This is a genomic window from Arthrobacter silvisoli (genome assembly GCF_003369445.1).
GTDB lineage: Bacteria > Actinomycetota > Actinomycetes > Actinomycetales > Micrococcaceae > Arthrobacter > Arthrobacter silvisoli.
In genome coordinates this window covers 56,978-113,832 of the sequence record NZ_QRCU01000014.1, presented here as the reverse complement: position 1 = coordinate 113,832, position 56,855 = coordinate 56,978, and the positions used below count along the sequence as shown (strand labels likewise).

The window sequence follows — 56,855 nt, the reverse complement described above, 5'->3', positions numbered from 1 at the left end:
CGTGCCCTGGACCTGCCGTTCAAGGACGTCGACTGGAGCAAGTGGGACAAGCTGCTCGAAGCGGTCCACAACCCCAAGCACGAGGTCGAGATTGCCCTGGTGGGCAAGTACATCGACCTGCCCGACGCCTACCTCTCGGTGACCGAAGCCCTGCGTGCCGGCGGTTTCGCCAACGAAGCCAAGGTCAAGATCCGCTGGGTCCCCTCCGACGAGTGCGAAACCCTCGAAGGCGCCCAGAAGTCCCTGGCCGGCGTGGACGCCATCTGCGTCCCGGGCGGCTTCGGCATCCGCGGCCTTGAAGGCAAGCTCGGCGCCCTCAAGTTCGCCCGCGAAACCCAGCTCCCGGTCCTGGGCCTGTGCCTGGGCCTGCAGTGCATGGTGATCGAGTACGCCCGCAACGTGGTCGGCCTGGAAGGTGCTTCCTCCTCCGAGTTCGAACCGGATTCGAAGTACCCGGTCATCGCCACCATGGAAGAGCAGCTGGACATCGTGGAGGGCAAGGGCGATCTCGGCGGCACCATGCGCCTGGGCCTCTACGAAGCCAAGCTGGACGAAGGCTCCGTCGTCGCCGAAACCTACGGCGCCACCGCGGTCAGCGAACGCCACCGCCACCGCTATGAGGTGAACAACAAGTACCGCGACCAGATCGCCGCAGCCGGCCTGGTGTTCTCCGGCACCTCTCCGGACGGCAAGCTGGTGGAGTTCGTCGAACTGCCCCGCGAAGTACACCCGTACTACGTGGCCACGCAGGCGCACCCCGAGCTCAGCTCCCGCCCGACCCGCCCGCACCCGCTGTTCGCGGGCCTGGTGAAGGCAGCCCTGGACCGCCGCACCGGCGCCGCAGAGGTTCCTGCGGCCAAGACGGCGGGCAAAGTAGCAGCAGCAGCAAAGTAGTTCATTCAGCACCCGCAAAGGACGGCGCGATGCCCGGTAGTTCCGAATCTTCCAGCAGTTCCCGGCAGTTTTCGGATACACCGAGCCCGCGCCGTCTTTTGTCGTCCAGCAAGGTCTATGAGGGCCGGATCTGGGACGTCGTCAGTGACGCCTTCGAACTTGCCGAGGACAGCGGCACCCTGGTCCGCGACTACATCGACCACCCGGGCGCCGTGGCCGTCCTGCCCATGAACGACGACGGCGACATCCTGCTGCTCAAGCAGTACCGGCACCCGGTGGGCATGGACCTGTGGGAGATTCCCGCGGGTCTGCTGGACATCGAGGGGGAGGACTTCGTCGTCGGCGCGGCGCGGGAACTGGCGGAGGAAGCCGATTTGCAGGCGGGGGAGTGGAACGTCCTGGCGGACTTCTTCAACTCGCCCGGTTCCTCCAGCGAAGCGATCCGGATCTACCTGGCCCGCGGCCTGTCGGACGTCCCGGAGGCCGAGCGCCACCTCCGCACGGACGAGGAAGCCGAAATCGAACTGGCCTGGGTCTCTCTGGACGACGCCGTTGCCGCCGTCCTGGAAGGCCGGCTGCACAACCCCTCGGCCGTCGTCGGCATCCTCGCGGCAGCGGCCGCACGCGCCCGCGGCTTCAGCGGACTGCGGCCCGGCAATGCGCCCTGGCCGGCCCACCCCAGCCAGCGCTGACCATGCAGCCGGGGGAAGACACCCGCGCGGCCACCGCCGTCGACCGGGCCGTCAGCGACTACCTGCAGCACCTGGGGGTCGAGCGCGGCCTGGCCAGCAACACACTCTCCGCCTACCGGCGCGACCTTTCCCGCTACGCCAACTTCCTCGCTGCCGCCGGGGTCGACACGCCCGGCAAGGTCTCCCGGCACGACGTCACCGCGTTCGTGCAGGCGCTCTCTGATGGTTCCGACGGAGCCGCCGCCCTCGGCGTGCGCTCAGCTGCGCGGACCGTGGTTGCCGTGCGCGGCCTCCACAAGTTCTGGGCCCTGGAAGGAACCACGACGGCGGACCCCGCCAGCGATGTCCACCCGCCGATGCCCGGCAAGCGGCTGCCCAAGGCCATCAGCGTGGACGAGGTCACCCGGATCCTCGAAGCAGCCGGCACGGACACCCCCACGGGGTTGCGCGACCGCGCCCTGCTCGAATTCCTCTACTCCACCGGTGCCCGCATCAGCGAAGCAGTAGGGCTGGACGTCGACGACGTATCCCTCGAGACCGACTCCGCCGGGCAGGATTCCGGCGGCCCCCCGATCGTCCGGCTGTTCGGCAAGGGCTCCAAGGAGCGGCTGGTGCCGCTGGGCTCCTATGGGGCACGCGCCATCGGGGCCTATTTGGTGCGTGGCCGCCCGCTGCTCGCCGCCAAGGGCAAGGGCACTCCCGCCCTCTTCCTGAACGCGCGCGGCGGCCGCATCAGCAGGCAGAGCGCGTGGACCATCCTGAAAACCGCGGCAGACAAAGCGAACATCACCAAGGACGTCTCCCCGCACACCCTTCGGCATTCCTTCGCCACCCATCTGCTGGAGGGCGGCGCAGACGTCCGGGTGGTCCAGGAACTCCTCGGCCACGCCTCAGTGACCACCACCCAGGTGTACACGCTGGTCACAGCCGACACCCTTCGCGAAGTGTACGCCGCAGCGCACCCCCGCGCGCTGGGCTAGGAAATTCTTCGCTGAAAATTCCTCCAAGCGATGTAAGAAACCGCTGCTCCCGGGACACTAAGTCTTTAAAATCGAAGCCATCAAGTCCGGGGGGATCAGCAAAATGTTGGCTGCCAGGGAGCACGAGTTCATCGCTCTGCATTCTCAGCACTTCACCCGCGTCTACCACTACATCGCGTACCGCATCAACGACCGGGCGCGGGCGGAGGAGCTCGCCGCGGACGTCTTCCGCATCGTCTGGGAAAAACGGCTCGAGGAACCGCCGGGCATTGGCTGGCTGATCGCCACCGCCAGGAACGTGCTGGGCAACGAGTACAAAGGCAGGCGCCGCCGCGAACAGCTCATCGAACGGCTGGCGGAGGAAGCCCGCACCCAAGGCGAAGCGGCAGACGATGGCCTGCGCGCCGCCGTCGCCGAGGTCCTGACGCGGCTGAACGACCGCGACCGCGAAGTGCTCATGCTCAGCTACTGGGACGAACTCAGCACCGCCGAACTGGCCGAAAGCCTCGAATGTTCACCCTCGGCTGCGGCCGTCCGCCTGCACCGCGCCCGGAAGGCCTTCGCGAAAGCCGCCCCCACACACCTCATGACAGAACGGAAGGGCTAGCCATGGACCGCATCGAGCAACTCATGAAGGACGCCAAGCCGCGCGTCGGTGAACCGGACACCACGCCGGGAATCGACTCTGCCCGTTCAATCGTGTTCTCCACCGACCCGAACGTCGTCTCCCTGGCCGGGCGGAAGCCCCCGCGGCGCACTGTCCTGCGCGCCACTGCGGCCGGCTTGGTCGCCGCCGCAGCCGTTGCGGCCGCGGTCGTCGTCGGCGCAAACCTGATGCCGCAGCAGCCACCTGCTCCGGCGAATACGGGAACCCCGTCGGTTTCGGCCAGCCCGGCTCCGACCGCCACGCCCAGCCCCACGGCAACCCAGCCGGCCGGCCTGAGCACCAATGGCGTGGCCTGCGCGCCTGCCAACATCGACCTGCGCCGCAGCACCCAGGACCCCGCGATCGAAGCGATCCCCGCGGCGGAACAGAAGTACTACAAGGTGCTGGGATGCGCGGACGGCTGGCTCGCCTACGAGCTCTCCGCGGAAGGTGCCCGGGTCATCGGGGGCGACGGCGGCGATGCCTGGTACAACATCGCCAAGCTGCAGGACAACAAGCGCTTCCTCACGGACTTCCAGCAGCCATGGTCCAGCGTCTCCAGCTGGAAGTTCCTGGCCTTGAACAACGACGTCTCGCAGAACGGCCAGTACCTCACGCCGCAGCAGGCCATGGACAAGGAATTCGCGGACAAGGGCATCCCGGTGGGGATCCGGCCGCAACTGGTGGGTGACGGGCCGGTGGCAGCAACGGACGGCGTCTCTTTGCCCAACGGGTACGTCAGTCCGGACGGCCGCGTGAGCTTCAGCTACCCGGCCCATTGGACCGTGCAGCCCAAGGAAAGCAGCACCCCCGGGGCGGTGAACCTGGCGGTGCACGACTCCTCCGGCAAGAAGGTCGCAGAATTGGCGTACGGAAACAAGGACAGCAGCCTTGGCGGCTCCTGCACCCCGGCTGTCCCGTACATCGTGCTGGACTATGCCGAGGTACCGCTGCCCTACAACAAAGAGTTCCCCAACAGCGTCACTCCGCGCTTTGCCTACCGGGTCATGGAATCCGGCGGAAAGGTCCTTGCCTCCTACGGATTGACCAGCACCATCGGAGGGGCGGACGGCAAGGCCTGCCTGATCTACAACGTGGTCAACGGGCCGAAGGAATCGCCCATCTACATGTTCGCCAGCGGCGTCCAGATGCGCCCGGACCTCACGGGTGCCGAAGCCGCGGCACAGGGCGTGCTGGTCTTCAACAGCATGGCCGAGGCCATCGAGTACCGCAACAGCGAGGAATACCGGCAGGCCAAGGCCATGATGACCTCGCTGACGGTGGCGGATAAGAACGTCGACTAGCCGGATCCGCCGCGGCGATAGGCTACCGGCGATAGGGTGGGGGCATGGAATTCGCCGCCGTCACCCTTTGCTTCCTGGTCCGGGACCTGCCCGACGGCGGCCGGGAGGTCCTGCTCGGACAGAAGAAGACAGGATTCGGGGCAGGCAAGGTGGTGGGCCTGGGCGGGCACGTCGAGCCGGGCGAAAGCGACGCGGAAGCCGCCTGCCGGGAGGTCTTCGAAGAGTCCGGGGTGACCGTCCGTGAAACAGATCTGGTGGACGCCGGCACAGTCCGGTTCGTGTTCCCCTCGCGCCCGGACTGGAACATGCGCACCCGGCTGTTCGTGGCCACGCGGTGGGACGGGAAACCGCAGGAAAGCGCCGAAATCGCGCCGGAGTGGTTCGCGGCGCATGCCCTCCCCGTCGACCGTATGTGGCAGGACGCGGAACACTGGCTGCCCATGGCGCTTGGCGGCAGGATCCTGGACATCGACGTCGTCCTCAACGACGACAACACCACGGTCAGCCACGTGACACACCGCTGACTGAAGACCCCGGACAGCCCGGCGGGCCGGCCACCATCAGGTGGCCGGCCCGCCGTCGTGCACTGCTGCGTGGGTCTACGTAAGGTGCCGCTCGTCCACGCCGTTGTATTCGCTCAGCGGACGGATCAGGGAGTTGGCCGTGAGCTGTTCCATGACGTGGGCGGTCCAGCCGGTGATGCGGCTGGCCACGAACAGGGGCGTGAACGTGTGGGTGTCGAAGCCCATCAGGTGGTACGTAGGCCCGGCCGGGTAGTCAAGGTTCGGCTTGATGCCCTTGGCTTCGTCCATGGCCTGCTCCAGGCCGTTGTAGAGGCCCAGCAGTTCGGGCCGGCCGTAGTGGGCGATCATCTTGTCCAGGGCGGCCTTCATGGTGGGCACCCGGGAATCGCCGTGCTTGTAGACCCGGTGGCCGAAACCCATCACCTTCTTCTTCTGCGCCAAGGCGTCTTGCATCCAGGCCTTCGCCCGGGCCGCGGCCTCCTCCATGGACTCTTCGCTGCGGATGCCGATCTCATCGAAGGTGTGCATCACGGCCTCGTTCGCGCCGCCGTGCAGCGGTCCCTTGAGGGCGCCGATGGCGGCCGTGACGGCAGAGTGCAGGTCGGACAGTGTGGAGGTGACCACGCGGGCGGTGAAGGTGGAGGCGTTGAAGGAGTGCTCGGCGTACAGGATCATCGAGACGTTGAAGGCCTCCACCACCTCGTCCACAGGGTCTTCGCCGAAGGCCATCCAGAGGAAGTTCGCCGAGTAGCCCAGGTCCTCGCGCGGTTCCACCACGTCCTGTCCGCGGCGGCGGCGCTGGTCGTAGGCGACGATCGCCGGCATCGCGGCCCAGAGGTCGATGGCCTTCTTCATGTTGGCCTCCGGGGAAGAGTCCTCGGCCAGGGGATGCCGGGCGCCCATCACGGAGGCGGCCGTGCGGCACACATCCATCGGGTGCGATTCCAGCGGCAAGGTGTCCACCACCTGCTTCACCACGGGGTCCAGCGCACGGCCGGCGCGCTCGCGGGCAGTGAACTCTGCGAGCTGTTCCGGCGTCGGAAGTTCGCCGTTCCACAGCAGGTAGGCGACTTCTTCGAAGCTGCACCGGGCGGCGAGCTCCTGAACGGGGTAGCCGCGGTACAGCAGCGAGTTGGTGTCCGGGTTGACCTTGGAAATCGCGGTGTAGTCCACGACGACTCCGGCCAGCCCCTTTTTGATGTCTTCAGCAGCCATGCCGAACTCCTTCGTTCATCTCTGGCAGGGCACCGGCTGTTGCGCGGTCCCTGCGTGCCCTTCATGGATCCGGTTACCGGCCGGTGCCGGGAACCTGGAAGTTGAATACGCCGGTGTCGAAGCGGTTGTAGGCTTCGTAGTCCACCAGCTCGTAGAGCCGGGCGCGGGTGAGCATGTTCCCTACCTCTGCCTGCTGCGTCCCTGTCGCCTTGATCGTTTCCAGCGTACGCTCTGCAGCCCCCATGGCAATGCGCAGCAGCGTGACAGGGTAGATCACCATGTTCACGCCGACGTCCTGGAGCTGTTCCACCGTGAACAGCTCGCTCTTGCCGAACTCGGTCATGTTGGCCAGGATCGGCACCTCCACGGCGTCGCGGATCGCCTGGAACTCCTCCAGGGTGGCCATCGCCTCCGGGAAGATCGCGTCGGCGCCGGCTTCCACGAGGGCCTGTGCGCGTTCCTTCGCTGCCTCCACGCCTTCCACGGCGCGAATGTCCGTGCGGGCCATGATGAGGAAGTCCGGGTCCCGGCGGGCGTCCGCGGCGGCACGGATGCGCTTGGCTGCGGTGTCGATGTCCACAACGTTCTTGCCGTCAAGGTGGCCGCAGCGCTTCGGGTTGAACTGGTCTTCGATGTGGCAGCCGGCCAGGCCGGCATTTTCCAGTTCCTGCACGGTGCGGGCCACGTTCATGGGCTCGCCGAACCCGGTATCCGCGTCCACCAGGCAGGGCAGCTCGGTCATCCGGGCAATCTGCCCGGCCCGTTGCGCGACTTCCGTGAGCGTGGTCAGGCCGATGTCCGGCAGGCCGAGGTCGTTGGCCAGCACTGCCCCGGAGATGTAGACGCCGGGGAAGCCCTTCTCTTCGATCAGCCGGGCCGAGAGAGGGTTGAAGGCCCCGGGGAACTGCAGGATCTCTTCGGCGGCCAGCATGTCCCGCAGCCTGCGCCGCTTCTGCTCCGGCGTGGTGGTGGAGTACAGCATTTAGAACAGTCCCTTGGGCGCGTTGGAGAGGTCGATCACGCCGGGGGCGGCGGTGATGTTGAGCTGGTCCAGTTCGCCCGCGGCCAGTTCGGGGAGGCGTTCGACGGCGGCCAGGAAGCGGTCGATTTCAGCCTCCTCCACTAGCCCGGCGGCCAGGGTGCGGAACTTGTTGACGTACTGCTCCCGGGCGAAGGGCCGGGCGCCGAGCGGGTGGGCGTCCGCGACGGCGATCTCGTCGGCAATCACGGTGCCGTCGGTGAGGGTGATTTCCACGGAGCCGCCGAAGGCCTTCTCGGCAATGTCCAGGGAGTGGTAGCGGCGGGTCCATTCCGGATCTTCCACCGTGGTGACCTTGCGCCACAGCTCCACGGTGTCCGGCCGGCCGGCACGTTCGGGGGTGTAGGAGTCCACGTGGTGCCAGGCACCGTCCTGCAGTGCCACGGCGAAGATGTACGGGATGGAGTGGTCCAGGGTCTCGCGTGAAGCGGTGGGGTCGTACTTCTGGGGATCGTTGGCGCCGGAACCGATCACGTAGTGCGTGTGGTGGCTGGTCTTGATCAGCACCGAGGCCACGTTCGCCGGGTCCGTGGCTTCGGGGTGCTCCTTGTTCAGCTTCCGGGCCAGGTCGATCCAGGCCTGCGCCTGGTACTCGGCGGAGTGCTCCTTGGTATAGGTGTCCAGGATGGCGCGCTTGGCTTCGCCCTGCTCCGGCAGGGGTACCTCGTAGGAGGCGTCCGGGCCGTCCAGCATCCAGGCGATCACACCGTCTTCGCCTTCGTAGATCGGTACGGGGGAGGTCTGCCCGCGCATGGCACGGTCCGCGGCCTCCACTGCCATCTTGCCGGCGAACGCGGGCGCGTGGGCCTTCCAGGTGGAGATTTCGCCCTTGCGGGACTGCCGGGTGGCGGTGGTGGTGTGCAGGGCCTGACCCACGGACTGGAAGATGGTCTCCACGTCCAGGCCGAGCAGGGTGCCGATGCCCGCGGCGGCGGACGGGCCGAGGTGGGCCACGTGGTCGATCTTGTGCTTGTGCAGGCAGATGGCCTTGACCAGGTTCACCTGGATTTCGTAGCCGGTGGCGATGCCCCGGACCAGGTCCGCGCCGGAGGCGCCCACGTGCTGGGCCACGGCCAGGATCGGCGGGATGTTGTCGCCCGGGTGCGAATAGTCCGCGGCCAGGAAGGTGTCATGGTAGTCCAGCTCACGCACGGCCACCCCGTTGGCCCAGGCAGCCCACTCTGGGGAGACCTGCTCCGTGATGCCGAACACGCCAGCGCCCTTGCCTCCCGTGCTCGGGCCGTGCGTCAGGGCCTGGGCCCGGGCCGCGACGATCGGCGCCCTGTTCAGCGACGCGACGGCCACCGAGGCGTTGTCGATGATCCGGTTGATGATCATCTCCGTGACGTCGGGGGCCACCTCGACGGGGTCGGCGGCGACGACGGCGATCTTGTGGGCAAGCTGCTCCTCGTGGGGGAGGTTCTCTTCGCTCTTGTAGACACGGACGTGGTGGCTCTTGACCAAGGTGGCTCCTTCAGGATGTGTGGCTGGCCTTGACGTGGGACAGGCTTCGGTGCAGGTGCAGGATGGTGGCGGCTTCGGCGAGTTTCGCGTTCCCGCCGGCAATGGCTTCGGCGATCGCCGCATGTTCGGCCGCCGCGGCACCCAGCCGGGCGGCGTCGTCGGCGGCCAGGCGCCTGACCCGGGCCAGGTGCACGCGCAGGCTGCGCATGGCCTGGGCCAGGTAGGAATTGGAGATGGCTGCGTCGATGGCGTCGTCCAGCCTCGCCACCAGCGCGTAGTAGTCGTGGCGGGCCGGATCGTCGCCTTCGAGGAGCGCGGGAGCTTCGAGCAGTTCGGCGTGCAGTTGCTCGAAGACGCTGCGCTCGCCGCGTTCGGCGGCCAGTGCCGCCGCCCGCGCCTCAAGGGTTTCGCGCAGTTCGAACAGTTCGTCGATGTCCTCGAGCGAGATGGCGGTGACGACGACGCCGCGCCCGCCGGCCGCCGTCGTCAGGCCTTCCGCGGTGAGCCGGCCGAGCGCCTCCCGGACCGGGGTGCGCGAGACGCCGAGGCGTTCGGACAGCTCCACCTCGCCCAGGACCGTTCCGGGGGCGAGGCGCCATTCGAGGATGTCCTCGCGGAGGGCCGCGTAGGCCTTGTCGCTGGCTCGCATGGCGTCAGTGTATACACAGGGGGCCTTAAAGTGCCAGTGTTCGCCAGAACTGGGCCGTCAATGTATACACAACGAGGGCCTAGGGTCGTGCGAGGTAGTAGGCGTTGAAGGGATCGCCTTCCAGTTCCTGCACCGTGATGTCCGCGAATCCGGCCTCCCGCAGCATGCTGACGGCCAGTTGCCGGCCCCAGGCTGTTCCCAGGCCGGCGCCGTCCTGGCCCAGGGACACGGCCATGCAGTGGAAAGTGGAAATCGCGTAGAGGAAGCTTCCCCATGGAAGGGCGGTGTTCTCGTCGAGCCGGCTGGAGGCGTTGATGTCGACCATGAGGAAGGTGCCGCCCGGTGTGAGGGCCGCACGGATATTGCGCAGGACGCGCGCCGGATCGGCTTGGTCATGGATGGCGTCGAAGGCCGTGATGAAGTCGAAACGTTGCTTCTCCTCCAGGGTCGCCACATCCTGGAGTTCGAAACGGACGTTGGAGAGCCCGCGCTGCCCGGCCTCGGCCGTGGCGGCTTCCAGCGCTTCGGCGGAGAAGTCGTAGCCGATGAAGCCGCTCGCCGGGTAGGCCGCCGCCAGGAGGTTCAGCGCGCGGCCTTCGCCGCAGCCGATGTCGGCCACCGAAATCCCTGTGCGCAGTGACCCGGCCTGCCCGCTCAGGGGAATGATGGCCTCGAGGAGTGCGGAATCATTCACCACGGCGCTGTTGGCGGCCATGACGTGGTGGAAGCCGGGGTAGTCGTCGTAGTCCGGGCCACCGCCATCGCGGAAGGCGCGCTCGATCTTCGGGGCCACCTGGGCCAGCAGCGGGAGGTACTGGATGGTCGGGGCGAGGTTCTCTGGTCCGGTGCCGCTGAGGACCGGCCGGTACTCGTCGCGCAAGACGTAGCTGCCGTCGTCGGGCTCATAGCGGACGAAACCGGCCGTGACCATGCCGCCGAGCCACTCGCGGACATAGCGTTCGTTGAGTCCGGCAGCGTCGGCGATGAGGGTGCTGCTGGCCGCGGGAAGCTTCGCGAGGGTGTCGAAGAGCCCTGTCTGGCAGCCCAGCCCGGTCAACAAGGCGATGGCGCCGTCATTCAGGATGTCCAGCAACCTGGCGCTTGCAGCGTCGACGGCGGCAGTGCCTTCAGTTTCACGGGCGGGCGCCCGGCCCTGCAGGAAGTTCGTGGTGCCCATCGCTGGTCCCGTCCTCTCGTTCCCCGGCTGGACCGTCCGGTCCAGGTGTCCGTGGATTCACGGTATGGGGCCGGGAGAAGGCGGGGCATCGGGAAATCCATGCATTTTCAGCACACGTGCCGGCCGCCGTTGGTGCGAAAAATGCAGGCACTCAGCCGGCGTGGAATTCGGGTACGCCGTGCTTGCGCGCCCACGCGGCGGCCGCGGTGCGTGACTCCACGTTGATCTTGGTGAAGATGTTGGCCAGATGGCGCCCGACGGTCTTCTCGCTGATCGAGAGGGCTTCGGCGATCCGGCGGTTGCTCGCCCCGGCCAGCACGCAGCCGATAACCTCCAGTTCCCGCGGCGTCAGGCCGCCGGGAGCAGGGGCCTTGCTGCGGTCTCCGGTGCCAGCGGCCCCGGTCCCGAGCCGGGCGCGGATCGCGGCCGCGGTTGCGTGCTCGGCGTCGGCGGCCCGCAGGTCTCCCAAGGCCGCCCGGACGCCCGCGAGCCGCTCGTGGACTGCGGCGAGTTCGTAGCGGAGCCGCTGGGCCCGGTAAAGCGCGGCCGCGGCCTCGAACTCCTCCGCCGCCGTCGCCGGGTGCCCCTCGGCCGCCAGGACGATGCCGCGGGCGTGGCGTGCCCAGGCCTTGAAACCGGCGGTGCCGTAGAAGGCAGCGGCGGCCTCCAGTTCGTCGCAGTACACGGCTGCTGCGGCGGGTGACCGCCCGGCCAGAAGTTCGACGGCGGGCAGCAGCAGCCGGACCCGGCCCAGGGTGCCGCGTTCGGCCATTGCGGCCCGCAGCGCGGCAATCGCCTCGCCGCTCCGTCCGGAGTCGGCAAGAAGCAGTGCCGAACCGGGTTCGGCGTCTCCGCCCAGGGCACGGGCGAAGCCGAACGCCTGGCCGGCGCCCTCGAGGTCGCCGTGCCTGCGGCGGTCTTCGCCGAGCTCGTAGTACGCATCGCCCGCAATCCAGGCGTGGGCGTACCGCAGCCGTTCGCCGAGAGCGGCCATGTCCTGTTCCACCGATTCCCAGGCTCCTTCGGCGCTGAGGAGCTGGAGCTGGTGGACGCGGACAATCGCGGAGAACATGAAGGTCCGGGAGAGCTCGGCGCACCATCGGGCCAACGCGTCGGTCCAGGCCCGCATACGCGCGTAGTCGGCGGTTTCGTGGCAGAGGTGGATCACCGAGCAGTAGATGTCTCCGCCCCATTCCGCGGGCACCTGGCCGGCCATGACGGGGAGCATCGCTTCGTCCAGTTCCCGGAACCCGGTCGCGGCGTCGCCGGTCCGGATGGCACCCAGCCCCGACAACACCCCGGCGAAGCTTGCCAGTTCGGGGGCGTCCAGCCGCGCGGCGAGTTCCCGCAACCGGACGGAGCCGGCGAGCGCAGGGCCGGGATCGCCGTCGAGGTTCATCGCGTCATTGCCTTCGACGTACAGCAGGTAGCCGTGCTCGACGGATTCGGGCAGCGCGTCCAAGAGCCGCCGTGCCCTGCCCAACCAGGCCGAAGACACAGCGATGTCGCCGCGGGTGCCCCATTGGAGGGCCAGGGTCAGGGCCGTCCGGGCGGCTTCCTGCTGTTTGCCCTCGCGTTCGAGCCGGGCGAAGAGCTGTTCGGACAGGGCCATGGATTGCTGGAGGTCGCCCTGCCACCATTGGGACCGGGCCAGCTCTGCCAGTTCCGTGGTTCCGGGCTGCGACATGTGTCCTCCAAGCCTCGGAACCAGCTTACGTCCGGGCGTGCGGGCCGACGAGATCCCTGACGGTCAGCCCCGGCTCCAACGGTATTCGTTCTCCGGGCGGCCCGGCGTTCCGTAACGGGGGCTGCGGACTACCACGCCGGCGTCCGCGAGGTATTCGAGGTAGCGGCGGGCCGTGACCCGGGACATGCCCAGGGCTTCGGTGGCTTCGGTGGCTGACACGGCCCGGCCGAGCCCGGCCAGGTATTCCTTGACCGATTCGAGCGTTCCCGTCGACAATCCCTTGGGCAACGGCACCTCGGTGGGCGCGCGGAGGCTTGCGAAGGCCTGGTCGACGTCGCTCTGGGACGCGGAGCTGCGGGTCCCCGGCGCGGCCGCGGCCAACTGCTCCCGGAAGGCACGGTAGCTGTTCAGCTTGTCCGCGAAGGTGGCGAAGGTGAACGGCTTGATGAGGTACTGGACGACTCCGATGGAGACGGCGCTTCGCACGATGTTGACCTCGCGGACCGCGGTGATCGCGATGATGTCCGCCAGCAACCCGGCGCCGCGCATCCTCCGGGCGACGTCCAGCCCGTGCAGGTCCGGCAGGTTCATGTCCAGCAGCACCAGGTCCACCGGCTGCCCGGCGGCCGCGAAGTCGTTGAGCAGGCGCAGCGCCGACTGGCCGTCCGGCGCGGTGCCCGCAACGGTGAACCCGTCCAGCCTGCCCACGTAGACGGCGTGGGCGTCGGCGGCGATGGGTTCATCCTCGACGACGAGCACACGGATGTCGTTCATTCGGCCTCCTTCGTGGGGTCCGGGGCGGTCGGATGGGGTGCCGGCAGCACCACGCGGAACAAGGCGCCGCCCAATTCGCCGTCGGCGCCGATGGACAGCGTACCGTTCAGCCGCTTCACGGCCTGCCGCACCAGGGCGAGGCCGACGCCGCGTCCGCCCGCACCGGGTACGCCGCCGTCCGGACCGGGCGCCTTGGTGCTGAACCCGTACTCGAGGATGTCCCCGGCGATCGCGGGGTCGATTCCGGGGCCGGAATCGGCCACCGTGAAGGTGACGGCGTCCGGCGCCGTGGCGATGGCGAGCGACACCCTGCGCGGCGGGGGAGCGGCAGCCGTGGCGTCGAGGGCGTTGTCCAGCAGGTTCCCGAGGATGGTCACCAGGTCCTGGACCGCCAGGCCGTGCAGGCCGTCGGCGCCGGAGACGTGCACGGTGAGCTCAGCCCCGCGTTCATGGGCCTCCGCGGATTTGCCCATGATGAGCGCGCTGAGCACCGGCTCGTCCACCGAGGCCACGATGTCGTCGGTCAGCCGCTGGCTCAGCTCCAGGTCCTTGGTGGCGAAATCCAGGGCGTCGTCCGTGCGGCCCAGCTCCATGAGGGACACGATGGTGTGCAGCCGGTTGGCGTGTTCGTGGGTCTGGGCACGCAGCGCCCCCGAGAGCGTCCGCATGGTTTCCAGTTCGCTGCCGAGGGACTCGATTTCGGTGCGGTCACGCAGGGTGGCTACAGTTCCGAAGACCGCCGGTGCCCGCCCGCCCGCGCGGCCACGACTGCTTGGCCGGCCAGGCCCGACGGCGGGAGCCTGGTTGACCACGAGGATCCGGGAATCGCTGAGGTGGATTTCGTCGTGCGCGGTGCGGCCGGATTCGAACAGTTCGCGCAGGCTGCCATCCAGGGGCAGCTCGGCGAGGCGCGGCGCGGCACCCGCGGCAGGGCCGACGTCGGAGGGTTCCAGTCCCAGCAACTCCGCCGCCTGGTCGTTGTACATGACCACCGTGCCGCGGGTGTCGATGAGCACCACGCCTTCGCGGACCGAATGCAGCACCGATTCGTAGTAGGCAAACAGTTGCGCCAGTTGCTCCGGCCCCCAGCCGCGGGTGACCGAACGCAGGTAGCGGCCCAGCAGCCAGGACGCCAGCGAGCCCGCGGCAAGCAACGCGAGGCAGAGCGCGATGATCGCCCCGAAGCGGCCCGACGCCGCGATGTCCACGTTGTGCACCGTCACGCCCGCGGCCACGAGCGCACGGACCGTGCCGGCACCGTCCTTGACCGGGACGATCGTCCGCACGGACGGTCCCAGGGTCCCGGCGGTGACTTCCGTGAAGGTTTCACCGCGCAGCGCCGGTTCGATCGTGCCGATGTAGGGCTTGCCGATCTCCGCCGGATTGGCGTGCGTCCAGCGGGTGCGGTCCGGCGCCATGATCGTGATGAAGTCGACGCCGGCGTCCGCCATGACCTTCGCCGCGTACGGCTGCAGCACGGTAGAGGGGGACGCGGTACCGGCGGCCTGCAGGACCAGGGGATTGGCGGCGACGGCGGCCGCGACGGTTTGCATGCGGCGCCCGGCGTCGTCGTACGTCCGCTGCCGGGCGTCGATGATCGCCGCCGCTCCCAGCACCACGCTGAGCATCAGGACGAACAGCACATTGGCCACGAACAAGCGGCGGGCAATGCTCCAGCGCCGGATCATGCGCACCTCCAATGACCAATATGACCACAACGGTGATCCGCGTCACCCCCGGCTCCATGATGGATGTCACACCCCCCGGCGCAGGAAAGCAGTGCAGATGCCGCAGCGCCTCCAGAGTATCCAAAGGAGCATGCCATGACCTCTCAACGAGGAGAGATTGCCAACGGTAAGGCCGGGCGCAAAGGCCTGGACAAATCGCACTACCTGTACATCGCCGTCATCGCCGCCGTCGTCCTCGGCGCTGTGGTCGGCCTGCTGTTCCCGGAGGTCGGCAAGTCACTGAAGCCGCTGGGCGACGGCTTCATCAAGCTCATCAAGATGATGATCGCCCCGGTCATCTTCTGCACCATCGTGCTGGGCATCGGCTCGATCGCCAAGGCCGCCACCGTCGGCAAGGTCGGCGGGCTCGCGCTGGGCTACTTCGTCATCATGTCCACCTTCGCGCTCGCCATCGGCCTGGTGGTCGGCAACCTGATCCACCCGGGCGAAGGCCTCAAGCTCACGCCGTACGACCCCACCAAGAAGGCCGCCACGGACAGCACCGTGGACTTCCTGCTGGGCATCATCCCCGGTGACATCCCGGTGCTGCCCACCCTGCTCGCCGCGGTCCTTGTCGGTTTCGCGCTGCAGAAGATGGGTGCCCAGGGCGCTCCGATCCTCAAGGCCGTCCAGCACGGCCAGGCCCTCGTGTTCCGCATCCTCATCATGATCATGTGGCTGGCCCCGGTCGGCGCGTTCGGTGCGATTGCCGCCGTCGTCGGTGCCACGGGTGCCCAGGCGATCCTGAGCATGTTCACCCTCATGGCCGCGTTCTACATCACCTGCGCAGTATTCATCGTGGTGATCCTCGGCGGCCTCCTGCGCATCGTGGCCGGCGTCAGCATCTTCCAGCTCATGAAGTACCTGGCCCGCGAATACCTGCTCATCTTCTCCACCTCTTCTTCCGAGGCAGCCCTGCCGCGGCTCATCGCCAAGATGGAGCACCTGGGTGTTTCCAAGCCGGTCGTCGGTGTCACGGTGCCCACCGGCTACTCCTTCAACCTGGACGGCACCGCGATCTACCTGACCATGGCCTCCCTGTTCGTGGCCAACGCCATGGGCACCCCGCTGGACCTCGGCGCCCAGGTCTCCCTGCTGATCTTCATGATCATCGCCTCCAAGGGTGCGGCCGGTGTCACGGGTGCCGGCCTGGCCACCTTGGCCGCAGGCCTGCAGGCCCACAAGCCGGAACTGCTCGGCGGCGTCGGCATGATCGTGGGCATCGACCGCTTCATGTCCGAGGCCCGCGCCCTGACCAACTTCACCGGCAACGCCGTGGCCACGGTGCTGATCGGCACCTGGGTCAAGGAGATCGACCGGCAGCAGGTCAGCAGTGTCCTCTCCGGCGCCGTTCCCTTCGACGAGTCCACGATGATCAGCCACCACGCTGAGACCACCGTGAACGAAACGGCGGCGAAGGAAGCCGTTCCGGCCTAGTCCCAGACTCCGACAGTGAAAAGGCAGGCTCCCCGAATGGGGGAGCCTGCCTTCGCCGTCTGCCGGAAACCTCCCTCCCTGACCTCAACCTTCGACCTCAACCAGAAGGTAAAGGCTCAAATTGCGGGCAATGTCAAGGTCCGTTGAATGCCGTGTCGGGGACGGTAACCTTGCTTGGGAGCAGTCATTGACCGTCGTGGAGAGAGTGGATAAAGACGTGAGCAGCGAACTGGGCACAACTACGCTGGAAGGCACGGATTTCGATCTGGACGATGCCGTCATGGGACCCACCGGCCGTCCGTACCGCGAGTTCCCGGAGCCCGCGCCCCTGGACGCCCATGGCCCGGCCCGGGTCATCGCGATGGTCAACCAGAAGGGCGGCGTCGGCAAGACCACGTCCACGATCAACCTTGCAGCCGCGCTCGCCGAATACGGGCGCCGTGTGCTGCTGGTCGACTTTGACCCCCAGGGTGCCCTGTCCGCCGGCCTCGGGGCGAACCCGCACGAGCTCGACCTCACCGTCTACAACGTCCTGATGGACCGCAAGGTGGACATCCGGGACGCCATCCAGCAGACCGGCGTCGACGGCGTGGACCTGCTGCCCGCCAACATCGACCTGTCCGCCGCTGAAGTCCAGTTGGTCAACGAGGTAGCCCGCGAGCAGGTGCTCGACCGCGCGCTGAAGAGCATCGAAGACGACTACGACGTCGTCCTCATCGACTGCCAGCCCTCCCTCGGCCTGCTGACCGTCAATGCGCTGACCGCGGCACACGGCGTGATCATCCCGCTGATCTGTGAATTCTTCGCCCTGCGCGCCGTGGCGCTGCTGGTGGAAACCATCGAAAAGGTCCAGGACCGCCTCAACCCGCGCCTGCAGGTGGACGGCGTGCTGGCCACGATGTTCGACGCCCGCACCCTGCACAGCCGCGAAGTCATCGCCCGCCTCGTGGAAGCCTTCGGGGACAAGGTCTTCGAAACAGTCATCAAGCGCTCCATCAAGTTCGCCGATGCCACCGTTGCCGCGGAACCCATCACCAGCTACGCGGGCAACCACACCGGCGCCGACGCCTACCGCAGCCTGGCCAGGGAACTGATCCTGCGCGGCGGCGCGCCCTAAGACACCATGGCAGAGCCGCTCACGCTGGCGGAGAACGTGCCCGACGCCGAAAGCACCAGCGCGCGCAAGGGCGGCTTCGAGGTCCGGCTGGCTAACTTCACCGGGCCATTCGACCTGCTGCTCGGCCTGATTGCCAAGCACAAGCTGGACGTCACCGAACTGGCCTTGGCCACCGTCACCGACGAGTTCATCAAATACATCCGCCGCTTGCAGGAACTCGGCGAAGGCTGGGCCCTGGACGAAGCCAGCGAGTTCCTGGTGATCGCGGCAACCCTCCTGGACCTGAAAGCCGCGCGCCTGCTGCCCGCCGGCGAGGTCGAGGACGAAGAGGACGTCGCGCTGCTCGAGGCCCGGGACCTGCTCTTCGCCCGGCTGCTGCAGTACAAGGCCTTCAAGCAGCTTGCCGCCCACCTGGGCGAGACCCTGGAGAACGAAGCCCGGCGCTTTCCCCGGCAGGTGGCCCTGGAGCCGCATTTCGCGGCACTGCTGCCCGAACTCATCTGGCGGCACAGCCCGGAGCAGTTCGCCGGCATCGCCGCCAAGGCGCTGGAACCGAAGGACACCACGCCCCCGGAAGTCGGCGTCGACCACCTCCACGGGGCACCCGTCAGTGTCAAGGAACAGGCCGAGATCCTCGGTTTCCGCCTGCAGCACGGACGGCCCTTGTCCTTCCGGGTGCTGGTGGCCGACGCCGAGTCCACCCTCGTGGTGGTGGTGCGCTTCCTGGCTTTGCTGGAGATGTTCCGGGACCGCGTGGTCGCCTTCGAGCAGCCCGCGCCGCTGTCCGAGCTGACGGTCCGCTGGACCGGCCGGCCGGAGGGTTGGAGCAGCGGGAACCTGAGCGAAGAGTACGAAACAGCAGAAGTGCCGGAAACCCAGCCCGAGGAGCACCCGGAGGAACACCATGAGTGACTACGAGGATGCCGTCGCGGGCCTCGCCGCCCTGGGCGAACGCCCGGGCGGGGCGCGTGCGGCGCTGGAGGCCGTGCTGATGGTGATCGACCAGCCGGCCAGTTCCGAGGAACTGGCCGCGGGGCTGGGACTGACGGTCGCCGTCGTCGAGGAACTGCTGGCGGAACTGCAGCAGGAGTATAACGGCTATACTGTTAAGGCCCCGGGCACGGATGCTGACGGTTCACCTGCTGATGCAGGCGCCAGCAGAGCACCCCGGGGTTTTGAGTTGCGGAACGTTGCCGGCGGGTGGCGGATCTACTCACGGCCCGAATTCTCCGACGTCGTGGGGAAGTTCGTCCTTGACGGGCAGACAGCGCGGCTGACCCAGGCGGCATTGGAAACCATGGCGGTCATCGCGTACCGGCAGCCGGTCTCCCGGGCGAGGGTATCGGCCATCCGCGGCGTAAACGTCGACTCGGTGGTGCGGACTTTGGTCCAGCGCGGCCTGGTCGAGGAAGCCGGCACGGATCCCGAATCCGGGGCGCTCCTTTACAGGAGCACCTCCTATTTCCTGGAACGGATGGGCATCGCCTCCCTCGAGGAGCTGCCGCCCATCTCGCCGCACCTCCCGGGACTCGAAGGCATCGAGGAATTCTTCGATGCCGAGCGCATGTAAGTGCGCTGGCGGGACCAAACACACGCAAGGCAGAATTAAACACAGTGGGCAGAGCCAATCTGCCCGGCCGGCACCAGAAAAGCCGGCCCATAACAAAAGGACGGGTCATGACACAGGCGGGACGCCAGGGTTCACCACGTAACGGTTCGGGACGCACCAGCGGTTTCGGCAGCAGCCGGGGCAACGCAGGCCGCGGCGGCGCAGGCTTCGGCGGCAGCCAGGCGGGAGCCGGCAAGCGCAGCTTCCAGGGCGGCCCGTCCAGGCCGCCCCGTCCCCGCGAGGACCGCCCGTTCGACCCGGACAACCCCACCACGGCCGCCGATTTCGGCAAGCGCAAGGCCTCCGGTGCTGCCGCCGGCGCGTCCGGCGCCAAAGCACCCCGTAAGCCCGGCTCCAACAAGCCCGGCTACGGCAAGGCCCCCGGCACGCCCGGTGCCTTGAAGCCCAAGAAGAAACCCGCAAAGCAGGCCGGCGCCCGCGCCTTCGGCAGCGAACGCTTCGGCCAGAACCTGGGCCCCGTCCGCAAGCCGCGCGGCCCCAAGGGCAACGTTCCGCAGTCCGAGCAGCACGACGCCGACGGTGTGCGCCTGCAGAAGGTCATGGCCCAGGCCGGCGTGGCGTCGCGCCGCGTATGCGAGGAACTGATCCTCGAAGGCCGCGTCGAGGTCAACGGCCAGGTCACCACCGAGCTCGGCATGCGCGTGGACCCCAAGTCCGCCGTGATCCACGTGGACGGCATCCGCATCCAGCTGGACGAAAACCTGCTGTACATGGTCTTCAACAAGCCCAAGGGTGTTGTTTCCACCATGGAAGACCCGGAAGGCCGTCCCTGCATCAGCGACTTCCTCAAGAGCAGCAAGACCCATGGCGAACGGCTTTTCCACGTGGGACGCCTTGACGTCGCCACCGAAGGCCTGCTGCTGCTGACCAACGACGGCGAACTGGCCAACCGCCTGACCCACCCGTCCTACGAGGTCCCCAAGACCTACCTGGTGCAGGTGCGCGCGCCGTTCCCGCATGGCATCGGCGCCAAGTTGAAGGCCGGTGTGGAACTCGAGGACGGCATCGCCGCCGTCGATTCCTTCCGCCTGGTGGACTCCACCCCCGGCTACGTGCTGATCGAAGTCGTGCTGCACTCCGGCAAGAACCGCATCGTCCGTCGCATGTTCGACGCCGTCGGCTTCCCCGTGCAGCGCCTGGTCCGCGTCAAGGTCGGCCCCATCGGCCTGGGCGACCAGCGCCAGGGCAGCATCCGCAACCTCGGCAAGCAGGAAATCGGCCATCTCCTCGCCTCGGTGGGGCTCTAAGACATGTCGGCATTCCACACGCACGGCCGCGGGCACCTGGACGGGCCGGTGGTCATCTTCGGCACCGGGCTGCTCGGTGCAAGCATCGGCTTGGGCCTGCGCGGCCGCGGCGTGCCGGTTTTCTTGTCCGACCCGTCGCCCACCAACCAGGCCGTCGCCGTGGACATCGGGGCCGGCCGGCCCCTGAAGGAGCTCGACGGCGACCCCCAGCTCGTGGTGGTGGCCGCACCGCCGGATGTGACGGCCGACGTCGTCGAACACGCCCTGGGTGAGTACCCCGGCGCCGTGGTGGTCGACATCGCCAGCGTGAAGGCCGGCATCCAGGCGGAGCTTCGCGGCCGCGGCGTGGACATGTCCCGCTACGTGGGCACGCATCCGATGGCCGGGCGCGAAAAGTCCGGGCCGGTCGCCGCCCGCGGCGAGCTGTTCACCTCCATGCCGTGGGTGCTGTGCCCGTCCGAGGAAAGCAGCGGCGACGCCCTGCAGGTGGCTCGCTCCCTCGCCGGGGACCTGGGCGCGATCGTTACCCAGTTCGGCGCCGAGGAACACGATGAAGCCGTGGCACTGGTCTCGCACCTGCCGCAGGTGATGTCATCGCTGCTTGCCAGCCGGCTGCAGGGGACTCCGCTGCACGCCCTGTCCCTGGCCGGCAACGGCCTGCGCGACACCACCCGCATCGCCGCCAGCGACCCCACCCTCTGGGTGCAGATCCTGGGCAGCAACGCCGGCAAGATCGTGGAGATCCTCTACGGTGTCCGCGAGGACCTGAACCGGCTGATCGGCACGCTCGAGGATCCGCTGGCTCCGGGCGCGCGCCTGGACCTGGCCCAGCTGATCAGCGAAGGCAACGCCGGGCAGGCCCGCATCCCGGGCAAGCACGGCGGTCCGCCGCAGGCTTACTCCTGGCTGACCGTCCTGGTGGACGACAGGCCGGGCCAGATCGCGCAGCTGCTGACCGAAATCGGCGAAATCGGCGTCAATGTCGAAGACCTCCGGCTGGACCACTCGTCCGGGCAGAACGTCGGCATGGTGGAACTGTCGGTGTTGCCGAGCAAGCATGACCTCCTTATTGAAGCCCTCAGCGACCGTGGATGGCGGGTACTGCAGTAATGACACGTGAACTCTTTGGCCCCGAAACCGTCGTCCGCCCCGGCAAGCCGCTGGTGGTCGCCATCGACGGGCCCTCCGGCTCCGGCAAGTCCAGCGTGAGCAGGGAGGTGGCGCGCCGCCTCAAGCTCGCGTACCTGGATACCGGTGCGATGTACAGGGCGCTCACGTGGTACTGCCTGAAGACGGGCGTGGACCTGAACGACGGCGCCGTCGTCGAGCAGGCCGCGGAGGACCTGCCCTTGGAAATCAGCACCAGCCCCAGTCACGAGTACGTGGCGGTGGGCGGCGTCGACGTCACCGAGGACATCCGCGAACCGCGGATTTCCTCCTCGGTGAGTGCCATTGCCACCACCATGGGTGCCCGCAACGAACTGATCCGCCGCCAGCGGGAGCTGATTGACCAGCACCACCACCGCATGGTGGTCGAAGGCCGGGACATCACCACCGTCGTCGCGCCCAACGCCGAAATCCGCATGCTGCTGACCGCCAGCGAGGAAGCCCGGCTCCGCCGCCGCGGCATCCAGCTGGGCGGCACGCAGAGCGAGGAAGAGCTCGCCGCCCAGGTGATCCAGCGGGATGCGAAGGACTCCACCGTGGTGAACTTCACCCGCGCCGCCGACGGCGTGGTCACCCTGGACTCCTCAGACCTGGACTTTGAGCAGACGGTAGATACGGCGCTGGAGATCGTGGCCAAGGTCATCTACGGTGACTGACCGCGCTCCAGCGGCGCAGCGCGTCCCGACGGGTCTTCCCGCAGGCTGGACCATGCTGTGGAGCCGGCCAGTGGGTTTCCTGCTGGACCACGCGCTGTACAAGACCAGCGTGCGCGGGCGCTCCAACGTCCCCAAGGCCGGGCCCGTGATCTTCGCTGGAAACCACATCAGCTACCTGGACGGGCCGGTGATGTTCGGCGCGGCTCCGCGGCCCATGCACATCCTGGTCAAGAAGGAGATGTTCACCGGGTTCCTGGGGCGCGTGCTGCGCGCCTCCGGGCAGATCCCGGTGGACCGAAGCGGCGACCGCGCCGCCCTGCAGGCGGGCAAGGGACTGCTCGACGCCGGCCGTTGCGTCGGGATCCTGCCGGAAGGAACCCGGGGGAGCGGCTCCGCGGAAAGCATCGCCAGCGGTGTCGCGTGGCTGGCGCTGGCCACCGGGGCCACAGTGGTTCCGGTGGCGATCCTGGGTACCCGCAGGGGCGTGGAACACCTCGATTCGATCCCGCCGCTGCGCCGCCGCCTGTCCGTCAGCTTCGGTGCTCCGCTGTGCGTGAGCCGCCGGGCCGGCGAGTCCGGGCGTGTTTCAATGGACAGGGCGGCCGCCGAGATCCAGGCCGCGCTGGCCGGACATGTCCGGGACAGCGTGGCACAGACAGGACAGGCATTGCCCCACATACCACCACTAAGGAAAGTGCAATGAGCGATACGACTCAAAAATCCGGCCTCCACGGAGCCGGCGACGACGAATACACGCCCACCGGCACCGACCAGGTGGCTGAAAACCTCGCAGCCCTGGACGACGAGGAGGCCGAGCTCCGCGCCGCCTCCCTCCGGGCCGGCCTGGAAGACTACGACCTCGACGAGGACGACGCCGCCCTCCTTGACGGCCTTTACGGCGACGAAGGCGAGGAAGGCCCGCTCCAGCTGGACCCGGTCCTGGCGATCATCGGCCGCCCGAACGTCGGCAAGTCCACCCTGGTGAACCGCATCCTCGGCCGCCGCGAGGCCGTCGTCGAGGACGTTCCCGGCGTCACCCGCGACCGCGTCATGTACTCGGCACGCTGGAACGGCAAGAACTTCACCCTGGTGGACACCGGCGGCTGGGAGCACGATGCCAAGGGCATCCACGCCCGGGTGGCCGAGCAGGCCGAAATGGCAGTGGAACTGGCCGACGCCGTGCTCTTCGTGGTGGACTCCGCCGTCGGCGCTACCGCCACGGACGAAGGCGTCATGAAGATGCTGCGCAAGTCCAAGAAACCGGTCATCCTGGTGGCGAACAAGGTGGACGACTTCGCACAGGAAGCCGACTCAGCCGCCCTGTGGGGCCTGGGCTTCGGCGAACCGTACCCGGTGTCCGCACTGCACGGCCGCGGCGTGGCCGACCTCCTGGACAAGGTCATCGAGACCCTTCCGGAGTTCTCCCAGGTAGAGGGTGTTGACCGCACGGGCGGACCCCGCCGCATCGCGCTGATCGGCCGCCCGAACGTGGGCAAGTCCTCCCTGCTGAACAAGCTCGCCGGCACCGAACGCGTCGTCGTCGACAACCTCGCAGGCACCACCCGCGACCCCGTGGACGAATTCATCGAACTCGGCGGCCGCACGTGGCGCTTCGTGGACACCGCCGGCATCCGCCGCCGCCAGCACATGGCGCAGGGGGCGGACTTCTACGCCTCGCTGCGTACGCAGGCCGCGCTCGAGAAGGCGGAGGTCGCCGTCGTGCTCCTCGCCGTGGACGAAGTGCTCAGCGAGCAGGACGTCCGCATCCTGCAGCTGGCCATCGAGTCCGGCCGCGCGCTGGTGCTGGCGTTCAACAAGTGGGACCTGCTGGACGACGAGCGCCGCCGCTACCTGGAGCGCGAGATCGAGCAGGACCTGGCGCACGTGGAGTGGGCGCCGCGCGTCAACATCTCCGCCAAGACCGGCTGGCACAAGGACCGCCTGGTGCCGGCGCTGGACAAGGCCCTGGAGAGCTGGGACAAGCGCATCCCCACCGGCCGCCTGAACGCCTTCCTGGGCGAGCTCGTGGCCGCGCACCCGCACCCGGTCCGTGGCGGAAAGCAGCCGCGCATCCTGTTCGGCACCCAGGCCTCCAGCCGCCCGCCGAAGTTCGTGCTGTTCACCACCGGCTTCCTGGACCCCGGCTACCGCCGCTTCATCACCCGCCGCCTGCGCGAGACCTTCGGCTTCGAAGGCACGCCCATCGAGGTCAGCATGCGCGTGCGCGAGAAGCGCGGGCGGAAGAAGTAACTTCTCACAGCGCACGACGGCGCGCCTCCCTTTGCTGGGAGGCGCGCCGTTTTGTTTGGGTGCTTTTACGCACTTATGCCTCGGCGACTGCCGCCTGGTCGCGGAAGTGCCCGGTGACGATAAGCAGCACGCCGGCCACCGCCCAACCACCGAGGATCAGCCAGGGGAAGATCGTCGCGGCATCGGGGAAGTAGGACAGGTTCCGCAGGAGCGTGCCGGAGGCGCCGGGCACGAACCACTGGCCCACGTCGCCCCACGGCGCGGGGAGGAATTCCCTGGGCTGGGTGAGTGCGGAAAGCGGGTTGCCGATGAACATCGTGATCACGGCGCCCACGGCGATACCGGCCCGGCCGATCAGCGCGGAGAGGCCCGTGATGATCGCGGCCGTCGCGGCGATGCCGAGCCCGACGGCGGCGCTATTGGCCCAGAAGTCTCCCTGCAGGATGTGGAACCAGGCCTGCAGGATGCCCACCAATCCCAGGCCGCCCGTCACGCCGTAGGCGACCGCCGCGCCCAGCCGCCGCCACGCTCCGGAGACCAGCAGCGAGATCAGGATGCCGCCCACCATGCCGCCCATCGCGAGCGGGAGTCCGGCGACGGCGAGGCCCGTGCCGCGCGGGTCATCGGAGGAGAGGGGCACGACGTCGCTCACCACCACCGTGGGGACAGCTGCCGGTGTCTGTTGGTTAGCGGGCGTCTGGCTGGCCGGCTGCGGGTTCTGGGCGCCGCCCTGCTGGGCTGGCGCTTGCTGGGCTGCCTGCTGCGCGGCTTGCTGGCCTTGCTGAGCTGCTTGCTGCGCGGCTTGCTGGCCTTGCTGAGCTGCTTGCTGCGCGGCGGCGATCTTTGCCTGCATCTGCGTGACCGCGTCAGTCAGAGCCGCGATGGCCTGCTTGTCGATCTGCTGCTGGATCCCGATACCCAACTGGTTCAGGGCCGCACTGGCGGCGGGGCTCGCCGCGCTGGCCGTCAGGATCTCGGGTGCCGCCGCTCCTTGGCTTGCGGGCAGCACCACCGCGCCGTAGACCTCCCGGTCCTTGATGGCGGCGACTGCCTCGTCCCGGTTGCCGGCGGTGCGGACATCCAGCATGCCCTCCGGTGCCTTGGCCGTGAGCTGCTGCACCTGTTCGGCGGAGCCGACGACGGCGACGGGCAGGTGCTGAGGTTTCGCCGTCACACTCGGCCAGGAGAAAGCCAGCAGGATGATGCACACGGCAACGGCGGCCAGGACGGCGGTGCGGAGTGCTTGTGCCCAACTCGTGTGGGGGCGAGGGGTGGCGGAGGTGGTAGCCATGACGGGCTCCTTCAATAAAAGGAATGTTCGTTCTCTATTTTCCCCGAGGTGGGTAGACTGTCAAGAACGATCATTCGTTTTTATCGGTTTCGGGGAGACCCGGGTGAAGGAGGGCCATGCCGAAGGTCAGTGAGGAGCACCGCGAGAAGCAGCGGCAGCGGATTCTCGACGCCGCGCTCAGCTGCGTGGCGCGCAAGGGGTTCGCATCGACGTCGATGGCGGACATCATCGCGGAGGCTGGTCTGTCCGCGGGCGCGGTGTACTTGTACTACCGCAGCAAGGAACAGCTCACGGTCGACGTGGGTCGCAGGGTGCTGAATGCGAAGATTGCGGTGCTTGACGGCTTCCTCGCGCTCGATGAGGTGCCGTCGCCGGCTGTGGCCATCCCGGAATTCCTGGCCCAGATGCCGCGCGACGGATTCTTTCCGGACGTTGCGGTGCAGGTCTGGGGCGAGGCGGTTCATTCGGCTGAGCTGAAGGAGACCGCCCGGAGCCTGATCGCCGAGGTGAGCGGGCATTTCGCCGCGTACTTTGCGGCCTGGTTCCGCCAGTCCCGCGGGCTGGGGGAGAAGGAAGCGCTGGCGGAGGGTGCTCGTGTGGCGCCCGCCGCCGTCGGACTGGTCCAGGGTTACATGGTGCAGAGCGTGTTCCTGGACGACGCCGCACGAGAGCGGTACCGCGAAGCCGCGGCAGCAGTGTTGGCGGGGTTGTAAGGCTGGGTTGTTTGCGCGCTAATAATGTCAGTGCCTGGTGATCTGATGGATTCATGGAGATCACCAGCAGTCTGAGCGAGAGGGCGCCGCAGTCCGCGGCGTTCGACCCACTGCAGATGCTGGACCGAATGGTCTCCACGCTTCAGTCTCTCGAATCGGCGATCGCAAGCCTGCAGGCTTTGCGCGAGTACACCCTCGCCCTCGCGTCGCGGCTGGCGGAGGTGATGATCGACCGGAACATGAACGACGGCGGCGGGTTACCGGGCGCGGGCGCGCTGCGGTGGGACGCGGCGGAGTTGGCGCAGCGTGCGGTGGCGGCCGATATCGCCACTGCCACCCGTACTAACGACCGCACGATTCAGCGCCAGATGGGCCAGGCGGTGGAGCTGCTGGACCGGTTCCCTGTGACTTTCGGAGCCCTCGCGCACGGACGGATCAGCCTGGCTCACGCCCGGGTAATCCAGGAGGCCGGGGCGATGCTGGACGATCCCGAATCCTTGGCCCGGTACGAGTCCGTCGTAGTGGCCTGCGCCGAGCAGCAGGCTCCCAGCCGGGTCCGGCGTCTGGCTGTCCGGGAGGCTGAAAAGCCCAATCCCGAGCTTTTGGCCACCCGGCACGAACGCGCCTGCGAGGAACGCCGAGTCTGGGTCACACCCCTGCCCGGCGGCATGGCTGAGCTCGCCGCGGTCCTGCCCGCAGCCGTTGCGTACGGCATTCACGACAGGCTTACGCAAATGGCCGAAGCACACGCCGACGCCAGCGCAAACCAGGCTTCCGGTCGTCTTGGCCAGCGCACCACCGATCAACGCACTACTGATCAGCGCACCACAGATCAACGCACGACCGACCAACTCCGCGCCGATCTCCTGTCAGAGTTGCTGCTCCGCGGCGTCCCGGCCGCGCACGACACCGCGGACGGGCTCCTCGCAGCCATTATGGCCCGGGTGGATGTCACCGTCCCGGTGCTGACCCTGATTGATGGCGAATCCGACCCGGCCGGAGGCAACGCAGTCGCAGGCAGCCCGGGAGCGGGCAACACCGCCCAGGTCCCGGCCGAGCTGGACGGACGCCACCCCATCGACCCTGCCACCGCACGCATCCTCGCCGGCCAAACCACCGCGTGGAACCGTGTCCTCACCGACCCCATTACCGGCGCAGTGTTGGCCGTGGACAGGTACCGGCCTGGCGAGGACCTCAAACGGTTGCTCACAGCCCGCGACACCCGATGTCGTTTCCCTGGCTGCGGAGTCAAGGCCCGCGAACTGGACCTCGACCACACGCATGACGCCGCACTCGGCGGAACCACCGAAACGGCCAACCTCGCTGGACTTTGCCGGCGCCACCACATGCTCAAGCATCACTCCCGGTGGAAGCTCCGGCAGGCCCGATCAGGGGTCCTCGAGTGGACCAGCCCCACCGGCCGACGCCACACGGATCACCCACCCATGCCCGCGACAAGCACCGATGGCACCGCCAGCAAGCCGCCGCCATTCTGAGGTGCCCCATGCGCCGCTGAATCTCAGCCGTTCGGGTACGCAGCCGTGATCGCCTTCTGTCGCAGGACCGCGAACTGCGCATACATGTCGTGCAGCAGGTAGAGATCGCGGCGACGCGTCCACGGCTGGCCGGATTCGGCGTCGTAGTCTCCGGGCATTTCGACGCCGGCCGGAGCGAAGGCGGTCATGCCGCGGTCGCGGGTGGTCTGGACGCAGCGCTTCACATGGTCGCGGAAGCCGACCACGCCGGCGGTGCCCGAGGTCCCGCGGAGGGCGACCACCTGGGCGGCGACGCCGTCGGTGCTCAGGTAGGTGATGGTGCCGTCCGCGGCGATGACGGGCTCGATCGATGTCACGCCGTCCATGCCGTACTTGCTCCCGAGGAAGCGGGCGATCTCCCATTGGGCGTAGACGGGAACGTCCTTCTCCTTGCGGATCGCCGCGATGGTGTCGGCGAGGGCTTCGTTGACCGGGCCGGGTTCGTATAGGACCGTGGCGGGATCGCCGCCGCCGGCGGGGGCGCGGTTGCCGAAGGCGTAGGCCACGACGTAGTCGATGTTCTCCACAGCGGTGACCGGCGGCTGCCAGTTGAGTCCGATGTCCTGGAGGTGCGGTCCGACGACGGCGGCCGTCGCCGGATCATCGAGCTCGCGGCTGAGGGCGTCGAGCATGAGGCGGGTGAGCTTTTGCTCCTGGGCGGTGTCGGCTGCGGGGCTTGCTTGCGCGGCGCCGGCGGCGAGGAGGGGGAGCGAGGCTGCTGCCGTGGTGGCGGCAGCAGTGGTGAAGAAACGGCGGCGGTCCATGGGGGAGCCTTTCGGTCGGGACGTTGGGAGTGCTCCGGCACCGTAACGATCCCGACTGAACGGCGTTTGAACCGGGGGTAGCTGTGCGGTTCGCGGCGCCGGATTTCGGGTGGCCAGGACACGGCGTGTCGGAGGGCTTCCGATTTCTCATCCGGGCCGCTTTCGTATAGGCTGATACGCGTTGCTTGAACGGCCGCGAACAGCGATAACGGGCAGGCATGGCGGGCTGTAGCGCAGCTTGGTAGCGCACTTGACTGGGGGTCAAGGGGTCGCAGGTTCAAATCCTGTCAGCCCGACCGCAAAGTCCCGGAAACCGATGGTTTCCGGGACTTTTTTGGTTGTGAGATCCTGCGGCAGTCTTCGAGAACCCATGTTATGGGCCCCTCCGTGCCGCTCCAGCGCCGCTGCATTCCGGTAGCCGGTCGCTCGCGCCGGTTGGGCCCGGTTTGGCGTGCAGCCGCTCTATTGATCCGGGACCATCCCGACAGTTGAATGCAGGACCTTAGCCTCTAGCGAATTTGGGACCCACTCGTCAGGATGCTTGTACCGAATCGGCGCCCACCTCTTTCGGGGCGTGGAGAGAACGGCTCCAGAGCGGCCGTTCTTTCGCGCACAGGAGGTCGAAGAGATGACAAACATCAGCCGGCGTCGGTTCTTGGTGTATGGAGCCGGGGTGGGTGCGGCGCTGGCCTTGCCGAGGGCGACAGGGCCGGCGATCGCGGTTGCCCCATCCGGGTTTGAGCTGGAGAAGTTCATCCAGCCGGTGCCGGTACCCGGGGCGGGGATTGTGGTGGCCACCCCGAGCGGTGCGAACCAGTACTCGTTCGTGCAGAGGCAGATCAGCCGACAGTTGCATCCTGAGTTGCCGCCGACGCCGTTTTGGGCCTACGACGACGGGTCCGGGCTTACCGGGCAGGCCGGCTCGTTCGGGATGGCGGTGGTTGCACACAGCGGTACTCCGCTGCAGGTCAGCTATACGCACAACCTGCCGCAGAACTATCCGGCATGGATCCCGGTCGACACCCGGTTGACCCCGCTGGGCAATCAGGTGCGGGTGCTCACCCACTTGCACGGCGGGTTCGTCGCGGGCAGCAGCGACGGCAACCCTGCGGTCACCGCGAACGGGTTCGGCCCAGGCCAGACGCAGACCGTCTACTACCCGAACCAGCCGCCGCAGCAGCCAGCGCAGCTGTTGTGGTTCCACGATCACGGTCTGGGTGCCACGCGACTGAACGTTTTTGCCGGGCTCGCCGCCGCGTACATCATCCGAGACGGGTTCGACACCGGGACCGAGCCCAATCCGATCGGGATCCCCGGAGGGGCCTATGAGATCCCGTTGGTCATCCAAGATCGCAGGTTCAACGCAGACGGGACGTTCCTGTATCCGACCAGCGACATCGGCGGGGTCACCTGGATCGGTGAGTATTTCGGCAATGTGATGCTCGTCAATGGCAAGGTCTGGCCGTTCTTGAACGTCGAACCGCGGCTGTACCGGTTCCGAATTCTCAACGGCAGCAACGCTCGGATCCTCAGCCTCTCACTGGGCGGGGCATCGCTCGTGCAGATCGGCGCAGAGGGTGGCCTTTGGGACCTGCCGGTGCCGGTGAAACGGCTCGTGCTCGCCCCCGCGGAGCGAGCCGACGTGCTCGTGGACTTCAGCGGCTTCGCCGGCCAAACCCTCGTCCTGAGAAACAGCAGGCCCTCCTCACCGGTATCGACCCCCGCTCCGTCGTTGAGCACCGTCATGCAGATCCGGGTCGGCTCAAAGGTGAACCAGCCGGGCCCGAGAACCGTCCCGACCACCCTTCCCGGGCGCAAAGCCGATCTGCCCGCACCGGTCAAGACGCGCTACATCACCCTCAACGAGGTGGACCCGGAGACTGCCGGCTGGTTCCTCAACCTCAACGCCGCACACTTCGGCGAGACGGCGGAGTCGCCCGAGGTGGGCACGGTGGAGGACTGGGTCTACATCAACCTCACGGAAGACACGCACCCCATGCACACCCATCTGTTCATGCATCAGGTGATCGGACGGACCCCATTCAATGTCGACGCCTACCGGGATGCCTACGGCACCAGCACCGGAGTTCCCGGCGGGCTTGATCCGACCCCGTTCGCTACCGGACCGATGGAGCCGCCCGGGCCCGGAGAGCGAGGCTTCAAGGACACCGTCAAGGCCAACCCCGGCTACTTCACCACCATCCGGGGCAAATTCGACTTGCCCACCGGCGTGACAACGCCACAGACGTACGTCCATCACTGCCACATCGTCGAGCACGAGGACAATGACATGATGCAGACTTTCACCGTCGTGGCCTAGGTTTCGCGCCGCGGGTCAAGCCTGAGTGTGGTCACAGGGCAATGCCGGATTCTGTTTCGAGCGGTTGCTGCCCATTGTCGGTGCCGCCCTTCCACTGGGTGCCGGTGATCGTTGAGGCGTCCGCTGGCGGGTTCGGACGAGAGGCGGCCCGGGCGCAGAGTGAGGACTTCGCCCCGTCCTCGAACCATATGGCCTCAGGCGGCTCATGGCCGGACTGAGGAAGCAACGCCCGCTGCGCCACTACGCCCCCTCGCCCTCGTCCAGGAAGCGCACCGCTGATCGGCTCGGACAAGCTCCATCACCCCGCCGGGCTGGAACCCGTCGGCATGGGACTCGAGCAGGAACTGCACCTCGAGCCCCAGCAACGGCTCCAGATAGACGTTCTTGGTCGTGGCCACATGCCGGTGCCGAAGACGCATCCGGACTGCCGGCCCGCTCCGCCTCCCCGTCACCAAGCGAAACCAACCCGACCCAAACCAACCCCCGGCCGTAACCTTGTCCTATGCCTCGTTTCGCCCTTGATATCGACTCGGTCCCCCGTCCCGCTCGCGCCCAAGCCCTTCTGGATGCCGTGAACCAGCGGGTCGTCATCGCCGACGGCGCGATGGGCACCATGCTGCAGGACCGCGAGCTCTCGCTGGAGGATGACTTCCAGAACCTGGAAGGCTGCAACGAGATCCTCAACGACACGCGGCCGGACGTCATCGCGGACATCCACGACGCGTACTTCGCCACGGGCATCGACGCGGTCGAGACCAACACCTTCGGCGCGAACTGGTCCAACCTCTCCGACTACGGCATCGATGACCGGATCGCGGAACTGGCACTCAAGGGCGCCAAGATCGCCCGCGAACGGGCGGAAGAGGCAGAAAAAACAGACGGCCGCACCCGCTGGGTCTTGGGCTCCATGGGCCCCGGCACCAAGCTCCCCAGCCTCGGGCACACCACGTACGACTACCTCAAGCAGACCTTCGCCCTGCAGGCCGAAGGCCTCATCGACGGCGGCGCGGACGCCTTCCTCATCGAAACCAGCCAGGACCTCCTGCAGACCAAGGCCGCCGTCAACGGCTGTAAGCAGGCCATCGTGTCCCGCGGCGTCCGCCTCCCGATCTTCGTCGAGGTGACCGTCGAGACCACCGGAACCATGCTGATGGGCTCGGAAATCGGCGCCGCGCTCACCGCCCTGGAACCGCTCGGCGTCGACGCCATCGGCCTGAACTGCGCCACCGGCCCTGACGAGATGAGCGAACACCTGCGCCACCTCTCCAAGCAGTCCACCGTGCCGATCGCCTGCATGCCCAACGCCGGCCTGCCCATTCTTGGCGCCAACGGCGCGCACTATCCGCTGTCGCCCGCCGAACTCGCCACCGCGCACGAACAGTTCGTCCGCGAATTCGGCCTGGGCCTGGTGGGCGGCTGTTGCGGTACGACGCCGGAACACATGGCCGCCGTCGTCGAACGCCTTGCGCCCTTCCGCGCCGAAGGCGCCGGCGGCCGGGTGCCGAGCGAACAGGACCCCGGCATCGCGTCCCTCTACCAGCACGTGTCCTTCGACCAGGAGTCCTCCTACCTCGCCATCGGTGAGCGCACCAACGCCAACGGCTCGAAGGCGTTCCGCGAAGCGATGCTCGAAGAGCGCTGGGACGACTGCGTCGACATCGCCCGCGAGCAGATCCGCGTCGGCGCCCACCTGCTCGACGTCTGCATCGACTATGTGGGGCGCGACGGCGTCGCCGACATCAAGGAAGTCGTCTCCCGCTTCGCCTCGGCCTCCACGCTCCCGCTCGTCATCGACTCCACTGAACCGCCCGTGCTGCAGGCCGGCCTCGAACTCATCGGCGGGCGCCCGGTGGTCAACTCCGTCAACTACGAGGACGGCGACGGACCGGACAGCCGTTTCGCCCGCATCATGCCCCTCGTGAAGGAACACGGCACCGCCGTGATCGCCCTGACCATTGACGAACAGGGCCAGGCCCGTACCACCGAGGGCAAGGTGGCCATCGCCTCGCGCCTCGTCGACGCCCTGGTGGGCGAATGGGGAATGAAGGTCGAAGACATCATCGTCGACTGCCTCACCTTCCCCATCGCCACCGGCCAGGAAGAGACCCGCCGCGACGGCATCGAAACCATCGAGGCCATCCGCCAGATCACCACGAAGTACCCGGGCATCCAGACCACGCTCGGCGTCTCCAATGTGTCCTTCGGCCTCAACCCGGCCGCGCGCATCGTCCTGAACTCCGTATTCCTGCACGAAGCCGCGGAAGCCGGCCTGACCAGCGGCATCATCGACGCCGCGAAGATCGTGCCGCTCGCCTCCCTCCCGGAGGAACAGCGCAAGGTGGCCCTGGACCTCGTGTGGGACCGCCGCGAATACGACGCCGACGGCAACGTCACGTACGATCCGCTCGCCAGCATGCTGGACATGTTCGCCGGCGTCGACACCGCTGCCCTGCGCGACCAGCGGGCCGCCGAACTCGCGGCGCTGCCCACGGGCGAGCGGCTGCAGCGGCGCATCATTGACGGCGAAGGCAAGGGCCTCGAAGAGGACCTCGACCTGGCCCGCGCCGAAGGCATGACCGCGCTCGGCATCATCAACGACCACCTGCTCGAAGGCATGAAGGTGGTCGGTGAGCGTTTCGGCGCCGGTGAGATGCAGTTGCCGTTCGTGCTGCAGTCCGCCGAGGTCATGAAGACGGCGGTCGCCCTGCTCGAACCGCACATGGAGAAGTCGGATTCCTCCGGCAAGGGCACCATGGTGATCGCCACCGTGCGCGGCGACGTGCACGACATCGGCAAGAACCTGGTGGACATCATCCTCACCAACAACGGCTACAAGGTGATCAACCTCGGCATCAAGCAGCCGATTGCCGACATCATCGCCGCCGCGGAGGAGCACAACGCGGACGTGATCGGCATGTCCGGGCTGCTCGTGAAGTCCACCGTGGTGATGAAGGAAAACCTGGAGGAACTGCAGTCCCGCGGCCTCGCTAAGAAGTGGCCGGTCATCCTCGGCGGTGCGGCGCTGACCCGCGCCTATGTCGAAAGCGACCTGGCCGGGCAGTTCGAAGGCGAGGTCCGGTACGCCAAGGACGCTTTCGAGGGACTGGCCCTCATGGAGCCCCTGGTGCGCGTCGCGCGCGGGGAAGACCCCGCAGAAGTCGGCCTGCCCGCACTCAAGAAGCGCCACCACAAGAAGGGCGGGACGCTCACCCTGACCGAACCGGAAGCCATGCCCGGCCGCTCGGACGTGGCCGCCGACAACCACGTGCCCGCGCCGCCGTTCTGGGGCACGCGCATCGTGCGCGGCGTGGCGCTCGCCGACTTCGCAGCGTACCTCGATGAACGCGCCACGTTCATGGGCCAGTGGGGGCTCAAGCCCGGCCGCGGCGAGGACGGTGCCTCCTACGAGGAACTGGTGGAGCGCGAAGGCCGGCCGCGCCTGCGGTACTGGCTGGACCGCATCCTCGGCGAAGGCATGCTCGACGCCTCTGTCGCCTACGGTTACTTCCCGGTGGTGTCCGAGGGGGAGCAGGTGGTGGTGTTGCACCACGGCGAAGACCGCGACGGCGTCCTCGGCACTGCGGGCCTGCTCGCTCCCGATGGTGGTTCAGGCGGCCCGATCGGCTCCGAGCGCCTGCGTTTCGACTTCCCGCGCCAGCGCCGCGACCGGCACCTGTGCCTCGCCGACTTCGTTCGCTCGCGCGAAGCGGGGCAGGTGGACGTCCTGCCGGTGCAACTGGTGACCGCCGGCAACAAGATCGATGAAGTGACGGCGGAGCTGTTCGCCGGAAACCACTACCGCGACTACTACGAGCTCAACGGCCTGGTCATGCAGCTCACCGAGGCGCTCGCCGAGTTCTGGCACGCGCGCGTCCGCTCGGAGCTGGGCTTCGCCGCCGAGGAGCCGAAGGACAAGGCCGGGCTGTTCAAACTGGACTACCGCGGCGCCCGGTTCTCGCTCGGCTACCCCGCGTGCCCGGACATGGAGGACCGCCGCAAGGTGGTGGAACTGCTGAAGCCCGAACGCATGGGCGTGGTCCTCAGCGACGAACTGATGCTGCACCCCGAACAGTCCACCGATGCCTTCGTCTTCCACCACCCGGAGGCGAAGTACTTCAAGGTCTGAGGTACGTCAGGGCCTGGCAGGACTTCTGACCGGCTTCACCCGCCGCAGGGCGGCGAGAATTGCGCGCCCCACCACACTGATTCCGATGATCGTGGTGGCGGCGCGCAAGGTGTCCCAACCGGCGGTCGAGGTCAGCAGCGAGTAGAGCAGGAAGCTGCTGAGGTTGGTGCCCAGCGGAGCGCCGGGAACATAAGAGATCCCAGTGCCGGCGCCGACAGCGAACGGCCAGAACCACAGATTGGTCAGCAGGCCGAACAGGTAGGACGAGACGATGCCGTAGCCGCACAGCATCCATAGCTCGGCCTTCCCGCGGACCAGGCGGGGGAGCAGGCCGGCCCCGGCGCCCACCCACGCACAGGCGAAAATCTGGAACGGCGACCACGGCCCGATCCCGCCCCACAACGCACTCGAGAGGGCGATCGTCGCGGCGCCCAGGAGCAGGCCGAAGCGGGCGCCGAAAGCACGGCCGGCCAGGATCAGCAGGATAAACACCGCCTCCACGCCCCCGACGCCGGTGCTCGCCACCCGGACCACGGAGCCGACGGCGGCCAGCACCCCGAGCAGTGCGACCGTGTGGGCGGAGCGCACCGAACCGTCGAGGGACACCACGACGGCGACGGCGGCCAGGGGTGCGATGGCCAGCGCGGCGTAGGGGAGTGACGCCGCGGCATCCTCCGGCAGGGCCGCGGCAAGCAGCGGCCAGCAGAAAGACGCCAGGGCCACAAGGTTCGCGGCCGCGAGGACCGTGAGCTCGGTGGCCCGTGGCAAGCGGACGTGCCGCCCCCGCACCGCGGCGCGAAGCTCGGTCTGCGCGTCGCGCGCCCACGCCGGGTCGCGCACCCACACCGAAGCAGCACCCTGTCCGGCGGCAGCCGGCTCCCGGGTGGCGGAAACGGCTGCTTCGGGTGCCGGAACCGGTTCCGGTGAGGGCGCGATGCCGTCGCGCATGGGAAGGATCCGGGCGCCCAGGCCGTGGGCGAAATCGAGGTCGTGGGTGGCGATCAGGACCGCGGCGCCGTCGTCCGCTGCCGCCCGCAGCGCCGCCGAGACCGCTGTGCGAGCCGCGGGATCGAGGCCGCGCGTCGGTTCGTCGATGAGTAGGACGTCCGGGCTGTCGGTGGTCTGCAACGCGATGGCAAGGATCCTGCGCTCTCCCGCCGAGAGGTCCCGGGGATGCTCGCGCTCCATCGGAATCCGGGCGTCGCCCCGTAAGCGGACCAGGCGTGAGGCGGCACCGCCAGAGGCCAGTCCATGCTTTCGCTGCACCCGCCGGTCGGCCGCGCGGAGCTCGGCCGCCACGGTGTCCCTCGTGAAGAGGTCGTCGGAGGCGTCCGGGACCAACGCGGTACGGGCGGCGGCGGCCCGGCCGCCGTCGGGCGTTCCTCCGCGCGTGCCTTCGCCGAGGGCGAGTGCCACGAGCAGGGACGACTTCCCGGCACCGTTCGGCCCCACCAGGGCCACCACCTCGCCGCGGTGCAAGGTCAGGGAGGCGTCGCGCACCAGCGGCTTGCCCGCGCGGTGCACCGAGAGCTGTGTCGCGGTCAGCACGGGTGCGTGCCCAGCAGCCGGCGCGGAAGCCGGACGGGCGGCGGGCGCCGCCGAAGGAGAGGGGGGCATGCCCGGCACCAGGGCGCCGTCGTCGATGCTCCACCACGCATCGGCAACGGGTACAAGGGCTTCAGCCCGGTGCTCCGCCACGATGACGCAGACGCCCGCCTCATGGGCGAGCGTGCTGAGCACCGTGATGACGCGTTCGCGGGCCACGGTATCGAGGTCGGCCAGCGGTTCGTCGACCAGGAGCAGGAGCGGATGCTCGACGACGGCGGCGGCGATGGCCACGAGCGTCGCCTCACCTGCCGAGAGGGTGCTGAGGTTCCGGTCCAGCAGCGCCGTCACACCGATGCGCCCGGCGACTTCCAGCACCCGGGCCTTGGCGTCGCCGGGGGCCACCCCGCGCAGTTCCAGCGCGAGACCGATTTCGTCACGGACCCTGGTGGTGGCGAAAGCGGCGCGTGGGTTCTGGAGGACGACGCCGATGAGGCGGGCAGTGTCGCGTGGCGGGGCGGCGGCCCGGTCAGTCCCGCCGACGCGGACCGTGCCGGAGGTGTCTCCGCCGTCGACGTGGGAAAGGAGGCCGGCCAGTCCCCGCAGGATGGTGGACTTGCCGGAGCCGGTGGGCCCGGTGATCACATTGACGGACCCGGGCGGGGGAGCGAGGTCGGCGACGCGCACCCGCGCGTCGGCAATGCGGAACTCAGCGTTCCGGACGAGCAGGGGCGCCTCGTTGCCGGGGCCGGGCCGGCGTGCTGCCCGGCTCCCGAATCCGCGCAGCTCCAAGGCTGCGGCGACCCGGCTGGCGTGTTCGAGGGTGCGCTCGAGCACGGGAACGAGCGCGCGGGCACCGAAGCGTTCGCCCCGCAGACGGAAGGCCAGGCGCACGGAGCCCACGGCCTCGGAAAGTGCCGGGAGCGCCGCCCAAGCCACCACCAGCATCCGTGCCATGCCCTGCAAAGGGCCGCCACGGGCCAGGACCACGAAGCCGCGGGCCACGTCCACCACGGAGTTGAGCAGGCCGAAGCCAAAGATGATGCCGGCGATCGGCAGGGCGGACACGACTGCCGCCCACAACCCTTCTGCTGTGACCGGGCCGAGGACGATCACATGCGCGTAGGGGGCAGGCAACTGGATAGCCGGCATGTCCAGCCATACCGTGTCACCGGTGCCCGCCCCGTTGAAAAGGATGCGGTAGATGACCCGCGCCGCGATGAATACGGCGGCGAGAGCCGCCCCTGCGCGTAACGGCGCGGGTCGAAAGGTCACGCCTTCGGAGTGGTCGGTGCGCCGTCGACCGCGTAGAGCAGTTCCAGGCTCTGGCCCGGGCTGACCTTCAGGGTGGCGAGGCCTTCCTGGGCGTAGGCCCAGGCGCCCGTGGCCGGCTTGACCCAGACGGACCAGTAGGCGAAGGCGGCGGGCATCTTCTTGCATTCTTCCTTGTACGTGCCGCCCTTGTGGGCGATGTCGAAGTCAGCGGCCGGGACCCCGTTCACGCGGCACACCACTTCCTTCGGGTAGGCCTCGGTGCCTTCTGTCTTCACTTTTGCTTCGTCGAGCACCTTCGAGGCGAGGGTCGGACCGTCCACGGACACGCAGGCGGGGGCCGGATCAGCCGGGCCGTTCTTCAGGGCGCTCGAGTCGATGATGACCTTCACGCCCGTGCAGGGCTCGGACGCGGCGGCGGAAGAAGCCGCAGTCGAGGACGCAGGGGCGGAGCTTGCTGACGGGGTGGCAGCCGGCGTGGAACAGGCGGCGAGGGAAAGCAGGAGACCAGCGGCGGCGAGGGAGCTCGCGGCGGCGGTGCGGAATTTAGTCAATGTCACCTGTCAAGGGTAGGACGTTGCCTGTCCCCGGCTGGAGCCGTGGCGTTGTGTGACGATTTACCCGAGCCTCGCCACGGCCGCAGCCGCGAACGAGTGGTCCTGTTCCGGGGCGCCGCCGCCGACGCCGATCGCGCCCACCAGCCGGCCGTCCCGGTGTACCGGGATGCCGCCGGCGATGAACAGCAGCGGGCGGTCCAGGGCGGTGGCGAGGGTGTGGAACGGGCCGTCGGGCTTCACCGCGTCCACGACGTCGGCCGTTGCCGCGTTCAGCTGCACCGCCGTGTAGGCCTTGCGCGTGCTCGTCTCGCCCGAGATCAGCAGCGCCTGATCGTCCCGGCGGAACGCCAGCAGGTGGCCGCCGGCGTCGAGCACGCTGATGCTGACGTTGACTCCCTCGGCTGCGGCAGCTTCGCGGGCCGTCGTGATCAGCAGTTCGGCGTCCGTTGCGGTCAGGTGGTGTGCAGCCATGGTGTTCTCCTTGTGGATAGGGGGTCGTTAGTTAGTGAGCAGCGACGGCGGATTCGTCGACGGCGGGCGCCTCGGCTTCCGCAGGACGCAGGTCCTTGGCACTCGCCTTGGCGATCACCATGACGAGCAGGGCGGCGGCAGTGATGACCGTGCCGATCCAGATGGGGGAGGTGTAGCCGAGGCCGGCTGCGATGCCGAGGCCGCCGGTCCAGGCTCCGAGGGCGTTGCCCACGTTGAAGGCGCCGATGTTGGCGCCGGAGGCGAGGGTGGGTGCCTGGCCCGCGTAGATCATGATGCGGCTCTGCAGGCCCGGAACAGTGCCGAAGCCGAAGCCGCCCATGAGGAACAGGGCAACGATGGTGGCCGGCTGGGAACCCGCGAACAGGCCGAACAGGCCAAGGACCACGATCAGGGCGGCGATGAAGAAGATGAGGGTCCCGTCGATGGAGCGGTCAGCGAGGCGTCCGCCCAGCCAGTTCCCCACCACCAGGCCGGCGCCGAAGAGCACCAGCAGCCACGGCACGGAGCCGGAGGCGAAGCCACTGACCTCGGTGAGCGTATAGGCGATGTAGGTGAAGGCGCCGAACATGCCGCCGTAGGCGAGGACCGTCACGAGGAGGGAGAGCCACACCTGGCCGGAGCGGAAGGCCTTCAATTCACTGCGGAGGCTGACCTGCACGCCGGACTTCTGCAGCACGGGAACGAGGACCGCTATGCCGATGAAGGCCAGGACGCCGATCCCGGAGATGGCCCAGAACGTGGCGCGCCAGCCGAACTGCTGGCCGATGAAGGTGCCGAAGGGGACGCCGAGCACATTCGCGGCGGTGAGGCCGGTGAACATGATGGCGATGGCGCCGGCCTTCCTGGCCGGGGCGACCAGGCTCGCGGCAACCACGGAGCCGATGCCGAAGAAGGCGCCGTGGCAGAGGGCGGCGATGATGCGGCCGATCATCGCCACACCGTAGTCGCCTGCCAAGGCGGTGAGCGCGTTGCCCACGATGAAGAGCACGACCAGGCTCAGCAGCACGGCCTTGCGCGGGAGCCTGGTGGTGGCCGCCGTCAGCAGCAGGGCGCCGACAACGACGCTCAGGGCGTATCCGGAAATCAGCCATCCGGCGGCAGCCTCGGTCACCGCGAAGTCCGCGGCCACCTCGGGCAGCAGGCCCATGATGACGAATTCGGTCAGGCCGATGCCGAACGCGCCGATGGCGAGTGCGAGTAAGCCGAGAGGCATGAGGGGTCTCCTGTTACACTGGGAAAGTAGTTGCAGGCGCTGGTTATTTCGCCGATGAATATATAGTTGCACACGCAAATAACAAGCGCAAGCAACTACTTTGTGACATGCGTCCCCTGCCTATGCGGGCGCGCTGCCCGGCGCGGAGGCGCAGGCGGCCGGGTATCCCCGGGTATCCTTGGATGGTGAGTGAATCCCTGCCGCCTTGTCCGGAATGTTCCAGCGAATACGCCTATGAGATGGGTGCACTGCTCGTCTGCCCCGAATGCGGCCATGAGTGGGAGCCCGCGGCCGAAGGTGACGACCCGGGGGAGAAGCTCATCAAGGATGCCGTGGGCAACGTGCTTGCCGACGGCGACACTGTCACGATCATCAAGGACCTGAAGGTCAAGGGCAGCTCAGCGCCCATCAAGGTGGGCACGAAGGTCCGCAACATCCGCCTCGTGGACGGCTTCGGCGACCACGACATCGACTGCAAGGTGGACGGCTTCGGTCCGATGCAGCTCAAGTCGAGCGTGGTGAAGAAAGCTTAGACCGCCTGCAGGGCGCCCAGCGCCCGCACTAGCGGTTCGAGTTCCGGTACGGCTCCGGCCTCTTCGAGGGCCTTTTCCAAAGCCTCGTCATGCACTGGCCGGGCGGCCAGCAACAGCTTCTGCCCGGCGTCCGTCAGCTCGGTGTAGATTCCGCGACGGTCGTCCGCGCAGAGGATCCGGGTGAGCAGCGCGCGGTCTTCGAGGCGGTTGACCAGGCGCGTGGTGGCGCTGCTCGACAGGGCCGTGGCGCGCGCCAGTTGCTGCATGCGCATGTGCCAGCCGTCCTGGCGGCTGAGGGCATCGAGCACGGTGTACTCCACCACCGACAACCCGGCGGCCGACTGCAACGCCTTCTCCAGGGCTGCCTCGATGGTTCCGTGCAGTGCGGCAAGCGTCCGCCAGCCCTGCGCCCGGACTTCGACGGCGTCGTCCTTGATGCCCATGTTCCCGTAACTCCTGCCGATAGGGCGCGCAACCATATATGCAGCGCATGCAACTAATATCCTACGGCGACGTGCGCCGCACATCCAGCCCGGGCTAAGGAGGGGCCTATTGCCGGTCCGGGATACCGTCCGGACCGTCTGTCCTCCGGGGCGTGGGGTCACCGGGGCTGACACTGCCCGACGTCGGCCTGCCGGCTGCCGCCTGCCCCGCTTCCTTTTCCGCCTGGAGCCGGTCCCTCTCGGCCCGCTGGAGTACCTTCATCTTCTTTCCGCGGCTGCGCCACATCTGGACCAGGACCACCAACACCACCGCCGCCACGAACCCGGCGATTGCCGCGACGAGCGAGGCCGTGCGGAAGCCGGGAGCGTCGACGTCGAGCACCCGCTCACCGGCGTGGGCGCCGTTGCTGCTGCCGAGGGCGATGGAGAGGGTCAGCAGGTTCGGTGTCGAGATCGCGACGCCAAGCACCACGAGGGCGATCTTGAAAGGCCAGCCGACCTTCCTGTTCAGCCCGATCAACGCGACGAGGGCCGCGGCGAAGGTGAAGACGAAGCCATAGAACATCCCGGCCAGGATCCCGGCGGAAATGCTGCCGTTGACCTGTTGCCCTATGGTCTGGGACCACCAGCGGGGAAGAAAAGCGGCGAGGGCGAAGTAGGAGATGACGGCGAAGACCAACGCGACAAGTATCAGGATGATCTTGGCGCCCCAGTTGCCTTTTTTCTTAGGGGATACCGGCGCTTGTTCTGTCATGGCTCCCATCATGGCAGAGGATCATTCACCGTCCTCCATGCTGCCGCGGGCCGCGGGCCGCTCGAGGATCTCCCCGCCGCTCTGGCAGCCCGGACAGTATTGGAAGGACGTCCCCACATACGCCAGTTCCTGGATGGTGGTGCCGCAGACGGGGCAGCTCTCGCCGGTGCGGCCGTGGACCGCCATCGACGCCTTCTTGGCGGCCTTCAGTTTGTCCGGACCGAGCCCCTCCAGCGCTTCGGTGGCGTCCCCCAGGACCTGGCGCATGGACGTATAGAGCCTGCCCACCGATTCCGGGTCCAAGGATGCGCCTGCTGCCAGCGGCGAGAGTTTGGCGGCGTGCAGGATCTCGTCGCTGTAGCCGTTGCCGATGCCCGCGATCCGCTTCTGGTCCCTGATGATGTCCTTGATCCGCTGTTTGGAGGCGAAGAAGCGGGAGAATTCCTCGAGAGTGAAACCCGGGTCGAGCGCTTCCGGCCCGAGTTCCGCGACGCCGGGTACGTCCTCGGGGTCATGCACGATGAAAACGGCCAGGCCCTTCCACCTGCCCGCGTCCGTGAGCTCCACTTCGAAGTCCGTGCCGTGGTTGCTGAAGCCGAAACGGGCAGAAATGTATCCCGGAGCGGACTTGCTCCCGGGCTCCGGCTCCGGAGCGTCCTTGATCTCGGGAAGCTCTGCGGACAAACGCAGCCAGCCGGCCTTGGCGAAGCTGACCACGATGCTCAACGCGCCGCCTTCGTCCGCGTATTCGGCTGAATCGGTGGCCGCCGACGTCTGGAACACCAGGAACTTGCCATGCCGGTGCACACGTCTGACGGACCGCCCCACCAGGATGTCCGGATCGAAACCCGTGCTCTTCAACGCAAAGGCGGTGGGGAACTGGACGCTCACCACCGTGGCGCCCGCCAGCCGGGCGTCGAGGTAGGCGGCCAGGGCCGTGAGTTCTGGAAGTTCAGGCATGGCGATGCTCCTCCAAGGGAACTTTCTGGCAGGGCGGACCCTCTTGCGCCCATCATCCCAGAGACCCTGGGGAGGCGGGAGGAATGTGCCTATACTTTCAGCGGCGGCTGGAACCCTGCTCCGCCGTCGTGGTCCTCAACGTCCTGATGAAAGGCGACCGATGAGCAACATTCCTGCCGACCTCTCCTACACCGCCGAGCACGAATGGGTGGCTGCCCCCAACGCCGATGGCGTCGTCCGCATTGGTATCACCGACTTTGCGCAGGACGCCCTGGGTGACGTCGTCTACGTCCAGATGCCCGAACCCGGCACCACCATCACCGGCAATGAGGTGGTAGGCGAGGTCGAGTCCACCAAGAGCGTCAGCGACATCTACGCCCCGGTAAGCGGCGAAGTCATCGCCCGGAACGACGCGCTGGACAGCGATCCCGCCCTGATCAACTCCGATCCCTACGGCGAAGGCTGGCTCCTGGAGATCAAGCTCGCGGAAGCCGACGCCGTTGAGTCGCTGCTCAGTGCATCTGAGTACGAACAGCAGGTAGGCTAAAACCATCTGGTCCGGCACGCCGGTTCCCCCGCAAGGGTGAACCGGCTGGACCAGCAACCCGTTTGGCCCGGCGGAACCGGGCAGAAGCGAACCGGTGTCTTTTGGGGGCGCCGGCGGATGAGGAGGATTTCCATGGTTGGCGGCGAACAGAACCCGGTCCCGGGCCGGTCCGAAGGACTGGATCAGCCGACGTCGGAGACCACCTCGATCCAGCTCACCCCTGTCAGCAGCGAACCCGGTGTCACCCCGCGGCTGCTCGCCGAAGAGCGCGCGGCCGTGGATGCCCTGCCCCCGGGGTCCGCGCTGCTGATCGCCCACAGCGGTCCGAACGCCGGTGCCCGTTTCCTGCTGGACTCGGACAGTACGACGGCGGGACGTCACCCGGACGCCGACATCTTCCTCGACGATGTCACCGTGTCGCGCAAGCACGTCGAATTCCACCGCACCCCGGGCGGCTTCGAAGTGGTGGACACCGGCAGCCTCAACGGCACCTATGTCAACCACGACCGTGTGGACAGCGTGCAGCTGAAGAACGGCAGTGAAGTCCAGATCGGCAAGTTCCGACTCACCTTCTACCTGAGCCCTGCGCGCGCTGCAGGGCGGGCCTGAATCCGGAGTACCTGCCTGTGGCACTTGCCCAGCCGGAACGGCGTGGACCCCAGGTCCTGAACATCGGCGAGGTCCTCGCCCAGCTGAGCGACGACTTTCCCGCGATGACGGCGTCGAAGATCCGCTTCCTTGAAGAAAAGGGACTGATCAACCCCAAGCGGACCCCCGCGGGGTACCGCCAGTACGCGGAAAGCGATGTGGAGCGCCTTCGCTTCGTGCTGGCGCTGCAGCGCGACCAGTACCTGCCGCTGAAGGTCATCAAGGACTACCTGGACGCGATCGACCGCGGAGAACGCCCGGAGAACCTTCCGCCGGGCGTGACTGTTTCCCCGCGGATCGTCTCTGACGAGCTCGCGGCCGAACTCCACGGCAGGGCCCGGGCCCTCAGTGAGGAGCAGCTTCGCGCCGAGTCCGGCGCCAGCGTTCCGCTTCTGCAGTCGCTGCTGGACTTCGGGCTGATCAGCCACGTCAACGGGAAATTCGACGAGCACTCCCTGCAGGTGGCCCGCGCCTGCGTGCAGCTTGAAAGCCACGGCCTGGAGCCGAGGCACCTGCGCCCGTTCCAGGCGGCCGCGGACCGCGAGTTCGGGCTGGTGGAACGCGCGGTGGCGCCGCTGATGTCCCGCAAGGACGCGGCCTCGCAGTCACGTGCGGCGGAAGCGGCACGTGAAATCAGTGAACTTTGCCTCACCCTGCACCGGGCCCTGGTGCAGGACCGGATCTCGCGCATGGAATCCTGATGATTGAAGTCGAAATTGTCGGAGTGCGGATCGAGCTCCCCTCCAACCAGCCGCTGGTCCTCCTCAAGGAGATCCAGGGGGAACGCCATGTGCCCATCTGGATCGGCACGCCCGAGGCCAGCGCCATCGCCTTGGCCCAGCAGGGCGTCGTCCCGCCGCGGCCGATGACCCACGACCTGCTTGTCGACGTCGTCGAGGCCCTCGGCCACGCTATCGTCAGCGTGAATATCGTCGCCGTCGAGGACAACATCTTCTATGGCCAGCTCCAGTTCGACGACGGCACCACCGTCAGCTCGCGGGCTTCGGATGCGCTGGCCCTCGCGCTCCGCGCGAAGTGCCGCATCTGGTGCGCCGACGCCGTGATGGAAGAGGCCGGCGTCCGGATCACCGAACACGACGAAGGGGAAGAGACCGGGCCGGGCCCCAGCGTGGACGAAGAGCGCGAGATGCGCCGCTTCCGTGAGTTCCTCGACGATGTGGAACCCGAAGACTTCGAAGGCTGACGGCTTCCTAACGTTAAAGTCGAAGGTGAAAGTTTCGACACGACGTGAAATTGCCCCAAGCGTCTTTGACCTTGGGCCCTCGCGCGCCTAACGTCGGAGGTATCAAGTTCCCGTTGCATGCGCAGCAGGCGTGGCCCACACTGGAGAGTGCGGATACGTCTGAAATTACACGTTTGACGTTCCATCCGTGTGGCATATGTATGCACCATCCCCAAGGGAACTTCGGACAAGGAGGGTCACGTGAGTCCCAAAGGCGAAGCAGGCGAGCTGAAGCAGGCCTCGATTGGTGTTGCTGCGCCCGCTAGCGGTGCCCAGGGTCTTCTTTTCACCGAGGACCTGCCCGTCCTCGACGAAGACGCAGGCTATCGTGGCCCCACCGCGTGCAAGGCTGCGGGCATTACCTACCGTCAGCTCGACTACTGGGCACGCACCGGCCTGGTCGAGCCCGCCGTGCGCGGCGCCGCCGGCTCCGGATCGCAGCGGCTCTACGGTTTCCGGGACATTCTGGTCCTGAAGGTCGTGAAGCGACTCCTGGACACCGGGGTTTCCCTCCAGCAGATCCGCACCGCCGTCGAACACCTGCGTGAGCGCGGCGTCGAGGACCTCGCGCAGATCACCCTGATGAGTGACGGCGCAAGTGTCTACGAATGTACTTCCGCGGACGAGGTGATCGACCTCGTCCAGGGCGGACAGGGCGTCTTCGGCATCGCCGTCGGACGTGTCTGGCGCGAAGTGGAAGGCAGCCTCGCCGAACTCCCCAGCGAACACGCCGCCGAGCAGGCCTTCCCCGACGACGAACTCAGCAAGCGCCGCTCAGCCCGCCGCACCGGCTAGCCGGAAACGGCCCCAGACAACAGGAAAGCCGCCTTCCATTGGGAGGCGGCTTTCCCTGTTGGTCAAGAATCAGGCTTAGCGGCGAACAGGATCAGCGGCGGCGTTCCCGCAAGCCGTTCGAGGCGAGCAGGTTCTCCAGAAGCGTGTCGAAAAGCTTTGCGGTGCCCTTGGCCGAATCGCCGGGCCAGTGGTGCACGGCGTGCGCGGCACCCTGGATCTGCTGCCAGTTCGCCTGCTCGGGGATGTGCGGGGTCAGCAGGAGCTCGCCGAACATCGATTCCATCTCGGCGAGACGGAACCCGTGCTCGGAGGAGCCGCTCCGCACGCGGTTCGCAACGATGCCCGCCGGTGCCAGCTGCGGGGCGAACTCCTGGCGGAAGAGCTGGATGGCGCGCATCGTGCGTTCCGTGCCGGCCACGGAGAAGAGGCCCGGCTCGGCCACCAGGACCACGCGGTTGCTCGCGTTCCACGCCATGCGGGTAAGCCCGTTCAGCGACGGCGGGCAGTCCACCAGGACGAGCTGGTAGGCACCGGCACCGGCAAGCACCGCCGAAAGGCGGCGGAGGTCGCGGCGTCCGAGGTCAGGGCGGTCGTAGATGCCCGTGAACGCAGAGCCGACGGCGACATCCAGGACGGCGTGGCCGTTGCCCGTGGCGGGGGAACCGGATCCGGCCGGGGCTGTGTTCTCCGGAATCTGGCCGACCCAGCCGCTCGCCGCCACGTTCTCGTTCAGGCGCGCTTTGCGGGGGTTCTTGAGCATCCGCCCGATGTCGAGCTGCCCGGCGGGCTGGACACCCAGTGCGGTGGTTGCGTCCGCGTGGGGATCAAGGTCCACAACCAGGGTGGGAATGCCGGCAGCCAGAGCCGCCGATGCGAGTCCCGTCGTTACTGAGGTCTTGCCCACGCCGCCCTTGAGGCTGCTGATGCTGACTACTTGCACTTGAAAACCCAAAACCTAACGCCGGTTGCCGTGTAGCTGTGGTGAGTGTCCCGGCCCCGCCGGAACGGGGGCCTGGCTGACGCCCCAGAACATTCTATGTGGACCGGCCGGGGATTCACGGCTTCGCCGTTCCCGGGGCCCGCCGTGGGCCGTTCAATAGCATGCTCGAGGGGGTTGCGAGCGAAGGTGGACTTCACGTGACGGCCGCCATTGTGATGGTCGACACAAAGATTTGTGTTTGTCCGGGCCGTTCTTACACACTGTGACCACCGACCGGTTACACCCGCAATGATGCAGGAGAAGTATGTTTTCCAAAATTCTGGTGGCCAATCGCGGCGAAATCGCGATCCGTGCCTTTCGCGCCGGCTATGAGCTGGGCGCCAAGACTGTAGCGGTTTTCCCTTATGAGGATCGAAACTCGATCCACAGGCAGAAAGCCGACGAGGCCTACCTTATTGGTGAAGAGGGCCACCCGGTCCGCGCTTACCTGGACGTTGCGGAAGTCGTCAGGGTCGCCAAGGAGGCCGGAGCGGACGCCATCTACCCGGGTTACGGCTTCCTGTCCGAGAACCCGGACCTCGCCCGCGCTGCCAAGGCCGAAGGCATCACCTTCGTAGGCCCGCCTGCCGAGGTCCTGGAACTCGCCGGCAACAAGGTGGCCGCGCTCGAGGCGGCCCGCAAGGCAGGTGTTCCGGTCCTTAAGTCCAGCGCGCCCTCCCGTGACATCGACGAGCTGATCGCCGCCGCGGACGAGATCGGCTTCCCGATCTTCGCCAAGGCGGTTGCCGGCGGTGGTGGACGCGGCATGCGCCGCGTCGAGACCCGCGAGGCCCTGCCCGAGGCCCTGCAGTCCGCCATGCGCGAAGCCGACGCCGCATTCGGCGACCCCACGATGTTCCTGGAGCAGGCCGTGCTGCGCCCGCGCCACATCGAGGTGCAGATCCTCGCCGACGCCGAGGGCAACGTCATGCACCTCTTCGAGCGCGACTGTTCGCTGCAGCGCCGCCACCAGAAGGTCATCGAGATCGCCCCGGCCCCGCAGTTGGACGACTCCATCCGCCAGGCGCTGTACCGCGACGCCGTCGCCTTCGCCAAGGCCCTGAACTACGTCAACGCCGGCACCGTGGAGTTCCTCGTGGACACCGCCGGCGAGCGTGCGGGCCAGCACGTCTTCATCGAGATGAACCCGCGCATCCAGGTGGAGCACACGGTCACCGAGGAAATCACCGACGTGGACCTCGTGCAGGCCCAGATGCGCATCGCCGCCGGGGAAACCCTCGCCGATCTTGGCCTCAGCCAGGACACCGTCTTCATCAAGGGTGCCGCCCTGCAGTGCCGCATCACCACCGAAGACCCGGCCAACGGCTTCCGCCCCGACGTCGGAAAGATCACCGGCTACCGCTCCGCCGGCGGTGCCGGTGTACGGCTCGACGGCGGCACTGTCTACTCCGGTGCCGAGATCAGCCCGCACTTCGACTCCATGCTGGTCAAGCTCACCTGCCGCGGCCGCGACTACCCGGCCGCCGTCAAGCGCGCCCGCCGCGCCTTGGCCGAGTTCCGCATCCGCGGTGTTTCCACCAACATCCCGTTCCTGCAGGCCGTGCTCGACGACGAGGACTTCGTGGCCGGAAACGTCGCCACCTCCTTCATCGACGAACGCCCCGAACTGCTCAAGTCCCGGGTCTCCGCCGACCGCGGCACCAAGCTGCTGACCTGGCTTGCTGATGTCACCGTCAACAAGCCCAACGGCGAACTGAAGGTGCACTCGGACCCGGCCGCCAAGCTGCCCGCCGTGGACGGCAAGGAGTTCCCGGCAGGGTCCCGGCAGAGGCTGCTCGAGCTCGGCCCCGAAGGCTTCGCCAAGGCACTGCGCGAGCAGACCGCCGTCGCCGTCACGGACACCACCTTCCGCGACGCGCACCAGTCCCTGCTGGCCACCCGCGTCCGCACCCGCGACCTCGTGGCCGCTGCTCCCGCGGTGGCAGCACTGACACCGCAGCTGCTCTCGGTCGAAGCCTGGGGCGGCGCCACCTACGACGTCGCGCTCCGCTTCCTCGGCGAAGACCCCTGGGACCGCCTCGCCGCCCTGCGGAAGGCCTTGCCCAACGTCTGTCTCCAGATGCTGCTCCGCGGCCGCAACACGGTGGGCTACACCCCGTACCCGGAGGAAGTCACTGAAGCGTTCGTCAACGAGGCTGCAGCCACGGGCATCGACATCTTCCGCATCTTCGACGCGCTGAACGACGTCAACCAGATGGCCCCGGCCATCCGGGCGGTCCGTGCCACCGGCACCGCCGTCGCCGAGGTCGCCCTCTGCTACACGGCCGACATGCTGGACCCGGAGGAGAAGCTCTACACGCTCGACTACTACCTTGAGCTGGCCCAGCGCATCGTGGACGCCGGCGCGCACATCCTCGCCATCAAGGACATGGCCGGCCTGCTGCGCCCCGCCGCTGCAGCCAAGCTGGTCTCGGCCCTGCGTGAGCGTTTCGACCTGCCGGTGCACCTGCACACCCACGACACCGCGGGCGGCCAGCTGGCCACCCTGCTGGCAGCCGTGGACGCAGGGGTCGACGCCGTCGATGCCGCCTCCGCCTCGCTCGCCGGAACCACCAGCCAGCCTTCGGCATCCGCGCTCGTGGCTGCCCTGGCCCACACGCCGCGGGACACCGGCCTGGACCTGGCATCGGTCAGCGCGATGGAACCCTACTGGGAGGCCGTGCGCCGCGTCTACGCACCGTTCGAGTCCGGACTTCCGGGCCCGACAGGCCGCGTCTACCAGCACGAGATCCCGGGCGGCCAGCTGTCCAACCTGCGCCAGCAGGCCATCGCCTTGGGCCTCGGCGAGCAGTTCGAAGCCATCGAGGACATGTACACGGCCGCCGACCGCATCCTCGGCCGCCTGGTCAAGGTCACGCCGTCCTCCAAGGTGGTGGGCGATCTTGCCTTGCACCTGGTGGGCCTGAACGCCGATCCTTCGGACTTCAACGAGAACCCGCAGAACTATGACATCCCGGACTCCGTTATTGGATTCCTGTCCGGCGAACTGGGCGATCCTCCCGGAGGCTGGCCGGAGCCGTTCCGCACCAAGGCCCTGCAGGGCCGCAGCATCAAGGTGCGGGACGTGGAACTGAGCGCCGAGGACAGCGCCGCACTCAAGTCCGATTCCGCCACCCGCCGCCGCACCCTGAACCGGCTGCTTTTCGCCGGTCCCACCAAGGACTACCTCAAGAGCGTCGAAAGCTACGGCAACCTCTCTGTGCTGGACACGCGGGACTACCTGTATGGCCTGCAGCGGGGCGTCGAACATGTGATCGAGCTGGAGAAGGGCGTCCGCCTGATCGCCTCCCTCGAAGCGGTCTCCGAAGCCGACGAGAAGGGCATGCGCACCGTCATGTGCAAGCTCAACGGGCAGTCCCGCCCGGTGGTGGTGCGCGACAAGTCGGTGGTCAGCAACGTCAAGACCGCCGAGAAGGCCGATCCTTCCCAGCCGGGCCAGGTGGCCGCACCGTTCGCCGGTGCCGTAACCGTGACCGTCAAGGTGGGAGACACCGTCAACGCCGGTGACACCGTTGCCACGATCGAGGCGATGAAGATGGAAGCATCCATCACGACGCCGGTGGCCGGCAAGGTTTCGCGCCTGGCCATCAACGCCGTCGAACAGGTCCAGGGCGGGGACCTGCTGATCGTCGTCGAGTAACACTCTGTAAGTGAAAGGACCCCGTCCGGATTCTCCGGACGGGGTCCTTTCACTTGTTGAGGCTCTGCTTACGCCCGGGGCGCAGCGTACATTTCCTCGATGACGGTCTCGTAGTCCTTCATCACTTGGGCGCGCTTGACCTTCATGGATGGGGTGAGGTGGCCGGACGCCTCGGTGAAGTCCGAATCGACAATCCGGAAGGACTTGATGGCCTCGGCCTGGGACACCGACTGGTTGGCCTTGCTGATCAGTTCCTGCACCGCAGCCCGGACCACCGGGTTGCCGGCGGCTTCCTTGAGGCTGGTGCCCGCCGGCAGGCCGTGGCGTTCCAGCCAGCCGGGAAGGGCTTCCTCGTCCAGGGTCACCAGGGCGCCGATGAAGGGCCTGTTGTCACCGAGCACCAGGACCTGCGAGACGAGCGCATCGGCCCGGATCTGGTCTTCAAGCAGCGCGGGGACCACGTTCTTGCCTCCGGCCGTGACGATGATTTCCTTCTTGCGGCCCGTGATCTTCAGGAAGCCCTGATCGTCCAGTTCGCCGATGTCGCCGGTGCGGAACCAGCCGTCCACGAACGTCTCCGCGAGAAGGTCGTCGCGCTTGTAGTAGCCCTTCATGACGCAAACGCCCTTGGTGAGGATTTCGCCGTCGTCCGCGATCCTGACCGCATTGCCCGGCAGGGGAGCGCCTACGGTGCCGATCTTGATCAGCGAGGGGGTGTTCACGGACACCGGGGCAGTGGTCTCCGTCAGTCCGTACCCCTCGAGGATCTGCAGGCCGATGCCTTGGAAGAAGTGGCCCAAGCGTTCCCCCAGCGGGCCGCCGCCGGAGACCGCGTGCGCGACCTGGCCGCCCATGGCCGCCCGGAGCTTGCCATAGACGAGGCGGTCGAACAGCGCGTGCCGGAGCCGCAGGCCCAGGCCGATGGACCCGGCCTGGCGTGCCTTGGAGTAGGCGATCGCGGTGTCCGCGGCCTTGTGGAAGATGCCACCCTTGCCGCCGTCCTCGGCCTTGCTCAGCGCCGAGTTGTACACCTTCTCGAAGACCCGCGGCACCGCCAGGATGAAGGACGGCTTGAAGCTCTGGAGGTCCGAGAGCAGGTTCTTGATGTCCGGGGTGTGGGCCACCTGCGCGCCGGCGGCGACGGCCAGGACCGAGATGAAGCGGGCGAACACGTGGGCGAGCGGCAGGAACATGATGGTCCGGGCGTGCTCGTTGACGACGTCGCCCAGGGAAGCCAGCGCGTTCTCGGACAGTTCCACGAAATTGCCGTGCGTCAGTTCACAGCCCTTGGGCCGGCCGGTGGTGCCCGAGGTGTAGATGATGGTGGCGGTGTCAGCGAGCACCGCCTTGCTGCGGCGGGATTCCAGTTCCTCGTCGCTGACGCCGGTACCGGCGCTGCGCAGCAGGTCCAGTCCGCCGCCTTCCAGCTGCCAGACATTGGCCACGGTGCCCAGGTCCTGACCGGCCACGGCCTGCCGGATGATGTCCTCGTGGTGCGCCGCCTCGGCGAAGGCCGCCACGGCGCCGGAGTCGCCGAGGTTCCAGGCGACCTGCGAGGGCGAGGACGTTTCGTAGATCGGGACCGAAATGCCGCCGGCGAACCAGATGGCAAAGTCCACCAGGGTCCATTCGTAGCGGGTGCGGGACATGATGCCCACCCGGTCACCGGCCTGTACGCCGTTGGCGATCAGGCCCTTCGCCAGGGCGGACACATCAGCGAGGAACTCGCGTGCGTGGATGTCCTGCCACTGGCCGGCGCCGTCCAGCTTGGCGAAGAGTGCGGGGTTGGACGGCTTGTTTGCCTGCCGGATCACGAGGTCCGTGATGTTGGTTTCAGGGGCAACATTTACAAGGGGCGGAACACTGACTTCACGCACGATAGCTCCTTTGATATCAACAGACCAAAACAGGGCTGCTCTAACTCTAATACGCCCGTTGTCCGGGTGTGTCCGAGTTCACCTACTGGCGAGTAACTTTACGGCGAAGCCCGGAAATCCGCCAATGCACAGGCGTTTGGACGTGTTGCTTTCCCACCCTCCGATCCCGGCGGATACCCCGCACCGGGAATAGGATGGCGGGATGCTGAGAACCTCACCGCCAAGCGGGTCCAGGATGCGGAAGGCGCCCTGGCCCGCTTCCGCCGCCGTCCGCCGTCGTGGTCCTGTCCGGAAAGGGGCCGCGTCCTGCGCTCCCGGGCAGGAGAGGAGGGTGGCCGCGTCCGCCGGGCACTCCCGGCTGGGACGGCGGGGACTGGCGATTGGAATCGACATCGGCGGCACGAAAGTGGCCGCCGGCGTCGTCGACGCCGAGGGCAGGGTCCTTGAGGAGCGGCGCCGTGAGACGCCCGGAAGCGATCCGCGCGCCGTGGAACGCGTCATCGTGGAACTGGTGCAGGAACTCGGCGAACATCACCGGATTGCCTCCCTTGGGATAGGCGCGGCCGGTTGGATGGATCTCGACGGCGGCACCGTGCTGTTCAGCCCGCACCTCGCCTGGCGCAATGAGCCGCTGCGGGACAATCTGCAAAAGCTCCTGCGCAGGCCGGTCCTCCTGACCAACGACGCCGATGCCGCCGGCTGGGCGGAATGGCGTTTCGGGGCCGGACGCGGCGAGAGCCGCCTGGTGTGCATCACGCTGGGCACCGGCATCGGCGGCGCCATGGTGATGGACGGCCGGCTGGAACGCGGGCGGTTCGGGGTTGCCGGGGAGTTCGGCCATCAAGTGGCTGTGCCCGGCGGGCACCGCTGCGAATGCGGCAACCGGGGCTGTTGGGAACAGTATGCTTCGGGAAACGCGCTGGGCCGGGAAGCCCGGGAACTCGCGCGCCGGAAGTCCCCCTTGGCCTACGAGCTGCTGAAGGCCAGCGGGGGCGTGGTGGACGACATCACCGGGCTGACGGTTTCCCAGCTGGCGAAGGCCGGCGATCCGGCGTCCAGGGAACTGCTGGAGGAAGTCGGGCAATGGCTGGGCCTGGGCCTGGCCAACCTTGCTGCCGCGCTCGATCCGGGGACGTTCGTGATCGGCGGCGGCCTGTGCGACGCCGGTGAACTGCTGGTAGGGCCGGCCCGGCAGGCATTCACACGCAACCTCACCGGCCGCGGATTCCGTCCGCCGGCGGAGATCAGGTTGGCCGAGCTCGGCCCGCGCGCCGGGATGATCGGCGCGGCCGACCTCTCACGGGTCAGCGGCAGGATGCAGGGCTAGGCGGCCAGGCCAGGGCTAGGCGGCCAGGCAACCCGGCTTAGACGCGGGCGCCGTTGTCGGAGTCGTCCTTCTCGCGGGGAAGCCGCATGATGAGGTAGACCACCGAAGCCAGGAACGCCGCGACCATGCCGAGGATGGCCGGCAGGGGCGCCGAACGCCAGAACATCGCTGTGAACAACAAGGCGAGGGGGCCGCCCATGGCGCCCACCCAGGCCAGCATCGTCAGGGGCTCGGTTCCTGCCAGGCTGGGCGGATCCTCCGGAACGAATGCCCCGCCGTCGTCGGCCGCCTCGTAGTCGCGCGGCCCGCCGGGCAGGGCGTCACCGGAGTCCGCTGCGTCCGAAAGGGCCCGGGAGAGCCCCAGCGGGTCGTAGTCGCTGAACCTGCTGGGACGCAAGCCCGGGCCGGCCGCATCCGCACGGCTGCCGGGAAGGTCGCCGGGGCCATCACCGGGGACGTCGTTGGTGGTGTCCGGGAGGTCTTCAAGGATCTCGTCCGGCATGGCCTCGAGCCTGGCCACGAGGTCGAGCCAGACGGCGTCGTCGTCCTTGTTTGCGCTCTGGTCCGCGGAATCGGGCCCCGGCCTGTTCATTGGTGGCGTCCTTCGGGTCCGGATTCTTCAAGGGCAGAGTCCTCCAGCGCGGCGCCGGGGTCCTCCGTGGTCAGTTCGGCAACGGTCTTCCGGATGAACTCCGCGGAGGCCTGGAAGATTCCCGGCGCGTCGTTGTCCAGGGTGGCCACGTGGTAGCTGTTCTCCAGGATGGTCAGCTCCACGGGGGCCGTCACGAGGCGCCGCAGCTGCCGGATGCTGGCGTCGGACACCACATGGTCAACGGAGGAGCGGAACACCCGCACCGGCGCGGAAATCCGGGGAAGCAGTCCCAGGGTGTCCTTGTACAGCTTCTTCAGCTCGTGGCCCGCGGCCACGGGGGTGCGGGGGTAGGCACCTTCGTCCATGCCGGGTTTGCGGATGTCGTTGGCGATGGGCGGGGTGGTCTTGAGGACATGCTTGAGGATGCCCACCACGGCCGCGCGCGGGTCATCGATCACCAGGCCCGGATTGATCACGATCGTTCCGGCGACCGGGCGGGTGGCCCCGATCCGCAGCGCCAGCGCCCCGCCCATCGAGAGCCCCGCGGCGAACACGTAGTCGCATTCGGCCTGCAGCTCCAGGTAGGCGGCATCAACAGCGTTGTGCCACTCCTGCCAGCGCCGCGTCGCCATGTCCTGCCACGTAGTGCCGTGGCCTGGAAGCAGCGGCAACCGGACGGCGAAGCCCTCCTCGGCGAGGTACCGCGCCCACGGCCGCATGCCGTGCGGGCTGCCCGTGAATCCGTGGCACATCACCACCCCGACGCTGGGGCCGGAACCGGTGAAGTTGCTCGTGAACGGCGAAAAATCGGGGAGAGTGGTCATGATGACTCCGAGGCTACTCTGTGGGCGGCGTGCCGCAGGAAAAAGGCGGCGGATTCTTCGAGGATCAGTGGTGCGTCGAGGTCGAGCGTCGCGACGTGCCCGCTGTGCGGCAGCGGCACGACGCGCAGCTCCTTGCTCCCGATGCGTTTACTGATCATCGCCAGGGAAGTTGGTGGCACCACGGCGTCCTGCGCCGACTTGAACACCAGTGCCGGTGCCGTGATCGCCGGAAGCGAGCGGGCGGTGGAACGGAACAGTTTCTTGAGCTCGTGGACCGCTGCCAGCGGCGTGCGGGAATAGTCGCCATCGTCGGTGGGCGCCGCCGTCGGGTCTTCTTCCTCGACCGGTGCCGTGGTGCGCATGACGTGCTTAAGGGCGCCGATGTACCGGACCCGCCGGTCATAGAAGCTGAGGCCGGGATTCACGACGACGACCCCCGCCACCGGGTGCCGGGCTGCGGCACGCAGCGCCACCGCGCCGCCCATGGACAGGCCCGCCACGAAGCAGCGGGAGGTCCGGCCTGCCAGCTCCAGGTAGCTCCCCTCGAACGTCCCGTACCAGTCCTTCCAGGACGTCCGGGCCAGGTCCCGCCAATCCGTGCCGTGCCCCGGCAGTAGTGGGACCGTAACGGCGAAGCCCAGGGCGGCGAGGTGTTCGGCCCACGGCAGGACGCTGAGGGGGCTGCCGGTGAATCCATGGCAGAGAGCGATTCCGGTGCGCGCGTTGTCCCCGTGGCCGGCATACCGGAACGGCCGGGGACTGTCCGGGACGCTGCTTTCCGTCATGAGTCCATCGTGTCACTCTTCCGCAAAATTCACACAGGAGTAGGGTGGCAATTGAGCGCCGGGGCGACGCGTCCGGCCATATTCATATGCCGCCCGGGGAGGAACCAGCCGTGTTCTATTGGGTCATGAAGCGGATCTTCATCGGTCCCGTCCTCAAGCTGCTGTTCCGTCCCTGGATCAAGGGACTGGACAACATTCCTGCCGAAGGCGCAGCCATCCTCGCCTCCAACCATCTGTCCTTCTCCGACTCGATCTTCCTGCCGCTGATGGTGCGCCGCCCGGTGATCTTCCTGGCCAAGTCCGAGTACTTCACCGGCACCGGACCCAAGGGCAGGCTCACCGCGTTGTTCTTCCGGCTCACCAAGCAGCTGCCCATGGACCGCTCGGGCGGCGCGGCCTCCGAAGTGTCCCTGCAGGCAGGCAAGGACGTACTCCTGGGCGGGGGACTCCTGGGCATCTACCCGGAAGGAACCCGCAGCCCCGACGCCCGCCTGTACCGGGGCAAGGCCGGCGTGGCCAAACTGGCGCTGCAGACCCGTGTGCCCGTGGTCCCGGTGGCCATGATCGGTACCGAAAAGGTGCAGCCCATCGGCAAGCGGATCCCGAACATCCGGCGCATCGGGATGATCATCGGGCAGCCGCTGGACTTCAGCGAGCACTACGGCAACGAGGAGGACCGCACCGTCCAGCGCACGGTCACGGACCGGATCATGTACGAGATCATGCGGCTTTCGGGGCAGGAGTACGTGGACGAATACGCGGCGGACGTGAAGGCCCGGCTCG

50 protein-coding genes and 1 tRNA gene (2 of these 51 running past the window's edge) are annotated in these 56,855 nt (G+C 67.8%); 29 read left to right on the top strand and 22 right to left on the bottom strand.

Features of this window, described 5'->3' with window-relative positions; all coding sequences use genetic code 11:
* From DWV11_RS02575 to DWV11_RS02550, 6 genes are all read left to right on the top strand, one after another.
* Window positions 1-894 carry the 3' portion of a CTP synthase gene (locus DWV11_RS02575; protein WP_115787337.1) on the top strand. It extends 861 nt beyond the left edge of the window, so the window shows 894 of its 1,755 coding nt (coding positions 862-1,755); its start codon lies off the left edge, out of view; it ends in the stop codon at window positions 892-894.
* Between the two features lie 29 nt (window positions 895-923).
* A complete protein-coding gene (locus tag DWV11_RS02570; RefSeq protein WP_115787336.1) occupies window positions 924-1,586 on the top strand; it encodes an NUDIX domain-containing protein in 663 nt (220 codons plus the stop codon).
* A gap of 2 nt (window positions 1,587-1,588) precedes the next feature.
* A complete protein-coding gene (gene xerD, locus DWV11_RS02565; RefSeq protein WP_115787335.1) occupies window positions 1,589-2,566 on the top strand; it encodes a site-specific tyrosine recombinase XerD in 978 nt (325 codons plus the stop codon).
* A gap of 103 nt (window positions 2,567-2,669) precedes the next feature.
* Complete coding sequence (locus DWV11_RS02560) at window positions 2,670-3,173, top strand: RNA polymerase sigma factor (protein ID WP_115787334.1); 504 nt, start codon at window positions 2,670-2,672, stop codon at window positions 3,171-3,173.
* Between the two features lie 2 nt (window positions 3,174-3,175).
* Entirely contained in the window at window positions 3,176-4,516 is a 1,341-nt protein-coding gene (locus DWV11_RS02555; RefSeq protein WP_115787333.1) for a hypothetical protein, read from the top strand.
* A gap of 44 nt (window positions 4,517-4,560) precedes the next feature.
* A complete protein-coding gene (locus DWV11_RS02550; protein ID WP_115787332.1) occupies window positions 4,561-5,040 on the top strand; it encodes an 8-oxo-dGTP diphosphatase in 480 nt (159 codons plus the stop codon).
* Window positions 5,041-5,115: 75 nt separating this feature from the next.
* On the opposite strand, the gene DWV11_RS02545 is transcribed toward DWV11_RS02550, so the two are convergent.
* From DWV11_RS02545 to DWV11_RS02510, 8 genes are all read right to left on the bottom strand, one after another.
* Entirely contained in the window at window positions 5,116-6,255 is a 1,140-nt protein-coding gene (locus tag DWV11_RS02545) for a bifunctional 2-methylcitrate synthase/citrate synthase (protein ID WP_115787331.1), read from the bottom strand.
* Between the two features lie 73 nt (window positions 6,256-6,328).
* The gene (gene prpB, locus DWV11_RS02540; RefSeq protein ID WP_115787330.1) at window positions 6,329-7,237 is read right to left on the bottom strand and encodes a methylisocitrate lyase; all 909 of its coding nucleotides are present in this window, start codon (window positions 7,235-7,237) and stop codon (window positions 6,329-6,331) included.
* Window positions 7,238-8,758, bottom strand: a complete 1,521-nt coding sequence (locus DWV11_RS02535; protein WP_168404520.1) for an MmgE/PrpD family protein — start codon at window positions 8,756-8,758, stop codon at window positions 7,238-7,240.
* Window positions 8,759-8,768: 10 nt separating this feature from the next.
* Window positions 8,769-9,407, bottom strand: coding sequence for a GntR family transcriptional regulator (locus DWV11_RS02530; protein WP_115787328.1), 639 nt, complete (start codon window positions 9,405-9,407; stop codon window positions 8,769-8,771).
* Window positions 9,408-9,486: 79 nt separating this feature from the next.
* Entirely contained in the window at window positions 9,487-10,584 is a 1,098-nt protein-coding gene (locus DWV11_RS02525; protein WP_115787327.1) for a class I SAM-dependent methyltransferase, read from the bottom strand.
* A 151-nt stretch (window positions 10,585-10,735) separates the two neighbouring features.
* Window positions 10,736-12,271 carry a helix-turn-helix domain-containing protein gene (locus tag DWV11_RS02520; protein ID WP_115787326.1) on the bottom strand — a complete coding sequence of 512 codons (1,536 nt, stop codon included), beginning with the start codon at window positions 12,269-12,271 and terminating at the stop codon, window positions 10,736-10,738.
* A 63-nt stretch (window positions 12,272-12,334) separates the two neighbouring features.
* A complete protein-coding gene (locus DWV11_RS02515) occupies window positions 12,335-13,045 on the bottom strand; it encodes a response regulator (RefSeq protein ID WP_115787325.1) in 711 nt (236 codons plus the stop codon).
* Entirely contained in the window at window positions 13,042-14,733 is a 1,692-nt protein-coding gene (locus DWV11_RS02510; RefSeq protein WP_115787324.1) for a sensor histidine kinase, read from the bottom strand. The genes DWV11_RS02515 and DWV11_RS02510 overlap by 4 nt, the downstream gene beginning before the upstream one ends.
* A gap of 135 nt (window positions 14,734-14,868) precedes the next feature.
* Between DWV11_RS02510 and DWV11_RS02505 the strand changes: the two genes are divergently transcribed.
* From DWV11_RS02505 to der, 9 genes are all read left to right on the top strand, one after another.
* Complete coding sequence (locus tag DWV11_RS02505; protein ID WP_115787323.1) at window positions 14,869-16,209, top strand: cation:dicarboxylate symporter family transporter; 1,341 nt, start codon at window positions 14,869-14,871, stop codon at window positions 16,207-16,209.
* Window positions 16,210-16,426: 217 nt separating this feature from the next.
* A complete protein-coding gene (locus DWV11_RS02500) occupies window positions 16,427-17,326 on the top strand; it encodes a ParA family protein (protein ID WP_115787322.1) in 900 nt (299 codons plus the stop codon).
* Window positions 17,327-17,332: 6 nt separating this feature from the next.
* Window positions 17,333-18,238 carry a segregation and condensation protein A gene (locus tag DWV11_RS02495; protein ID WP_115787321.1) on the top strand — a complete coding sequence of 302 codons (906 nt, stop codon included), beginning with the start codon at window positions 17,333-17,335 and terminating at the stop codon, window positions 18,236-18,238.
* Complete coding sequence (gene scpB / locus DWV11_RS02490) at window positions 18,231-18,896, top strand: SMC-Scp complex subunit ScpB (protein WP_115787320.1); 666 nt, start codon at window positions 18,231-18,233, stop codon at window positions 18,894-18,896. The genes DWV11_RS02495 and scpB overlap by 8 nt, the downstream gene beginning before the upstream one ends.
* 107 nt (window positions 18,897-19,003) lie before the next feature.
* On the top strand, window positions 19,004-20,203 hold the full coding sequence (locus tag DWV11_RS02485) for a pseudouridine synthase (protein ID WP_115787319.1): 1,200 nt from the start codon (window positions 19,004-19,006) through the stop codon (window positions 20,201-20,203).
* A 3-nt stretch (window positions 20,204-20,206) separates the two neighbouring features.
* Complete coding sequence (locus DWV11_RS02480; protein ID WP_115787318.1) at window positions 20,207-21,313, top strand: prephenate dehydrogenase; 1,107 nt, start codon at window positions 20,207-20,209, stop codon at window positions 21,311-21,313.
* On the top strand, window positions 21,313-22,026 hold the full coding sequence (gene cmk, locus DWV11_RS02475; protein WP_115787317.1) for a (d)CMP kinase: 714 nt from the start codon (window positions 21,313-21,315) through the stop codon (window positions 22,024-22,026). The genes DWV11_RS02480 and cmk overlap by 1 nt, the downstream gene beginning before the upstream one ends.
* Window positions 22,027-22,078: 52 nt before the next feature.
* Complete coding sequence (locus DWV11_RS02470) at window positions 22,079-22,729, top strand: lysophospholipid acyltransferase family protein (RefSeq protein ID WP_115787316.1); 651 nt, start codon at window positions 22,079-22,081, stop codon at window positions 22,727-22,729.
* Window positions 22,726-24,276, top strand: a complete 1,551-nt coding sequence (gene der / locus DWV11_RS02465) for a ribosome biogenesis GTPase Der (RefSeq protein ID WP_115787315.1) — start codon at window positions 22,726-22,728, stop codon at window positions 24,274-24,276. The genes DWV11_RS02470 and der overlap by 4 nt, the downstream gene beginning before the upstream one ends.
* Window positions 24,277-24,349: 73 nt before the next feature.
* Here der and DWV11_RS02460 read toward each other — a convergent pair whose 3' ends face one another.
* Window positions 24,350-25,567: a YhgE/Pip domain-containing protein gene (locus DWV11_RS02460; RefSeq protein ID WP_115787314.1), complete on the bottom strand. Its 1,218-nt coding sequence runs from the start codon at window positions 25,565-25,567 to the stop codon at window positions 24,350-24,352.
* Between the two features lie 116 nt (window positions 25,568-25,683).
* On the opposite strand from DWV11_RS02460, the gene DWV11_RS02455 reads away from it, so the two are divergent.
* Together DWV11_RS02455 and DWV11_RS02450 are read left to right on the top strand one after the other, a co-directional pair.
* Complete coding sequence (locus DWV11_RS02455) at window positions 25,684-26,280, top strand: TetR/AcrR family transcriptional regulator (RefSeq protein ID WP_115787313.1); 597 nt, start codon at window positions 25,684-25,686, stop codon at window positions 26,278-26,280.
* 53 nt (window positions 26,281-26,333) lie between these two features.
* A complete protein-coding gene (locus DWV11_RS02450) occupies window positions 26,334-27,776 on the top strand; it encodes an HNH endonuclease signature motif containing protein (RefSeq protein ID WP_115787312.1) in 1,443 nt (480 codons plus the stop codon).
* Between the two features lie 23 nt (window positions 27,777-27,799).
* On the opposite strand, the gene DWV11_RS02445 is transcribed toward DWV11_RS02450, so the two are convergent.
* Window positions 27,800-28,579: a hypothetical protein gene (locus DWV11_RS02445; RefSeq protein ID WP_115787311.1), complete on the bottom strand. Its 780-nt coding sequence runs from the start codon at window positions 28,577-28,579 to the stop codon at window positions 27,800-27,802.
* Between the two features lie 222 nt (window positions 28,580-28,801).
* Here DWV11_RS02445 and DWV11_RS02440 point away from each other — a divergent pair.
* From DWV11_RS02440 to metH, 3 genes are all read left to right on the top strand, one after another.
* Window positions 28,802-28,875: transfer RNA gene (locus DWV11_RS02440), tRNA-Pro, on the top strand.
* Between the two features lie 332 nt (window positions 28,876-29,207).
* On the top strand, window positions 29,208-30,899 hold the full coding sequence (locus DWV11_RS02435) for a multicopper oxidase domain-containing protein (protein WP_115787310.1): 1,692 nt from the start codon (window positions 29,208-29,210) through the stop codon (window positions 30,897-30,899).
* Window positions 30,900-31,401: 502 nt separating this feature from the next.
* Window positions 31,402-35,025, top strand: coding sequence for a methionine synthase (metH, locus tag DWV11_RS02425; protein WP_115787308.1), 3,624 nt, complete (start codon window positions 31,402-31,404; stop codon window positions 35,023-35,025).
* Between the two features lie 6 nt (window positions 35,026-35,031).
* Here metH and DWV11_RS02420 read toward each other — a convergent pair whose 3' ends face one another.
* From DWV11_RS02420 to DWV11_RS02405, 4 genes are read right to left on the bottom strand one after another with little or no spacing between them, the layout of a single operon-like run.
* Window positions 35,032-37,845 carry an ATP-binding cassette domain-containing protein gene (locus tag DWV11_RS02420; RefSeq protein WP_115787307.1) on the bottom strand — a complete coding sequence of 938 codons (2,814 nt, stop codon included), beginning with the start codon at window positions 37,843-37,845 and terminating at the stop codon, window positions 35,032-35,034.
* Window positions 37,842-38,402 (bottom strand): hypothetical protein, encoded by a 561-nt coding sequence (locus DWV11_RS02415; RefSeq protein WP_115787306.1) that lies wholly within the window; start codon window positions 38,400-38,402, stop codon window positions 37,842-37,844. Before DWV11_RS02415 ends, DWV11_RS02420 begins: the two co-directional genes overlap by 4 nt.
* 57 nt (window positions 38,403-38,459) lie before the next feature.
* Window positions 38,460-38,870: a GlcG/HbpS family heme-binding protein gene (locus tag DWV11_RS02410; protein ID WP_115787305.1), complete on the bottom strand. Its 411-nt coding sequence runs from the start codon at window positions 38,868-38,870 to the stop codon at window positions 38,460-38,462.
* Between the two features lie 31 nt (window positions 38,871-38,901).
* Window positions 38,902-40,104 (bottom strand): MFS transporter, encoded by a 1,203-nt coding sequence (locus DWV11_RS02405; RefSeq protein ID WP_115787304.1) that lies wholly within the window; start codon window positions 40,102-40,104, stop codon window positions 38,902-38,904.
* Between the two features lie 185 nt (window positions 40,105-40,289).
* On the opposite strand from DWV11_RS02405, the gene DWV11_RS02400 reads away from it, so the two are divergent.
* Window positions 40,290-40,637 carry a zinc ribbon domain-containing protein YjdM gene (locus DWV11_RS02400; protein WP_115787352.1) on the top strand — a complete coding sequence of 116 codons (348 nt, stop codon included), beginning with the start codon at window positions 40,290-40,292 and terminating at the stop codon, window positions 40,635-40,637.
* Here the strand turns inward: DWV11_RS02400 and DWV11_RS02395 are convergent.
* From DWV11_RS02395 to DWV11_RS02385, 3 genes are all read right to left on the bottom strand, one after another.
* The gene (locus tag DWV11_RS02395) at window positions 40,634-41,080 is read right to left on the bottom strand and encodes a MarR family winged helix-turn-helix transcriptional regulator (protein ID WP_115787303.1); all 447 of its coding nucleotides are present in this window, start codon (window positions 41,078-41,080) and stop codon (window positions 40,634-40,636) included. The genes DWV11_RS02400 and DWV11_RS02395 overlap by 4 nt on opposite strands.
* A 106-nt stretch (window positions 41,081-41,186) precedes the next feature.
* A complete protein-coding gene (locus tag DWV11_RS02390) occupies window positions 41,187-41,834 on the bottom strand; it encodes a hypothetical protein (protein ID WP_210725647.1) in 648 nt (215 codons plus the stop codon).
* 21 nt (window positions 41,835-41,855) lie between these two features.
* The gene (locus DWV11_RS02385; protein ID WP_115787302.1) at window positions 41,856-42,794 is read right to left on the bottom strand and encodes a DNA-formamidopyrimidine glycosylase family protein; all 939 of its coding nucleotides are present in this window, start codon (window positions 42,792-42,794) and stop codon (window positions 41,856-41,858) included.
* Between the two features lie 160 nt (window positions 42,795-42,954).
* Between DWV11_RS02385 and gcvH the strand changes: the two genes are divergently transcribed.
* The 5 genes from gcvH (at window position 42,955) to DWV11_RS02360 (ending at window position 46,027) form a co-directional block, all read left to right on the top strand.
* On the top strand, window positions 42,955-43,341 hold the full coding sequence (gene gcvH / locus DWV11_RS02380; protein WP_115787301.1) for a glycine cleavage system protein GcvH: 387 nt from the start codon (window positions 42,955-42,957) through the stop codon (window positions 43,339-43,341).
* Between the two features lie 132 nt (window positions 43,342-43,473).
* On the top strand, window positions 43,474-43,950 hold the full coding sequence (locus DWV11_RS02375; RefSeq protein ID WP_115787300.1) for an FHA domain-containing protein: 477 nt from the start codon (window positions 43,474-43,476) through the stop codon (window positions 43,948-43,950).
* Between the two features lie 17 nt (window positions 43,951-43,967).
* Window positions 43,968-44,690 (top strand): transcriptional regulator FtsR, encoded by a 723-nt coding sequence (ftsR, locus tag DWV11_RS02370; RefSeq protein WP_115787299.1) that lies wholly within the window; start codon window positions 43,968-43,970, stop codon window positions 44,688-44,690.
* Window positions 44,690-45,193, top strand: coding sequence for a bifunctional nuclease family protein (locus DWV11_RS02365; RefSeq protein ID WP_115787298.1), 504 nt, complete (start codon window positions 44,690-44,692; stop codon window positions 45,191-45,193). The genes ftsR and DWV11_RS02365 overlap by 1 nt, the downstream gene beginning before the upstream one ends.
* Window positions 45,194-45,433: 240 nt before the next feature.
* Window positions 45,434-46,027, top strand: coding sequence for a MerR family transcriptional regulator (locus DWV11_RS02360; RefSeq protein WP_115787297.1), 594 nt, complete (start codon window positions 45,434-45,436; stop codon window positions 46,025-46,027).
* 91 nt (window positions 46,028-46,118) lie between these two features.
* On the opposite strand, the gene DWV11_RS02355 is transcribed toward DWV11_RS02360, so the two are convergent.
* Window positions 46,119-46,967: a ParA family protein gene (locus DWV11_RS02355; protein WP_115787296.1), complete on the bottom strand. Its 849-nt coding sequence runs from the start codon at window positions 46,965-46,967 to the stop codon at window positions 46,119-46,121.
* A gap of 304 nt (window positions 46,968-47,271) precedes the next feature.
* Here DWV11_RS02355 and DWV11_RS02350 point away from each other — a divergent pair, with 304 nt between their 5' ends.
* Window positions 47,272-50,667, top strand: coding sequence for a pyruvate carboxylase (locus tag DWV11_RS02350; protein WP_115787295.1), 3,396 nt, complete (start codon window positions 47,272-47,274; stop codon window positions 50,665-50,667).
* A gap of 68 nt (window positions 50,668-50,735) precedes the next feature.
* Here DWV11_RS02350 and DWV11_RS02345 read toward each other — a convergent pair whose 3' ends face one another.
* Window positions 50,736-52,544 (bottom strand): AMP-dependent synthetase/ligase, encoded by a 1,809-nt coding sequence (locus DWV11_RS02345; protein WP_115787294.1) that lies wholly within the window; start codon window positions 52,542-52,544, stop codon window positions 50,736-50,738.
* Window positions 52,545-52,746: 202 nt separating this feature from the next.
* On the opposite strand from DWV11_RS02345, the gene DWV11_RS02340 reads away from it, so the two are divergent.
* Window positions 52,747-53,871: an ROK family glucokinase gene (locus DWV11_RS02340; protein WP_425452037.1), complete on the top strand. Its 1,125-nt coding sequence runs from the start codon at window positions 52,747-52,749 to the stop codon at window positions 53,869-53,871.
* Between the two features lie 37 nt (window positions 53,872-53,908).
* Here the strand turns inward: DWV11_RS02340 and DWV11_RS02335 are convergent, their stop codons facing one another.
* The 3 genes from DWV11_RS02335 to DWV11_RS02325 are packed head-to-tail and all read right to left on the bottom strand — an operon-like array spanning window position 53,909 to window position 56,072.
* Window positions 53,909-54,463, bottom strand: a complete 555-nt coding sequence (locus tag DWV11_RS02335; RefSeq protein ID WP_115787292.1) for a hypothetical protein — start codon at window positions 54,461-54,463, stop codon at window positions 53,909-53,911.
* Window positions 54,460-55,287: an alpha/beta hydrolase gene (locus DWV11_RS02330; RefSeq protein ID WP_115787291.1), complete on the bottom strand. Its 828-nt coding sequence runs from the start codon at window positions 55,285-55,287 to the stop codon at window positions 54,460-54,462. Before DWV11_RS02330 ends, DWV11_RS02335 begins: the two co-directional genes overlap by 4 nt.
* Window positions 55,284-56,072, bottom strand: a complete 789-nt coding sequence (locus tag DWV11_RS02325; protein WP_115787290.1) for an alpha/beta hydrolase — start codon at window positions 56,070-56,072, stop codon at window positions 55,284-55,286. The genes DWV11_RS02330 and DWV11_RS02325 overlap by 4 nt, the downstream gene beginning before the upstream one ends.
* A 110-nt stretch (window positions 56,073-56,182) precedes the next feature.
* On the opposite strand from DWV11_RS02325, the gene DWV11_RS02320 reads away from it, so the two are divergent.
* Window positions 56,183-56,855 carry the 5' portion of a lysophospholipid acyltransferase family protein gene (locus tag DWV11_RS02320; RefSeq protein WP_115787289.1) on the top strand. It continues 41 nt past the right edge of the window, so the window shows 673 of its 714 coding nt (coding positions 1-673); the start codon lies at window positions 56,183-56,185; the stop codon falls past the right edge of the window.

What these genes read in the sequence shown, in the direction of transcription:
- DWV11_RS02570 (WP_115787336.1), top strand. Translation starts at nt 924, where the DNA reads ATGCCCGGTAGTTCCGAATCTTCCAGCAGTTCCCGGCAGTTTTCGGAT.
- xerD (WP_115787335.1), top strand. Translation starts at nt 1,589, where the DNA reads ATGCAGCCGGGGGAAGACACCCGCGCGGCCACCGCCGTCGACCGGGCC.
- DWV11_RS02560 (WP_115787334.1), top strand. Translation starts at nt 2,670, where the DNA reads ATGTTGGCTGCCAGGGAGCACGAGTTCATCGCTCTGCATTCTCAGCAC.
- DWV11_RS02555 (WP_115787333.1), top strand. Translation starts at nt 3,176, where the DNA reads ATGGACCGCATCGAGCAACTCATGAAGGACGCCAAGCCGCGCGTCGGT.
- DWV11_RS02550 (WP_115787332.1), top strand. Translation starts at nt 4,561, where the DNA reads ATGGAATTCGCCGCCGTCACCCTTTGCTTCCTGGTCCGGGACCTGCCC.
- DWV11_RS02545 (WP_115787331.1), bottom strand. Translation starts at nt 6,255, where the DNA reads ATGGCTGCTGAAGACATCAAAAAGGGGCTGGCCGGAGTCGTCGTGGAC.
- prpB (WP_115787330.1), bottom strand. Translation starts at nt 7,237, where the DNA reads ATGCTGTACTCCACCACCACGCCGGAGCAGAAGCGGCGCAGGCTGCGG.
- DWV11_RS02530 (WP_115787328.1), bottom strand. Translation starts at nt 9,407, where the DNA reads ATGCGAGCCAGCGACAAGGCCTACGCGGCCCTCCGCGAGGACATCCTC.
- DWV11_RS02525 (WP_115787327.1), bottom strand. Translation starts at nt 10,584, where the DNA reads ATGGGCACCACGAACTTCCTGCAGGGCCGGGCGCCCGCCCGTGAAACT.
- DWV11_RS02520 (WP_115787326.1), bottom strand. Translation starts at nt 12,271, where the DNA reads ATGTCGCAGCCCGGAACCACGGAACTGGCAGAGCTGGCCCGGTCCCAA.
- DWV11_RS02515 (WP_115787325.1), bottom strand. Translation starts at nt 13,045, where the DNA reads ATGAACGACATCCGTGTGCTCGTCGTCGAGGATGAACCCATCGCCGCC.
- DWV11_RS02510 (WP_115787324.1), bottom strand. Translation starts at nt 14,733, where the DNA reads ATGATCCGGCGCTGGAGCATTGCCCGCCGCTTGTTCGTGGCCAATGTG.
- DWV11_RS02505 (WP_115787323.1), top strand. Translation starts at nt 14,869, where the DNA reads ATGACCTCTCAACGAGGAGAGATTGCCAACGGTAAGGCCGGGCGCAAA.
- DWV11_RS02495 (WP_115787321.1), top strand. Translation starts at nt 17,333, where the DNA reads ATGGCAGAGCCGCTCACGCTGGCGGAGAACGTGCCCGACGCCGAAAGC.
- scpB (WP_115787320.1), top strand. Translation starts at nt 18,231, where the DNA reads ATGAGTGACTACGAGGATGCCGTCGCGGGCCTCGCCGCCCTGGGCGAA.
- DWV11_RS02485 (WP_115787319.1), top strand. Translation starts at nt 19,004, where the DNA reads ATGACACAGGCGGGACGCCAGGGTTCACCACGTAACGGTTCGGGACGC.
- DWV11_RS02480 (WP_115787318.1), top strand. Translation starts at nt 20,207, where the DNA reads ATGTCGGCATTCCACACGCACGGCCGCGGGCACCTGGACGGGCCGGTG.
- cmk (WP_115787317.1), top strand. Translation starts at nt 21,313, where the DNA reads ATGACACGTGAACTCTTTGGCCCCGAAACCGTCGTCCGCCCCGGCAAG.
- DWV11_RS02470 (WP_115787316.1), top strand. Translation starts at nt 22,079, where the DNA reads ATGCTGTGGAGCCGGCCAGTGGGTTTCCTGCTGGACCACGCGCTGTAC.
- der (WP_115787315.1), top strand. Translation starts at nt 22,726, where the DNA reads ATGAGCGATACGACTCAAAAATCCGGCCTCCACGGAGCCGGCGACGAC.
- DWV11_RS02460 (WP_115787314.1), bottom strand. Translation starts at nt 25,567, where the DNA reads ATGGCTACCACCTCCGCCACCCCTCGCCCCCACACGAGTTGGGCACAA.
- DWV11_RS02455 (WP_115787313.1), top strand. Translation starts at nt 25,684, where the DNA reads ATGCCGAAGGTCAGTGAGGAGCACCGCGAGAAGCAGCGGCAGCGGATT.
- DWV11_RS02450 (WP_115787312.1), top strand. Translation starts at nt 26,334, where the DNA reads ATGGAGATCACCAGCAGTCTGAGCGAGAGGGCGCCGCAGTCCGCGGCG.
- DWV11_RS02445 (WP_115787311.1), bottom strand. Translation starts at nt 28,579, where the DNA reads ATGGACCGCCGCCGTTTCTTCACCACTGCTGCCGCCACCACGGCAGCA.
- DWV11_RS02435 (WP_115787310.1), top strand. Translation starts at nt 29,208, where the DNA reads ATGACAAACATCAGCCGGCGTCGGTTCTTGGTGTATGGAGCCGGGGTG.
- metH (WP_115787308.1), top strand. Translation starts at nt 31,402, where the DNA reads ATGCCTCGTTTCGCCCTTGATATCGACTCGGTCCCCCGTCCCGCTCGC.
- DWV11_RS02410 (WP_115787305.1), bottom strand. Translation starts at nt 38,870, where the DNA reads ATGGCTGCACACCACCTGACCGCAACGGACGCCGAACTGCTGATCACG.
- DWV11_RS02405 (WP_115787304.1), bottom strand. Translation starts at nt 40,104, where the DNA reads ATGCCTCTCGGCTTACTCGCACTCGCCATCGGCGCGTTCGGCATCGGC.
- DWV11_RS02395 (WP_115787303.1), bottom strand. Translation starts at nt 41,080, where the DNA reads ATGGGCATCAAGGACGACGCCGTCGAAGTCCGGGCGCAGGGCTGGCGG.
- DWV11_RS02390 (WP_210725647.1), bottom strand. Translation starts at nt 41,834, where the DNA reads ATGACAGAACAAGCGCCGGTATCCCCTAAGAAAAAAGGCAACTGGGGC.
- DWV11_RS02385 (WP_115787302.1), bottom strand. Translation starts at nt 42,794, where the DNA reads ATGCCTGAACTTCCAGAACTCACGGCCCTGGCCGCCTACCTCGACGCC.
- gcvH (WP_115787301.1), top strand. Translation starts at nt 42,955, where the DNA reads ATGAGCAACATTCCTGCCGACCTCTCCTACACCGCCGAGCACGAATGG.
- DWV11_RS02375 (WP_115787300.1), top strand. Translation starts at nt 43,474, where the DNA reads ATGGTTGGCGGCGAACAGAACCCGGTCCCGGGCCGGTCCGAAGGACTG.
- DWV11_RS02365 (WP_115787298.1), top strand. Translation starts at nt 44,690, where the DNA reads ATGATTGAAGTCGAAATTGTCGGAGTGCGGATCGAGCTCCCCTCCAAC.
- DWV11_RS02350 (WP_115787295.1), top strand. Translation starts at nt 47,272, where the DNA reads ATGTTTTCCAAAATTCTGGTGGCCAATCGCGGCGAAATCGCGATCCGT.
- DWV11_RS02340 (WP_425452037.1), top strand. Translation starts at nt 52,747, where the DNA reads ATGCTGAGAACCTCACCGCCAAGCGGGTCCAGGATGCGGAAGGCGCCC.
- DWV11_RS02335 (WP_115787292.1), bottom strand. Translation starts at nt 54,463, where the DNA reads ATGAACAGGCCGGGGCCCGATTCCGCGGACCAGAGCGCAAACAAGGAC.
- DWV11_RS02330 (WP_115787291.1), bottom strand. Translation starts at nt 55,287, where the DNA reads ATGACCACTCTCCCCGATTTTTCGCCGTTCACGAGCAACTTCACCGGT.
- DWV11_RS02325 (WP_115787290.1), bottom strand. Translation starts at nt 56,072, where the DNA reads ATGACGGAAAGCAGCGTCCCGGACAGTCCCCGGCCGTTCCGGTATGCC.